Annotated in this window: 52 protein-coding genes, 1 pseudogene and 1 other annotated feature; of the genes and pseudogenes, 47 read left to right on the top strand and 6 right to left on the bottom strand. The window is 34.6% G+C overall.

The genetic code is table 11. The features are described from left to right. The first annotated feature begins 190 nt into the window (after positions 1-190). From cysE to tuf, 21 genes are all read left to right on the top strand, one after another. Positions 191-832, top strand: a complete 642-nt coding sequence (cysE, locus tag KA900_RS00265; protein WP_096811242.1) for a serine O-acetyltransferase — start codon at positions 191-193, stop codon at positions 830-832. Continuing rightward, positions 816-2,216 carry a cysteine--tRNA ligase gene (cysS, locus tag KA900_RS00260; RefSeq protein WP_210139161.1) on the top strand — a complete coding sequence of 467 codons (1,401 nt, stop codon included), beginning with the start codon at positions 816-818 and terminating at the stop codon, positions 2,214-2,216. Before cysE ends, cysS begins: the two co-directional genes overlap by 17 nt. Position 2,217: 1 nt before the next feature. Next, positions 2,218-2,604: a Mini-ribonuclease 3 gene (locus KA900_RS00255; protein WP_096810929.1), complete on the top strand. Its 387-nt coding sequence runs from the start codon at positions 2,218-2,220 to the stop codon at positions 2,602-2,604. Between the two features lie 7 nt (positions 2,605-2,611). Next, on the top strand, positions 2,612-3,361 hold the full coding sequence (gene rlmB, locus KA900_RS00250; protein ID WP_115342409.1) for a 23S rRNA (guanosine(2251)-2'-O)-methyltransferase RlmB: 750 nt from the start codon (positions 2,612-2,614) through the stop codon (positions 3,359-3,361). Beyond that, a complete protein-coding gene (locus tag KA900_RS00245; RefSeq protein WP_096810927.1) occupies positions 3,358-3,882 on the top strand; it encodes an NYN domain-containing protein in 525 nt (174 codons plus the stop codon). Before rlmB ends, KA900_RS00245 begins: the two co-directional genes overlap by 4 nt. A gap of 72 nt (positions 3,883-3,954) precedes the next feature. After that, positions 3,955-4,521, top strand: a complete 567-nt coding sequence (locus KA900_RS00240) for a sigma-70 family RNA polymerase sigma factor (protein WP_210139160.1) — start codon at positions 3,955-3,957, stop codon at positions 4,519-4,521. 137 nt (positions 4,522-4,658) lie between these two features. Continuing rightward, positions 4,659-4,802, top strand: a complete 144-nt coding sequence (rpmG, locus tag KA900_RS00235; protein ID WP_096810925.1) for a 50S ribosomal protein L33 — start codon at positions 4,659-4,661, stop codon at positions 4,800-4,802. A gap of 131 nt (positions 4,803-4,933) precedes the next feature. After that, positions 4,934-5,113 carry a preprotein translocase subunit SecE gene (gene secE, locus KA900_RS00230; RefSeq protein WP_103372870.1) on the top strand — a complete coding sequence of 60 codons (180 nt, stop codon included), beginning with the start codon at positions 4,934-4,936 and terminating at the stop codon, positions 5,111-5,113. Between the two features lie 14 nt (positions 5,114-5,127). After that, on the top strand, positions 5,128-5,676 hold the full coding sequence (nusG, locus tag KA900_RS00225) for a transcription termination/antitermination protein NusG (RefSeq protein WP_019468574.1): 549 nt from the start codon (positions 5,128-5,130) through the stop codon (positions 5,674-5,676). Positions 5,677-6,073: 397 nt separating this feature from the next. Next, complete coding sequence (gene rplK / locus KA900_RS00220; RefSeq protein ID WP_096810923.1) at positions 6,074-6,496, top strand: 50S ribosomal protein L11; 423 nt, start codon at positions 6,074-6,076, stop codon at positions 6,494-6,496. Positions 6,497-6,726: 230 nt separating this feature from the next. Then, positions 6,727-7,422, top strand: a complete 696-nt coding sequence (rplA, locus tag KA900_RS00215; RefSeq protein ID WP_096810922.1) for a 50S ribosomal protein L1 — start codon at positions 6,727-6,729, stop codon at positions 7,420-7,422. A gap of 274 nt (positions 7,423-7,696) precedes the next feature. Next, positions 7,697-7,844: a sequence feature (ribosomal protein L10 leader region), on the top strand. A 77-nt stretch (positions 7,845-7,921) separates the two neighbouring features. Then, positions 7,922-8,431 (top strand): 50S ribosomal protein L10, encoded by a 510-nt coding sequence (gene rplJ / locus KA900_RS00210; RefSeq protein ID WP_096810921.1) that lies wholly within the window; start codon positions 7,922-7,924, stop codon positions 8,429-8,431. A gap of 43 nt (positions 8,432-8,474) precedes the next feature. After that, on the top strand, positions 8,475-8,843 hold the full coding sequence (gene rplL / locus KA900_RS00205; protein ID WP_096823951.1) for a 50S ribosomal protein L7/L12: 369 nt from the start codon (positions 8,475-8,477) through the stop codon (positions 8,841-8,843). A gap of 249 nt (positions 8,844-9,092) precedes the next feature. Continuing rightward, positions 9,093-9,701 carry a class I SAM-dependent methyltransferase gene (locus tag KA900_RS00200; protein ID WP_096810919.1) on the top strand — a complete coding sequence of 203 codons (609 nt, stop codon included), beginning with the start codon at positions 9,093-9,095 and terminating at the stop codon, positions 9,699-9,701. Between the two features lie 199 nt (positions 9,702-9,900). Next, positions 9,901-13,452, top strand: coding sequence for a DNA-directed RNA polymerase subunit beta (gene rpoB / locus KA900_RS00195; protein WP_096810918.1), 3,552 nt, complete (start codon positions 9,901-9,903; stop codon positions 13,450-13,452). 171 nt (positions 13,453-13,623) lie between these two features. After that, the gene (rpoC, locus tag KA900_RS00190; protein WP_170006859.1) at positions 13,624-17,217 is read left to right on the top strand and encodes a DNA-directed RNA polymerase subunit beta'; all 3,594 of its coding nucleotides are present in this window, start codon (positions 13,624-13,626) and stop codon (positions 17,215-17,217) included. A gap of 283 nt (positions 17,218-17,500) precedes the next feature. Continuing rightward, positions 17,501-17,755 (top strand): ribosomal L7Ae/L30e/S12e/Gadd45 family protein, encoded by a 255-nt coding sequence (locus KA900_RS00185; protein WP_119487748.1) that lies wholly within the window; start codon positions 17,501-17,503, stop codon positions 17,753-17,755. A gap of 93 nt (positions 17,756-17,848) precedes the next feature. Beyond that, positions 17,849-18,271: a 30S ribosomal protein S12 gene (rpsL, locus tag KA900_RS00180; protein ID WP_096810915.1), complete on the top strand. Its 423-nt coding sequence runs from the start codon at positions 17,849-17,851 to the stop codon at positions 18,269-18,271. A 71-nt stretch (positions 18,272-18,342) separates the two neighbouring features. Continuing rightward, positions 18,343-18,813 carry a 30S ribosomal protein S7 gene (gene rpsG, locus KA900_RS00175; RefSeq protein WP_019468564.1) on the top strand — a complete coding sequence of 157 codons (471 nt, stop codon included), beginning with the start codon at positions 18,343-18,345 and terminating at the stop codon, positions 18,811-18,813. A 118-nt stretch (positions 18,814-18,931) separates the two neighbouring features. After that, positions 18,932-21,022, top strand: a complete 2,091-nt coding sequence (fusA, locus tag KA900_RS00170) for an elongation factor G (protein WP_108909551.1) — start codon at positions 18,932-18,934, stop codon at positions 21,020-21,022. Positions 21,023-21,238: 216 nt separating this feature from the next. Further along, entirely contained in the window at positions 21,239-22,426 is a 1,188-nt protein-coding gene (gene tuf, locus KA900_RS00165; RefSeq protein ID WP_103372867.1) for an elongation factor Tu, read from the top strand. Between the two features lie 287 nt (positions 22,427-22,713). Here the strand turns inward: tuf and KA900_RS00160 are convergent, their stop codons facing one another. Next, entirely contained in the window at positions 22,714-23,895 is a 1,182-nt protein-coding gene (locus KA900_RS00160) for a M20 family metallopeptidase (protein WP_115342403.1), read from the bottom strand. Between the two features lie 191 nt (positions 23,896-24,086). Here KA900_RS00160 and KA900_RS00155 point away from each other — a divergent pair, with 191 nt between their 5' ends. The 12 genes and pseudogenes from KA900_RS00155 to KA900_RS00100 all read left to right on the top strand — a co-directional run bounded on the left by KA900_RS00155 (position 24,087) and on the right by KA900_RS00100 (position 36,780). Beyond that, a complete protein-coding gene (locus KA900_RS00155; protein ID WP_115342402.1) occupies positions 24,087-25,274 on the top strand; it encodes a glycine C-acetyltransferase in 1,188 nt (395 codons plus the stop codon). A 706-nt stretch (positions 25,275-25,980) separates the two neighbouring features. Then, on the top strand, positions 25,981-26,550 hold the full coding sequence (locus KA900_RS00150; protein ID WP_096810910.1) for a GNAT family N-acetyltransferase: 570 nt from the start codon (positions 25,981-25,983) through the stop codon (positions 26,548-26,550). A 24-nt stretch (positions 26,551-26,574) separates the two neighbouring features. Continuing rightward, positions 26,575-27,081, top strand: a complete 507-nt coding sequence (locus tag KA900_RS00145) for a GNAT family N-acetyltransferase (RefSeq protein WP_096810909.1) — start codon at positions 26,575-26,577, stop codon at positions 27,079-27,081. Positions 27,082-27,241: 160 nt separating this feature from the next. After that, the gene (locus KA900_RS00140) at positions 27,242-27,946 is read left to right on the top strand and encodes a CoA transferase subunit A (protein ID WP_096810908.1); all 705 of its coding nucleotides are present in this window, start codon (positions 27,242-27,244) and stop codon (positions 27,944-27,946) included. Next, complete coding sequence (locus KA900_RS00135; RefSeq protein WP_115342401.1) at positions 27,939-28,595, top strand: 3-oxoacid CoA-transferase subunit B; 657 nt, start codon at positions 27,939-27,941, stop codon at positions 28,593-28,595. The genes KA900_RS00140 and KA900_RS00135 overlap by 8 nt, the downstream gene beginning before the upstream one ends. 159 nt (positions 28,596-28,754) lie before the next feature. Further along, complete coding sequence (locus KA900_RS00130; RefSeq protein WP_096810906.1) at positions 28,755-29,171, top strand: hypothetical protein; 417 nt, start codon at positions 28,755-28,757, stop codon at positions 29,169-29,171. Between the two features lie 9 nt (positions 29,172-29,180). Next, positions 29,181-30,146: an ornithine cyclodeaminase family protein gene (locus KA900_RS00125; RefSeq protein WP_103372863.1), complete on the top strand. Its 966-nt coding sequence runs from the start codon at positions 29,181-29,183 to the stop codon at positions 30,144-30,146. A gap of 119 nt (positions 30,147-30,265) precedes the next feature. Further along, complete coding sequence (locus KA900_RS00120; RefSeq protein ID WP_210139159.1) at positions 30,266-31,513, top strand: DUF1958 domain-containing protein; 1,248 nt, start codon at positions 30,266-30,268, stop codon at positions 31,511-31,513. 247 nt (positions 31,514-31,760) lie between these two features. Next, a pseudogene (locus tag KA900_RS00115) lies at positions 31,761-32,695 on the top strand (NAD-dependent epimerase/dehydratase family protein). A 16-nt stretch (positions 32,696-32,711) separates the two neighbouring features. Next, a complete protein-coding gene (locus tag KA900_RS00110) occupies positions 32,712-35,228 on the top strand; it encodes a glycosyltransferase (RefSeq protein ID WP_096810902.1) in 2,517 nt (838 codons plus the stop codon). 293 nt (positions 35,229-35,521) lie between these two features. Continuing rightward, positions 35,522-35,857: a hypothetical protein gene (locus KA900_RS00105; RefSeq protein WP_210139158.1), complete on the top strand. Its 336-nt coding sequence runs from the start codon at positions 35,522-35,524 to the stop codon at positions 35,855-35,857. An 83-nt stretch (positions 35,858-35,940) separates the two neighbouring features. Further along, positions 35,941-36,780: a sialate O-acetylesterase gene (locus KA900_RS00100; RefSeq protein WP_115342396.1), complete on the top strand. Its 840-nt coding sequence runs from the start codon at positions 35,941-35,943 to the stop codon at positions 36,778-36,780. Between the two features lie 123 nt (positions 36,781-36,903). Here KA900_RS00100 and KA900_RS00095 read toward each other — a convergent pair whose 3' ends face one another. Then, the gene (locus KA900_RS00095) at positions 36,904-37,209 is read right to left on the bottom strand and encodes a monooxygenase (RefSeq protein WP_096810899.1); all 306 of its coding nucleotides are present in this window, start codon (positions 37,207-37,209) and stop codon (positions 36,904-36,906) included. A gap of 377 nt (positions 37,210-37,586) precedes the next feature. Here KA900_RS00095 and isaB point away from each other — a divergent pair, with 377 nt between their 5' ends. The 3 genes from isaB to cidR all read left to right on the top strand — a co-directional run bounded on the left by isaB (position 37,587) and on the right by cidR (position 40,341). Continuing rightward, positions 37,587-38,171, top strand: a complete 585-nt coding sequence (isaB, locus tag KA900_RS00090; RefSeq protein ID WP_103373642.1) for an immunodominant staphylococcal antigen IsaB family protein — start codon at positions 37,587-37,589, stop codon at positions 38,169-38,171. A 402-nt stretch (positions 38,172-38,573) separates the two neighbouring features. Continuing rightward, complete coding sequence (bla, locus tag KA900_RS00085) at positions 38,574-39,422, top strand: class A beta-lactamase (RefSeq protein WP_096810897.1); 849 nt, start codon at positions 38,574-38,576, stop codon at positions 39,420-39,422. Positions 39,423-39,465: 43 nt separating this feature from the next. Continuing rightward, the gene (gene cidR, locus KA900_RS00080) at positions 39,466-40,341 is read left to right on the top strand and encodes a cidABC operon transcriptional activator CidR (RefSeq protein WP_096810896.1); all 876 of its coding nucleotides are present in this window, start codon (positions 39,466-39,468) and stop codon (positions 40,339-40,341) included. A 446-nt stretch (positions 40,342-40,787) separates the two neighbouring features. Here cidR and KA900_RS00075 read toward each other — a convergent pair whose 3' ends face one another. After that, entirely contained in the window at positions 40,788-41,732 is a 945-nt protein-coding gene (locus KA900_RS00075; RefSeq protein ID WP_210139157.1) for a LacI family DNA-binding transcriptional regulator, read from the bottom strand. A 145-nt stretch (positions 41,733-41,877) separates the two neighbouring features. On the opposite strand from KA900_RS00075, the gene eda reads away from it, so the two are divergent. The 11 genes from eda to KA900_RS00020 all read left to right on the top strand — a co-directional run bounded on the left by eda (position 41,878) and on the right by KA900_RS00020 (position 53,692). Further along, positions 41,878-42,495 (top strand): bifunctional 4-hydroxy-2-oxoglutarate aldolase/2-dehydro-3-deoxy-phosphogluconate aldolase, encoded by a 618-nt coding sequence (eda, locus tag KA900_RS00070; protein ID WP_096810894.1) that lies wholly within the window; start codon positions 41,878-41,880, stop codon positions 42,493-42,495. Positions 42,496-42,497: 2 nt separating this feature from the next. Then, a complete protein-coding gene (locus KA900_RS00065) occupies positions 42,498-43,469 on the top strand; it encodes a sugar kinase (protein WP_115342394.1) in 972 nt (323 codons plus the stop codon). A 28-nt stretch (positions 43,470-43,497) separates the two neighbouring features. Then, positions 43,498-44,535: a TRAP transporter substrate-binding protein gene (locus tag KA900_RS00060; RefSeq protein WP_096810892.1), complete on the top strand. Its 1,038-nt coding sequence runs from the start codon at positions 43,498-43,500 to the stop codon at positions 44,533-44,535. Next, the gene (locus tag KA900_RS00055; RefSeq protein WP_096810891.1) at positions 44,510-45,013 is read left to right on the top strand and encodes a TRAP transporter small permease; all 504 of its coding nucleotides are present in this window, start codon (positions 44,510-44,512) and stop codon (positions 45,011-45,013) included. Before KA900_RS00060 ends, KA900_RS00055 begins: the two co-directional genes overlap by 26 nt. Further along, positions 45,010-46,305, top strand: coding sequence for a TRAP transporter large permease (locus KA900_RS00050; protein WP_096810890.1), 1,296 nt, complete (start codon positions 45,010-45,012; stop codon positions 46,303-46,305). The genes KA900_RS00055 and KA900_RS00050 overlap by 4 nt, the downstream gene beginning before the upstream one ends. A 15-nt stretch (positions 46,306-46,320) precedes the next feature. Next, positions 46,321-47,727, top strand: a complete 1,407-nt coding sequence (uxaC, locus tag KA900_RS00045) for a glucuronate isomerase (RefSeq protein WP_107643997.1) — start codon at positions 46,321-46,323, stop codon at positions 47,725-47,727. A 2-nt stretch (positions 47,728-47,729) separates the two neighbouring features. Next, positions 47,730-48,761 carry a mannonate dehydratase gene (locus KA900_RS00040; protein WP_096810888.1) on the top strand — a complete coding sequence of 344 codons (1,032 nt, stop codon included), beginning with the start codon at positions 47,730-47,732 and terminating at the stop codon, positions 48,759-48,761. Further along, the gene (locus tag KA900_RS00035; RefSeq protein ID WP_096810887.1) at positions 48,761-49,582 is read left to right on the top strand and encodes an SDR family oxidoreductase; all 822 of its coding nucleotides are present in this window, start codon (positions 48,761-48,763) and stop codon (positions 49,580-49,582) included. Before KA900_RS00040 ends, KA900_RS00035 begins: the two co-directional genes overlap by 1 nt. A 256-nt stretch (positions 49,583-49,838) precedes the next feature. Then, positions 49,839-51,596, top strand: a complete 1,758-nt coding sequence (locus tag KA900_RS00030; RefSeq protein ID WP_103373646.1) for an ABC transporter ATP-binding protein — start codon at positions 49,839-49,841, stop codon at positions 51,594-51,596. Positions 51,597-51,753: 157 nt separating this feature from the next. After that, positions 51,754-51,927 (top strand): hypothetical protein, encoded by a 174-nt coding sequence (locus tag KA900_RS14725; RefSeq protein ID WP_107643999.1) that lies wholly within the window; start codon positions 51,754-51,756, stop codon positions 51,925-51,927. Positions 51,928-52,618: 691 nt separating this feature from the next. Next, positions 52,619-53,692: a YkvI family membrane protein gene (locus KA900_RS00020; protein WP_119487743.1), complete on the top strand. Its 1,074-nt coding sequence runs from the start codon at positions 52,619-52,621 to the stop codon at positions 53,690-53,692. A 65-nt stretch (positions 53,693-53,757) separates the two neighbouring features. On the opposite strand, the gene KA900_RS00015 is transcribed toward KA900_RS00020, so the two are convergent. The 3 genes from KA900_RS00015 to KA900_RS00005 form a co-directional block, all read right to left on the bottom strand. After that, complete coding sequence (locus KA900_RS00015) at positions 53,758-54,984, bottom strand: Nramp family divalent metal transporter (RefSeq protein WP_210139156.1); 1,227 nt, start codon at positions 54,982-54,984, stop codon at positions 53,758-53,760. Between the two features lie 10 nt (positions 54,985-54,994). Beyond that, positions 54,995-55,939: an agmatinase family protein gene (locus KA900_RS00010; protein WP_096810885.1), complete on the bottom strand. Its 945-nt coding sequence runs from the start codon at positions 55,937-55,939 to the stop codon at positions 54,995-54,997. A gap of 227 nt (positions 55,940-56,166) precedes the next feature. Next, on the bottom strand, positions 56,167-57,411 hold the full coding sequence (locus tag KA900_RS00005) for a Glu/Leu/Phe/Val family dehydrogenase (protein ID WP_107644001.1): 1,245 nt from the start codon (positions 57,409-57,411) through the stop codon (positions 56,167-56,169). Between the last annotated feature and the right edge of the window lie 260 nt (positions 57,412-57,671).

The raw sequence follows: 57,671 nt of genomic DNA, 5'->3' as shown, positions 1-57,671 counted from the left end.
TTGAATGCACCTTTAGAATAATGAACTGAATAACTTTAATGAGTTAATATAAGTTGTTTTACCATGTTAGATTATTGCTAACTTAATGAACAAGCAGCTTGTTTTAAAAAAAGAGTGGAACCGTGCAAAGCACCTCTAACATTAATGTTAGAGGTGCTTTTTTAATAAGGAGGTCGCAACCTTGTTTAAAATATTAAAAAGAATAAAAGACGATATAAATATGGTGTTTGAACAAGACCCAGCTGCACGTACTACTTTAGAGGTAGTCACTTCATATGCGGGCGTACATGCAGTATGGAGTCATTTAATCGCACACGCTTTATACAAAAAGAAAAGATATATATTAGCAAGATTAATTTCACAAATTTCACGTTTTTTTACTGGCATCGAAATTCATCCTGGCGCCCAAATTGGGAAACGTTTATTTATCGACCACGGCATGGGCGTTGTTATTGGAGAAACATGCAGAATTGGTGATAATGTTACAATTTATCAGGGCGTTACTTTAGGTGGTACTGGTAAAGAAAAAGGAAAACGTCACCCTGATATAGGTGATAATGTACTGATAGCAGCAGGCGCCAAAGTACTCGGTAATATTAAAATTAATTCGAATGTAAACATCGGGGCGAATTCAGTAGTATTGAATTCGGTGCCTAGCTATTCTACAGTCGTTGGTATACCAGGACACATTGTTAAACAAGATGGTAGAAGAATTGGTAAGACATTCGACCATCGTAATTTACCAGATCCGATTTATGAACAATTAAAACAATTAGAGAAACAACTTGAGAAAACAAGAAATGGAGAGATTCAAGATGATTACATTATATAACACGTTAACGCGTCAAAAAGAGACGTTTAAATCTATAGAACCAGGTAAGGTTAAGATGTACGTCTGCGGACCAACTGTATATAATTACATCCATATAGGTAATGCCAGACCAGCAATTAACTATGATGTTGTGAGAAGGTACCTTGAATACCAAGGTTATGAAGTAAATTATGTTTCAAATTTCACTGATGTAGATGATAAATTGATTAAGCGCTCGAAAGAATTGAATGAACCTGTTAACACAATCGCTAATCGTTATATCGATGCATTTTACGAAGATGTTGGCGCTTTGAATGTGAAAAAAGCAACTTCAAACCCAAGAGTAATGAATCATATGGATGACATTATTAAGTTTATAGGAGAACTTGTAGAAGAAGGTTATGCCTACCAAAGTGGTGGAGATGTGTATTTTAGAACACGTAAATTTGAAGATTACGGTAAACTCAGTCATCAATCCCTTAATGATTTGAAAGTAGGTGCACGCATTGAGCAAGGCGAGCAAAAAGAAGATGCGCTAGATTTCACATTATGGAAACAAGCAAAACCTGATGAAATTAGTTGGGACAGTCCATTTGGCAAAGGTAGACCAGGTTGGCATATTGAATGCTCTGTTATGGCTTACCATGAACTTGGTGCGACGATAGATATTCATGCTGGCGGTACTGATTTACAATTTCCACATCATGAAAATGAAATCGCCCAATCTGAAGCCCATAACCATGCGCCATTCGCCAACTATTGGATGCATAACGGGTTTATTAATATTGACAACGAAAAAATGAGTAAATCCCTAGGTAACTTTGTGTTAGTACACGAGATTATTAAAGAAATTGATCCAGATGTATTACGATTTTTCATGATTAGTGTACATTATCGAAGCCCAATCAATTATAATATGGAACTTGTTAGTGCTGCTAGAAGTGGTTTAGAACGTATCCGTAATAGTTACCAAGTTATCGAGGAACGTGAAGCGATTGCCACAAATATCGAAGCTCAAGATAATTATATAGAAGAAATCAACCAGATTTTAGAACAGTTCGAAACCGTTATGAATGACGACTTTAACACAGCTAATGCCATTACAGCTTGGTACGATTTGACAAAATTAGCTAATAAATATGTATTAGAAAATACAACGTCAACTGAAGTGATTGAACGATTTAAAACAGTATATCAAATTTTTAGTGATGTATTAGGTGTACCTTTAAAACCAGAAACAAGTGACGAATTATTAGACGAAGATGTTGAAGCTTTAATCGAAGAAAGAAACACAGCAAGAAAAAATAAAGATTTTGCACGTGCAGATGAAATTCGCGATCAATTGAAAGCACAAAATATTATTTTGGAAGACACACCTCAAGGCGTGAGATTTAAACGTGGCTAATATGGATAATAAATTGTTAAACCCATTGACTTTGGCATATATGGGGGACGCGGTCTTAGACCAATTTGTGAGAGAGTATATTATATTGAAATTAAAAGCTAAACCTAATCGATTACATCAAGAAGCCAAGCGTTACGTGTCTGCGAAAAGCCAGGCACAATCGCTTGAATGCTTGTTAGAAAGCAACTGGTTTACCGAAGAAGAATTAGATATTGTTCGCCGTGGAAGAAATGCGAAGAGTTATACGAAGGCGAAAAATACAGACATACAAACGTATCGAAAAAGTTCAGGGTTAGAAGCAATCATTGGTTTTTTATATCTTGAAAAAGATCAAAGCCGTTTAACAACATTGCTTGAACATATTGTGAAAAGTATAGATGAAAGGTAGTGAGACTTTGGAAGAACTTGTTATCGTAGGTCGTCATGCCGTAAAAGAAGCCATTGTTTCTGGGCATACAATTAATAAAATTTTAATTCAAGACACCGTAAAAAAAGGACAAATAAATGAAATTTTAAAAAAAGCAAATAGTAATAAAATCATTGTACAATCAGTGCCAAAATCTAAATTAGATGGATTGTCTGACGCCCCTCACCAAGGTGTCGCTGCGTATATTGCACCGTACGAATATGCGGATTTCGATGCGTTTCTGGCACAGCAAAAAGAAAATGAAAAACTATCTACAGTTTTAATTTTAGATGGACTTGAAGATCCTCATAATTTAGGTTCAATCTTGAGAACTGCTGATGCCTCTGGCGTTGACGGTGTGATTATCCCTAAAAGACGCTCGGTTTCACTGACTCAAACAGTTGCAAAAGCTTCTACAGGAGCAATACAACATGTCCCGGTGATGAGGGTTACAAATTTAGCGAACACGATTGAAACATTAAAGGACAACGGCTATTGGGTAGTGGGCACAGAAGCTGAAAACGCAACAGATTACCGTGAAATGGACGCTGGCATGCCTTTGGCAATCATTATTGGAAGTGAAGGCCAAGGCATGAGTCGTTTAATTAAAGACAAATGTGATTTTTATATTAATATTCCAATGGTAGGCCATGTAAATAGTTTGAATGCTTCTGTTGCAGCAAGTCTAATGATGTACGAAGTGTATCGTAAACGTAACCAGATTGGAGATAAATCATGAAAGATCGTTACTTAATTATTGATGGTTATAATATGATTGGCCAATCGCAAGAATTAAGTCAAATAGCGCAAGAAAATTTAGAAGAAGCTCGAGACCAGTTATTGACGGCTATTGCAAATTACAATGCAGTTATAGCTGATGAAGTCGTATGTGTGTTTGATGCTTATGAGCAATCTGGTACAGGATCGGAGTATATGTATCATGGTGTAAAGATTATATTCACTAAAGAAAAAGAAACAGCAGATAGTTTTATTGAAAAATATGTGTATGATTTATATGACAAACATACGAGGCACATTACAGTTGTAACGAGCGACATGAGTGAACAACACGCTATATTTGGCGCAGGTGCATATCGTATATCTTCAAGAGAGATGTGGCGTGACCTAAGGGAAAACGAGATTTTAGTATCGAAAAAGCTTGACGGCTTTAATGAGCGTAAGCCTAGGACTCGAATCGAGCTGTCAAACGAAATTTTAGAAGAATTTGAAAAAATAAGGAGGGGGAACAATCATAAATAAAGAGATTGTCCCCTTGATTTTTTTGTAAGGAACTTTGTATGCTATCCTTAATCTAAGGAAAGGATTTAAAATATGCTACAAAGGATATGCCAACCAGAATCTACAACTATTTTAAATAATACACTGGATGATGCGAATGCATTAATCGAGTTGTTAGATAAAATGCAGCCGTATATTTGGAAAAGTTTAAATCATTTCTCAATACACCCTAACGATAAAGAAGATCTTCAACAAGAAATACTGTTTAAAGTATTCAAAGTACTCAGCCAATTTGATTTTTCAAAAGAAACACCATTAGCGCATTATGTAAATCGTATTATTAAAAACACCAAAAATGATTACATACGAAAAAAATTAATAAACTTAAAACGTCAAAAATTATTAGAAAATGAATTTTTAATAACTGAGCAAATGTTAAGACAGCAACACACGATAGATGGCATTGTTTTAAGAAAAGAAATAGTATCTACGCTGCACCAGAACATTGATAAATTAACAGAACTCGAACAAACTATTATAAGATATGTTTTGAAAGATTATAAACCGTGTGAAATAGCGACTATTTTATGTGTCGATGTCAAAGTAGTTTACAATACAATACATAGATGTAAAATAAAGTTGAGACATTTTTTGAAATAAATTTCATTTTACTACCTAAGTTATTTAGCGTGCGATAGTGACTATATGGATTGATAGAAAGCAATGGTGGAAGATTGACAATAGACAGCGATGTTATGTATAGTAGATTGGTATTATAATGAGTAAGGTGAAGTTATATGAAAAAAGTACCGTTAAGTTGCGAAGCATGTGGGAATAGAAACTATAATGTGCCCAAGCAAAGTAACCTTACATCTAGATTGACATTAAAAAAATATTGTCCGAGATGTAACGCACATACATTGCATAAAGAAGCGAAATAATCATCGGTATATTAGATGGAGCAATTGAGTAAATATATCCTTCCAATTTAAGTTGTGAGTATTGTATTTGCTTAATTTGTCGTATGAATAAGCAAATGAGGAAAAAACGAATTAATACGGAGGTATTGCTAATGGCTAAAAAAGAAAATTTCTTTCAAGGCGTAAAGTCAGAAATGGAAAAAACAAGTTGGCCAACGAAAGAAGAATTATTTAAATATACTGTCATCGTTGTAGCAACGGTAGTATTTTTCTTAGCGTTCTTCTATGTTTTAGATTTAGGAATTGGTAGAATTATAGAGTTAATTAAATAGATAGGAGTGACGACATGTCTGAAGAAGTTGGCGCAAAGCGTTGGTATGCTGTGCATACTTATTCTGGTTACGAGAACAAAGTTAAAAAGAATTTAGAAAAACGTGTAGAATCTATGAATATGACTGAATTGATATTCAGAGTGGTTATACCAGAAGAAGAAGAAACACAAGTTAAAGATGGTAAAGCCAAAACATTAACTAAAAAAACGTTCCCCGGTTACGTTTTAGTAGAATTAATAATGACGGATGAATCATGGTATATTGTAAGAAATACACCAGGAGTAACAGGATTTGTTGGCTCAGCAGGTGCTGGATCAAAACCTAATCCGTTATTACCTGAGGAAGCACGTTTCATCTTGAAACAAATGGGCATGAAAGAAAAAACAATTGATGTTGAATTAGATTTAGGTGAACAAGTTCAAATCAAATCTGGTCCATTTGCAAACCAAGTGGGTGAAGTTCAAGAAATTGAAGCGGATAAATTCAAATTGACAGTTCTTGTAGACATGTTTGGTAGAGAAACACCGGTTGAAGTAGAATTTGATCAAATTGAAAAATTATAGCTAAACAAATATAGCGAAAAGCATATATTAACGGATAAAGTTCTTTTCAAGGATTTGTTAAAGTAAAGCTATACAAGTGCGCTCGCACTTGTATAAGTAACACTAACCTTGTTGAAGCAAGAAGTGTTACTTTGTATGCATTAAGGCTATCCAATCATTTTAATGACGTAATTAGAGGAACGCCCGAGCTAGAGCTCATGCATTAAGCCCCCTTATCATTAAAATGATTAGGGGAGCTATATAAAAAGTTACGCTTTACTCTTGCTTTATATATAAGGACAATGTTATAATACTGTGGTCGCGCTCATAGAGCGTTCATTTCGTCACGAAATGTAGAAGAGTGGGAGGACAAAACTCAGTCCTGTGACCACATCACGATATCAAGGAGGTGCACATCGTGGCTAAAAAAGTAGAAAAAGTTGTTAAATTACAAATTCCTGCAGGTAAAGCGAACCCAGCACCACCCGTTGGCCCAGCATTAGGTCAAGCAGGTGTGAACATTATGGGATTCTGTAAGGAATTCAATGCACGTACACAAGAAGACGCAGGTTTAATCATTCCGGTAGAAATTAGTGTTTATGAAGATCGTTCATTTACATTTATTACAAAAACACCACCGGCTCCAGTACTACTTAAAAAAGCAGCTGGCGTTGAAAAAGGTTCTGGTGAACCTAACAAAAACAAAATTGCTACAGTAACTAAAGATCAAGTACGTGAAATTGCAAACCAAAAAATGCAAGACTTAAATGCTGCAGACGAAGAAGCAGCTGTACGTATTATCGAAGGTACTGCACGTAGTATGGGTATCACAGTTCAATAATTTTAAAAATTAACTAAAAACATAGATTGACGATGAAGCAGATGACAGAAATGACAAACAGGATCAGAGCGTTCAATATTGTCGTAATAAGAGGAAGCGTGTCGTTTATTAAGGAAATGTTTCCTGATATAAAATACAATTTTGCAACCTCTCTGTTATCTGCTCTTAACTTGCAAAAGCAAGTAAATGTGGGAGGAAATTCCGCTAAAACCACTAAAGGAGGACATGAAATGGCTAAGAAAAGTAAAAGATTTCAAGAAGTAGCTAATAAAATTGACCGCCAAAAACACTATAGTGTTGAAGAAGCAGTTGAGTTAGCTAAAGAAACAAGTATCGCAAACTTTGACGCATCAGTTGAAGTGGCGTTCCGTTTAGGAATTGATACACGTAAAAATGATCAACAAATCCGTGGTGCAGTAGTGCTACCAAACGGTACTGGTAAATCACAACGTGTATTAGTATTCGCAAAAGGTGATAAAGCAGCTGAAGCAGAAGCAGCAGGTGCTGATTTCGTAGGTGAAGGTGAATATGTTCAAAAAATCCAACAAGGTTGGTTCGATTTTGACGTAGTAGTAGCTACACCAGACATGATGGGCGAAGTTGGTAAACTTGGTCGTGTATTAGGACCTAAAGGTTTAATGCCAAACCCTAAAACTGGAACTGTAACAATGGATGTTACAAAAGCAGTTGAAGAAATCAAAGCAGGTAAAGTAGAATATCGTGCTGAAAAAGCAGGTATTGTGCATGCTTCAATTGGTAAAGTATCATTTGATACGGACAAACTTGTTGAAAACTTCAAAGCATTACAAGATGTGTTAACTAAAGCTAAACCATCTTCAGCTAAAGGTACTTACTTCAAATCTGTTGCTGTTACGACAACAATGGGCCCTGGAGTTAAAGTTGATACTTCTAGTTTCAAACTATAATCTTATATATAAATGAAAATACTGAGATATAAATAATGTTTCAGAGTTGAATATTATATTGGCAATAGATGACTAAAAAGAAAATGTGCTTTATTAAGATTTTAAAGTGCCAATGCTTAATCTGTTGAGTTAGTAGCATTTATGAAAGAACATAGTACTTGTACTCTTTTTTCTCGTTCTACTTGCCAGAGGTGGACGGCGAAATCATTTTGAAATGATTTCTACCCTGTCCCCTTAAAAATGTATTGACATACCACATTGAACCAGTTATATTGGTTAATGTATTATTTTACCTAAGACAGTAGGAGTTAGCGATAACTTAAAAATGATCCTACCGAGGCTAAAATTGACTTGAACGTGAAGATTTTTAGATCTTTCAAGCACTTTTTGCCGTGGGTAGAAAGTGCTTTTTTTATTGAGACAAAATTATTAGTTGTCGTGATTAATGGTTGTAATCAAGATTAAAAGCACCAAATAAAAAAACTATGGAGGTGTCTAAATGTCTGCTATCATCGAAGCTAAAAAACAACAAGTTGATGTAATTGCTGAGTCACTTAAAAATTCAGTATCTACTGTAATCGTTGACTATCGTGGTCTAACTGTTGCTGAAGTAACTGAATTACGTTCACAATTACGTGAAGCTGGCGTGGAATTCAAAGTATTAAAAAATACTATGGTTCGTCGTGCAGCTGAACAAGTTGGTTTAGAAGGTTTAAATGAACACTTAGTAGGTCCTACTGCAGTTGCTACTTCAACAGAAGATGTTGTTGCTCCAGCAAAAGTACTTGCAGGATTTGCAAAAGAACATAAAGCTTTAGAAATTAAAGTAGGTGTTATGGAAGGTTCTGTTATTTCAGGCGAAGAAGTTAACACAGTTGGTACATTACCATCACATGACGGTCTTGTTTCTATGCTTTTATCAGTATTACAAGCTCCAGTACGCAACTTCGCTTATGCGGTTAAAGCTGTTGGAGAAGATAAAGAACAAAACGAAGAAAGCGCTGAATAATTGCGCATAATTAACTAATCAAAATTAATGGAGGAATATTAAAATGGCTAATCAAGAACAAATCATTGAAGCAATTAAAGAAATGTCAGTTTTAGAATTAAACGACTTAGTAAAAGCAATTGAAGAAGAATTTGGTGTAACTGCAGCAGCTCCAGTAGCAGCAGCAGGTGCAGCAGGCGGCGGAGACGAAGCTGAAGAAAAAACAGAATTCGATGTTGAATTAACATCAGCTGGATCATCTAAAATCAAAGTCGTTAAAGCTGTTAAAGAAGCTACTGGCTTAGGATTGAAAGATGCTAAAGAATTAGTTGACGGAGCGCCTAAAGTAATTAAAGAAGGCTTACCAACTGAAGAAGCTGAAAAACTTAAAGAAACATTAGAAGAAGTTGGCGCTACAGTAGAATTAAAATAATTCTAGCTGGCTAACAGTTCATAATTATATATTGAAGATTATCCGAATTGCTTAATACATTAGCTGCTTCGGTACGTTGATTTTAAGTGTTATATGGATATTCTGAAATCTTTGAGAAATGAAAACCCCGTTATCGATATAACGGGGTTTTATCTTATTTGATCTATACCCCTCCAAGCATTTGTTAATAGCATCGCGTTATGGGTATAGTATTAATCTAAGACGAATTAGATTAAAAGAGGTGTAATCATGAGTCATTACTATGATGAAAATCCTGAAGTAGAAAGTGATGAACTTCCTTTTACGTATTCCTACAAAAATTATGATTTAAAATTAGTAACTGATTCAGGCGTGTTTTCTAAAGGGAAAATAGACTTTGGTTCAGATTTACTAATACGCACTTTTTTAAAAGAAAATCCCCCTGGGCCCACTAAAAAAATAATAGATGTTGGCTGTGGTTATGGACCGATTGGTTTGATGATTGCGAAAGTATCCCCGCATCATGAAATAACGATGGTTGATGTAAACCAACGTGCACTTGCTTTATCGGCCAAAAATGGAAAACTAAATCACATAGAAAATGTAGAAATTAAAGAAAGTGATGGCTTGTCGAAGGTAGAGGATAATGCTTTTGATGCAATCCTAACTAACCCACCAATTAGAGCAGGCAAAAAGGTAGTTCACAGTATTTTAGAAGATTCATTTAAAAAATTAAAATCAAATGGCACGCTTTATGTTGTTATTCAGAAAAAACAAGGTATGCCATCTGCTAAGAAGAAAATGGAAGAGACATTTGACAACGTGAAAGTCATAGAAAAAAGTAAAGGCTATTACATATTAAGCAGTGTAAAAGGTTGATTAAAAAGCACTGTTCTGATATAGTAATAGAATGTAAAAAATTATGTTCAATAAGTGTGTACTTTTACGTATAAATTAACAAAGTATATAAGGTGAAATAGAAAATGGTGTCATGAGGTATGCTACCGTTTTCTTTTTGTCTAATTATATTTGCTTATTTAGTAAAAGTAAACACGCAATTTTTGAGGGGTGAATCTGTTTGGCAGGTCAATTTGTCCAATATGGAAGACATCGTAAACGTAGAAACTATGCGAGAATTTCAGAGGTATTAGAATTACCGAATTTAATTGAGATTCAAACTAAATCTTACGAGTGGTTCTTAGAAGAAGGTTTATATGAAATGTTTAGAGACATTTCACCGATTGAAGATTTCACAGGTAATCTATCTTTAGAGTTTGTTGATTACAGACTTGGTGAACCGAAATATGATTTAGAAGAATCGAAAAACCGTGACACGACGTATTCTGCACCTCTACGTGTAAAAGTACGTCTAATCATTAAAGAAACAGGCGAAGTGAAAGAGCAAGAAGTGTTTATGGGTGATTTCCCATTAATGACAGATACAGGTACATTTGTCATTAATGGTGCTGAACGTGTAATTGTATCTCAACTAGTTCGTTCACCATCCGTATATTTTAATGAAAAACTAGATAAAAATGGTCGCACAAACTATGATGCAACAATCATTCCTAACCGTGGTGCATGGTTAGAATATGAAACTGACGCAAAAGACGTAGTATATGTACGCATTGATAGAACAAGAAAACTACCATTAACCGTGTTGTTACGTGCTTTAGGATTCTCTACAGATCAAGAAATCATTGATCTTTTAGGTGATAACGAGTACTTACGTAACACATTAGAAAAAGATGGTACAGAAAACACAGATCAAGCATTATTAGAAATTTATGAGCGTTTACGCCCAGGCGAACCTCCTACAGTTGAAAATGCTAAAAGTTTACTATATTCACGTTTCTTTGATCCAAAACGTTATGACCTAGCAAGTGTAGGTCGTTATAAAGCAAATAAAAAACTTCATTTAAAACACCGTCTATTCAATCAAAAATTAGCAGAACCTATTGTTAATACTGAAACAGGCGAAATTGTTGCTGAAGAAGGCACAGTCTTAGATCGTCGTAATTTAGATGAAATTATGGACGTATTAGAAGCTAACGCGAACAGTGAAGTGTTTGAACTAGAAGGTACAGTGATTGATGAGCCAGTTGAAATACAGTCAATCAAAGTGTATGTTCCGAATGATGAAGAAGGTCGTACGACTACAGTGATTGGTAATGCGTTCCCAGACTCTGAAGTGAAATGCATTACACCGGCAGATATCATTGCATCAATGTCTTATTTCTTTAACTTGTTAAGTGGTATTGGCTTTACAGATGATATTGACCACCTTGGTAACCGTCGTCTACGTTCAGTAGGTGAGTTGTTACAAAACCAATTCCGTATTGGTTTATCAAGAATGGAACGTGTTGTACGTGAAAGAATGTCTATTCAAGATACAGACTCTATTACACCACAACAATTAATCAATATTCGTCCTGTAATTGCATCTATTAAAGAATTCTTTGGTAGTTCTCAATTGTCACAATTCATGGACCAAGCTAACCCATTAGCAGAGTTGACACATAAACGTCGTCTATCAGCATTAGGGCCTGGTGGTTTAACACGTGAACGTGCTCAAATGGAAGTACGTGACGTTCACTATTCACACTATGGTCGTATGTGTCCAATTGAAACGCCAGAGGGGCCAAACATTGGTTTGATCAACTCATTATCAAGTTATGCACGTGTAAACGAATTTGGCTTTATCGAAACACCATACCGTAAAGTAGATATTGAAACAAACAGCATTACTGATCAAATCGATTACTTAACAGCTGATGAAGAGGATAGCTATGTGGTAGCACAAGCGAACTCTAATTTAGATGAAAATGGTCGCTTCTTAGACGACGAAGTTGTTTGTCGTTTCCGTGGTAATAACACAGTGATGGCTAAAGAAAAAATGGATTATATGGATGTATCTCCTAAACAAGTTGTTTCGGCAGCGACAGCATGTATTCCTTTCTTAGAAAACGATGACTCTAACCGTGCATTAATGGGTGCAAACATGCAACGTCAAGCGGTACCATTGATGAATCCAGAATCACCTTTCGTAGGTACTGGTATGGAGCACGTAGCAGCACGCGATTCTGGTGCAGCTATTGTTGCTAAAAATAAAGGACGTGTTGAGCACGTTGAATCTAATGAAATCCTTGTACGTCAACTTATTGAAGAAGATGGCCAAGAATACGAGGGAGAAATCGATCGTTACCCATTAGCTAAGTTCAAACGTTCAAACACAGGTACTTGCTATAACCAACGACCTATCGTTGCTACAGGTGATGTCGTAGCTAAAGGTGAAATATTAGCCGATGGTCCTTCAATGGAACTTGGTGAAATGGCGTTAGGTAGAAACGTAGTTGTCGGCTTCATGACTTGGGACGGCTATAACTACGAGGATGCTGTAATTATGAGTGAACGTCTAATGAAAGATGACGTTTATACTTCTATTCATATTGAAGAGTATGAATCAGAAGCGCGTGATACAAAACTAGGACCTGAAGAAATTACACGTGATATCCCTAACGTTTCAGATAGTGCACTTAAAAACTTAGATGACCGTGGTATTGTATACGTAGGTGCTGAAGTTAATGATGGTGACATTTTAGTAGGTAAAGTAACGCCTAAAGGTGTAACAGAATTAACAGCAGAAGAGCGTTTATTACATGCAATATTCGGTGAAAAAGCACGTGAAGTACGTGATACATCGTTACGTGTACCTCATGGTGCAGGCGGTATTGTTCTAGATGTTAAAGTCTTCAACCGTGAAGAGGGAGATGACACACTATCTCCAGGTGTAAACCAATTAGTACGTGTTTATATCGTTCAAAAACGTAAAATTCATGTTGGTGATAAAATGTGTGGTCGTCACGGTAACAAAGGTGTTATTTCTAAGCTAGTTCCTGAAGAAGATATGCCTTATTTACCAGACGGTACACCAATTGATATCATGCTTAACCCATTAGGTGTGCCATCACGTATGAATATCGGACAAGTATTAGAGTTGCACTTAGGTATGGCTGCTAAAAACTTAGGTATTCATGTCGCATCACCAGTATTTGATGGTGCGAGTGACGAAGATGTATGGTCAACAATTGAAGAAGCTGGCATGGCACGTGACGGTAAGACAGTATTGTATGACGGACGTACAGGTGAACCATTTGATAACAGAATTTCAGTCGGTGTTATGTATATGCTGAAACTTGCACATATGGTTGACGATAAACTACACGCACGTTCAACTGGACCTTACTCACTTGTGACACAACAACCACTTGGCGGTAAAGCACAATTTGGTGGACAACGTTTCGGTGAGATGGAAGTATGGGCACTTGAAGCTTACGGTGCTGCATACACACTTCAAGAAATCTTAACTTATAAATCTGATGATACTGTAGGTCGTGTTAAAACTTACGAATCTATTGTTAAAGGTGAAAACATTACTAAACCTGGTGTGCCTGAATCATTCCGAGTATTGATGAAAGAACTACAAAGTTTAGGCTTAGACGTTAAGATTATGGATGAGCATGACAATGAAATTGACATGCAGGATAATGAAGATGAAGACGCAGTAGAACGCAAAGTGGATCTCCAACAAAAAGGAGCACCACAATCACAAAAAGAAATTACTGACTAATACAATTCGCATTTAAGTTTATAAAAAGATTTACCGTATTGAGGTTAAGTATTGATTACTTGCCTCATTCTCGGTTTATCTATTATTGATATAGAGCAATCAATCAATTTGCACAGCTAATCTAAATTGAAGGAGGTAGGCTCCTTGATTGATGTAAATAATTTCCATTATATGAAAATAGGACTTGCTTCACCTGAAAAAATCCGTTCATGGTCTTTTGGTGAGGTTAAAAAGCCAGAAACAATTAACTATCGTACTTTAAAACCAGAAAAAGATGGTCTATTCTGTGAGAGAATTTTCGGACCTACAAAAGACTGGGAATGTAGTTGTGGTAAATACAAACGTGTACGTTATAAAGGTATGGTTTGTGACAGATGTGGCGTAGAAGTAACTAAATCTAAAGTACGCCGTGAAAGAATGGGGCACATTGAATTAGCTGCACCTGTATCTCACATTTGGTACTTCAAAGGTATCCCAAGTCGTATGGGTCTTTTATTAGATATGTCACCAAGAGCGTTAGAAGAAGTTATTTACTTTGCTTCATACGTTGTAGTTAACCCAGGACCAACTGGATTAGAGAAAAAGACATTATTATCTGAAGCAGAATTCAGAGAATACTATGATAAATTCCCAGGTCAATTTACAGCTAAAATGGGTGCTGAAGGAATCAAAGAATTACTAGATGAAATTGATTTAGACGCCGAATTAAAAGCGTTGCGTGATGAGTTAGAATCTGCAACTGGACAAAGACTTACACGTGCAATTAAACGTCTAGAAGTAGTTGAATCATTCAGACATTCTGGTAACAACCCAGCTTGGATGGTATTAGATGTACTCCCAATCATCCCACCAGAAATTAGACCAATGGTTCAATTAGATGGTGGACGTTTCGCTACAAGTGACTTGAACGACTTATACCGTCGTGTTATTAACCGCAATAACCGTTTGAAACGTTTGTTAGATTTAGGTGCTCCTGGCATCATCGTACAAAACGAAAAACGTATGTTACAAGAAGCAGTGGATGCATTAATAGATAATGGTCGTCGTGGTCGTCCAGTAACTGGACCAGGTAACCGTCCATTAAAATCACTTTCACATATGTTGAAAGGTAAACAAGGTCGTTTCCGTCAAAACTTATTAGGTAAACGTGTTGACTATTCAGGCCGTTCAGTTATCGCTGTTGGTCCTAGCTTGAAGATGTATCAATGTGGTCTACCTAAAGAAATGGCATTAGAGCTATTCAAACCTTTCATTATGAAAGAGTTAGTTCAGCGTGAAATTGCAACAAACATTAAAAATGCTAAGAGCAAGATTGAACGTATGGATGATGAAGTTTGGGATGTATTAGAAGATGTTATTAAAGAACATCCAGTTCTTTTAAACCGTGCACCAACACTTCACAGATTAGGTATCCAAGCATTTGAACCAACGTTAGTGGAAGGCCGTGCAATCCGTTTACACCCACTTGCAACAACAGCTTATAACGCTGACTTTGACGGTGACCAAATGGCTGTTCATGTACCGCTATCTAAAGAAGCACAAGCAGAAGCACGTATGCTAATGCTTGCAGCTCAAAATATCTTAAACCCTAAAGATGGTAAACCTGTTGTTACACCATCACAAGACATGGTATTAGGTAACTATTATCTTACTTTAGAGCGTAAAGATGCTGTAAATACTGGTACAATTTACAATGATACAAATGAAGTACTCAAAGCTTATGCAAATGGTTATGTGCACTTGCATACGCGTATTGGCGTACATGCATCATCATTTAACAACCCAACATTTACAGAAGAACAAAACAAAAAAATCTTAACAACATCTGTTGGTAAAGTTATCTTTAATGAAATCATCCCTGATTCATTTGCATATATTAATGAACCAACTAAATCTAATTTAGAAAACAGTACACCAGATAAATATTTCGTTTCTGCTACTGAATTAGGTGAAGATGGATTGAAAGCATACTTTGATAACCAAGAACTCATCGATCCATTTAATAAGAATTTCTTAGGTAATATCATTGCAGAAGTCTTCAATCGCTTCAGCATCACTGATACATCAATGATGTTAGACAGAATGAAAGACTTAGGATTCAAATACTCTTCTAAAGCGGGTATTACTGTTGGTGTATCTGACATTGTTGTATTACCAGATAAACAACAAATCTTAGATGAACATGAAAAATTAGTAGATAAAGTACAAAAACAATTTAACCGTGGTTTAATCACAGAATTTGAACGCTATAATGCAGTTGTTGAAATTTGGACAGATGCTAAAGATCAAATTCAAAAAGAATTGATGGGATCACTTGAAAAAACCAACCCAATCTTTATGATGAGTGACTCTGGTGCTCGTGGTAACGCATCTAACTTTACTCAGTTAGCAGGTATGCGTGGTCTTATGGCTGCACCATCAGGTAAGATTATTGAATTACCAATTACTTCATCATTCCGTGAAGGTTTAACTGTATTAGAGTACTTCATTTCTACTCACGGTGCACGTAAAGGTCTTGCCGATACAGCACTTAAAACAGCAGACTCTGGTTATCTTACGCGTCGTCTTGTTGATGTGGCACAAGATGTTATTGTTCGTGAGGAAGACTGTGGTACTGACCGAGGTTTACTTGTATCTGATATTAAAGAAGGTACAGAAATGATCGAACCATTCAGTGAACGTATTGAAGGCCGTTACTCAAAAGAAACTATCCGTCACCCAGAAACAGACGAAGTGATTGTTCGACCAGATGAATTGGTAACAGCAGAAATCGCTAAGAATATCACGGACGCTGGTATAGAAGAAATGTATATCCGTTCAGCATTTACATGTAACACACGTCATGGTGTATGTGAAAAATGTTACGGTAAAAACCTTGCTACTGGTGAAAAAGTTGAAGTTGGTGAAGCAGTTGGAACAATTGCTGCACAATCAATTGGTGAACCAGGTACACAGCTTACTATGCGTACATTCCATACAGGTGGGGTAGCAGGTAGCGATATCACTCAAGGTCTTCCTCGTATCCAAGAGATTTTCGAGGCGCGTAACCCTAAAGGTCAGGCAGTGATTACTGAAATTGAAGGTGTTGTTGATGACATTAGTGTTGCAAAAGACCGTCAACAAGAAATCGTAATCAAAGGCGAAAATGAAACTAAATCTTACCTGGCTTCAGGTACTTCAAGATTAAAAGTTGAAATCGGCCAAAGTGTTGAACGTGGTGAAGCTCTTACAGAAGGTTCAATTGAACCTAAGAACTTCCTATCTGTTTCAGGTCTAAATGCTACTGAAAGTTATTTATTAAAAGAAGTGCAAAAAGTTTACCGTATGCAAGGTGTTGAAATTGATGACAAACACGTTGAAGTTATGGTAAGACAAATGTTACGTAAAGTGCGTATCATTGAAGCTGGAGATACGAAATTACTTCCAGGTGCACTTGTTGACATTCATAACTTTACAGATGCTAACCGTGAAGCGTTCAAAGACCGTAAACGTCCAGCTACATCTAAACCAGTATTACTTGGTATTACGAAAGCTTCTCTTGAAACTGAAAGCTTCTTATCTGCAGCTTCATTCCAAGAAACAACACGTGTACTTACAGATGCAGCAATCAAAGGTAAACGTGATAATTTACTTGGACTTAAAGAGAACGTTATTATTGGTAAATTAATTCCAGCTGGTACAGGTATGAGACGTTATAGCGATGTTCAGTATGACAAAGCAACACCAGAAGAAGTTGTAGAAGATATTCAAACAACTGAAATCTAATGCTATTGTTAAAAAATGATTAGCGCATATTGTATTCATTATGAGTACTGTATTGATCCAGTCCAATATTAAAAATTAAAAGTATTTATACTAAATTTTTAAAACCTAATCCTTTTACAGAGGGTAGAAACAGAGATTAAATTTTATAAATTTAACCTTTGTTTCGCTCTCTTATTTTTAAAAAATAATTCCTGTAAAAAATGTTAATTAAAGTTGACTTAGCAGTAATTTAGATGTTATTATTATTAAGGTTGATGCAAGCAGAACTTTGGAGGATATTTAAATGTCTAATGAAAAAGTTGCACGCTTTAACAAACAACACTATGTTATTGGTCTTAAACAAACGCTCAAAGCTTTGAATAAAGATCAAGTTACATCATTGATTATTGCTGAAGACGTTGAAGTTCATTTAATGACTCGCGTATTAAGTCATATCAATCACAAAGACATATCTATCTCATTTTTCGAAAGCAAACAAGCTTTAGGAAAGTGTGTGGGTATAAACGTTGATGCGACAATTGTTGCATTATTGAAATGAGATTAGTAAGATTTTTCTTACTAAATTTTATTTACCCTTAAAATGAACCACCTGGATGTGTGGGATTATAAAAGAAGAGAGGAGGACACATTCATGCCAACTATTAACCAATTGGTACGTAAACCAAGACAAAGAAAATCAAAAAACTATGATTCACCAGCATTGAACAAAAACTTCAATAGCAGAAAGAAAAAGTACACTACTTTAAATTCACCACAAAAACGTGGTGTTTGTACACGTGTAGGTACTATGGCACCTAAAAAACCTAACTCTGCGTTACGTAAATATGCGCGTGTGCGTTTGTCTAACAATATTGAAATCAACGCGTATATCCCTGGTATCGGCCATAACTTACAAGAACACAGTGTTGTACTTGTACGCGGTGGACGTGTAAAAGACTTACCTGGTGTGCGTTACCACATCGTACGTGGTGCACTTGATACTTCAGGTGTTGACGGTCGTAGAAAAGGACGTTCATTATACGGAACTAAAAAACCTAAACAAAATAAAAAATAAGTTTAAGATTGCGTAAATTTTCGTTATAAAGCATAAAAATATATTACAATTAGGAAGGGAGGATTTACATTATGCCTCGTAAAGGATCAGTACCAAAAAGAGACGTATTACCAGATCCAATTCATAATTCAAAATTAGTTACAAAATTAATTAACAAGATTATGTTAGATGGTAAACGTGGAACAGCTCAAAAAATTCTTTATTCTGCATTTGAATTAGTTCAAGAACGCAGTGGTCGTGAAGCTATCGAAGTATTCGAAGAAGCGATCGACAATATCATGCCAGTATTAGAAGTTAAAGCACGCCGTGTAGGTGGCTCTAACTATCAAGTACCTGTAGAAGTTCGTCCAGAACGTCGTACTACTTTAGGTCTTCGTTGGTTAGTTAACTATTCACGTCTTCGTGGTGAAAAAACTATGGAAGAACGTTTAGCTAACGAAATCTTAGATGCTGCAAACAACACTGGTGGTGCAGTTAAGAAACGTGAAGACGTTCATAAAATGGCTGAAGCTAACAAAGCCTTCGCTCACTATCGTTGGTAGGATAGTAGGTTTTTCCCTGAGCGTGTTCCAAAACGATAGTTTACTATCTAGGTGCATGTTTAGGGTATCGCCATATTTATAGTATTTATTCGCAGTTATACTGGAAGGAGAAAAATACATGGCTAGAGATTTTAGTTTAGAAAGAACTCGTAATATCGGTATCATGGCTCACATCGATGCTGGTAAAACAACTACGACTGAACGTATTCTTTACTATACTGGACGTATCCATAAAATCGGTGAAACTCACGAAGGAGCTTCACAAATGGACTGGATGGAACAGGAGCAAGATCGCGGTATCACAATTACATCAGCTGCAACAACAGCTTCATGGGATGATCACCGTGTAAACATCATTGATACACCTGGACACGTAGACTTCACTGTAGAAGTTGAACGTTCATTACGTGTACTTGATGGTGCGGTAACTGTACTTGATGCACAATCAGGTGTTGAACCTCAAACTGAAACAGTTTGGCGTCAAGCTACAACTTACAGCGTTCCTCGTATTGTTTTTGTAAACAAAATGGACAAATTAGGTGCGAACTTTGAATATGCTGTAAGCACTATTCATGATCGCTTACAAGCGAATGCGCAACCAATCCAATTACCAATTGGTGCGGAAGATGAATTTGAAGCAATCATCGACTTAGTTGAAATGAAATGTTTCAAATACAACAATGATTTAGGAACTGAAATTGAAGAAATTGAAATTCCTGAAGATCACAAAGAAAGAGCTGAAGAAGCTCGTGCAACACTAATTGAAGCAGTAGCTGAAACTAGTGATGAATTAATGGAAAAATACCTTGGTGACGAAGAAATTACTGTAGCTGAATTAAAAGATGCTATTCGTCAAGCAACTAATAATATTGAATTCTACCCAGTTCTTGTTGGTACTGCCTTCAAAAACAAAGGTGTTCAATTAATGCTTAACGCAGTAATTGATTATTTACCATCACCATTAGATGTTAAACCAATTGTCGGCCACCGTGCTGAAGACCCAGACGAAGAAGTTATCGCAAGAGCTGATGACGACGCTGAGTTCGCTGCATTAGCGTTCAAAGTAATGAGTGACCCTTATGTTGGTAAATTAACATTCTTCCGTGTGTATTCAGGTACATTATCATCTGGTTCATACGTTAAAAACTCTACGAAGAACAAACGTGAACGTGTAGGTCGTTTACTACAAATGCACGCTAACTCTCGTCAAGAGTTAAACACAGTTTACTCAGGAGATATCGCTGCTGCGGTAGGTCTTAAAGAAACTGGTACTGGTGATACTTTATGTGGTGAGAAAAATGATATTATCTTGGAATCAATGGATTTCCCAGAACCTGTTATTCACTTATCAGTTGAACCAAAATCTAAAGCAGACCAAGATAAAATGACTACAGCTTTAGTTAAATTACAAGAAGAAGACCCAACGTTCCATGCGCATACTGATGAAGAAACTGGACAAGTTATTATCGGCGGTATGGGTGAGCTTCACTTAGATATCTTAGTTGATCGTATGAAGAAAGAATTTAACGTTGAATGTAATGTTGGTGCGCCAATGGTTTCATATCGTGAAACATTCAAGCAATCAGCAGAAGTTCAAGGTAAATTCGCTCGTCAATCTGGTGGTCGTGGTCAATACGGTGACGTTAAAATTGAATTCTCACCTAACGAAACAGGTGCAGGTTTCGAATTCGAAAACGCTATCGTTGGTGGTGTAGTTCCTCGTGAATACATTCCATCAGTTGAAGCAGGACTTAAAGATTCAATGGAAAATGGTGTATTAGCTGGATATCCATTAATTGATGTTAAAGCTAGATTATTTGATGGTTCATACCACGATGTCGATTCATCAGAAATGGCCTTCAAAATTGCTGCATCAATGGCACTTAAAGAAGCTGCCAAAAAATGTGATCCAGTTATCTTAGAACCAATGATGAAAGTAACAATCGAAATGCCTGAAGAATACATGGGCGACATCATGGGTGACGTAACTTCTCGTCGTGGACGCGTTGATGGTATGGAACCTCGTGGTAATGCACAAGTTGTAAATGCTTTTGTACCACTTTCAGAAATGTTCGGTTATGCAACTGCATTACGTTCTAACACACAAGGTCGTGGAACATACACAATGTACTTCGATCACTATGCAGAAGTTCCAAAATCAGTTGCTGAAGATATTATCAAGAAAAACAGTGGTAATAAAGCTGAATAATTAAACTTGTATTGTTTAGCGCTAGTCTGTACAATACATGTAAAGTTTAATTATGTAGTTTACAGTTTTATCAATTGATTTTTTTGGGAAAATGCATTATAAAGGTACTGTACAGTCCTTTTAAACCTAAATAAATCATTTTCTCATGATGGTGAGAAACTGTCATGAGAGATAAATTTTACAATTAATTTTCTAACGAATAGGAGAGATTTTATAATGGCTAAAGAAAAATTCGATCGCTCAAAAGAACATGCCAATATTGGTACAATCGGACACGTTGACCACGGTAAAACTACTTTAACAGCTGCTATTGCAACTGTTTTAGCAAAAAATGGTGACGCTGTTGCACAATCATACGACATGATTGACAACGCTCCAGAAGAAAAAGAACGTGGTATTACAATCAATACTTCTCACATCGAGTATACAACTGACAAACGTCACTATGCTCACGTTGACTGCCCAGGACACGCTGACTATGTTAAAAACATGATCACTGGTGCTGCTCAAATGGACGGAGCTATCTTAGTAGTATCTGCTGCTGATGGCCCAATGCCACAAACGCGTGAACACATTCTTTTATCACGTAACGTTGGTGTTCCAGCATTAGTTGTATTCTTAAACAAAGTTGACATGGTTGACGATGAAGAATTATTAGAATTAGTAGAAATGGAAGTTCGTGACTTATTAAGCGAATATGACTTCCCAGGTGACGATGTACCTGTAATCTCTGGTTCAGCATTAAAAGCACTTGAAGGCGACGCTGACTATGAGCAAAAAATCTTAGACTTAATGCAAGCAGTTGATGACTTCATTCCAACTCCAGAACGTGATTCTGACAAACCATTCATGATGCCAGTTGAGGACGTATTCTCAATCACTGGTCGTGGTACTGTTGCTACAGGCCGTGTTGAACGTGGTCAAATCAAAGTCGGTGAAGAAGTTGAAATCATCGGTATGCAAGAAGAATCAAGCAAAACAACTGTTACTGGTGTAGAAATGTTCCGTAAATTATTAGACTATGCTGAAGCTGGTGACAACATTGGTGCATTATTACGTGGTGTTGCACGTGAAGATATCCAACGTGGTCAAGTTTTAGCTGCTCCTGGTTCAATTACACCGCACACAAGCTTCAAAGCAGAAGTTTATGTTTTATCTAAAGATGAAGGTGGACGTCATACGCCATTCTTCAGTAACTACCGCCCACAATTCTATTTCCGTACTACTGATGTAACTGGTGTTGTTACTTTACCAGAAGGTACTGAAATGGTTATGCCTGGCGATAACGTAGAAATGCAAGTTGAATTGATTTCTCCAATCGCTATTGAAGACGGTACTCGTTTCTCAATCCGTGAAGGTGGACGTACTGTTGGATCAGGCGTTGTAACTGAAATCTTCAAATAAGATAGTTTATCTTAAAAATAGATTAAGAGGGTCTCCAATATTGGAGGCTCTTTTTTTAGACACTATGCTAAACAGGACTGGTTTTTATATCAGTCCTGTTTTTTGATACAAAAAAAGCGCAAAATCTCTATAATTTAAATATCCGACCAAATAAATTAAGGAGAGATTATGCGCCTATGAATTATTTTATATCAAAGACACTTGGAATTGAAAATTGAACGCTTTGGAATAAGCATATTTTTGAATTTTACCAGCCATTGTTATTTTATATGGGTTTAAGATGTTAGTTATGTTGTAGGTTGGCTAATTACGTTTTCTAACTCTAATATTTTTAAGAATTGACTAGCCGTGTATTTCATAGCTTTTTCATCTAAATTAAAATAAGGACTGTGGTGCGGATATGTGGTATTTTTTTCAGGATCGCCACAGCCAGTTAAAAAGAACGCACCTGGACGTACTTTTTGGTAATGTGAAAAGTCTTCACCAATCATCATCAGTTCTGATTCATTAAATCTTAAATTCATATCATTAGTAGCTTGTTTTACAATTTCATAGCATGTCGGATTGTTATGGACTGGTAAATAACCTTTGATATAATCCAAATCATATGTGATATCGTTTGCGACAGCCAATCCTTGTAATAATTTATCCATTTTATTCATGACATGGGCTTGTATCTCTGTATCAAATGTACGAACCGTTCCTTTACAAAATGCACTGTCTGGTATGATGTTATCTGCTGAACCAGCTTGCACCATTCCAAAACTGATGACAGCTTGCTTTACTGGATCGATAGTTCGAGATACAATCTTTTGTGCACTCATAATAAATTCAGCCATAATCACAACAGGATCAATGGTTTCGTGTGGTTTAGCACCATGACCGCCTCTGCCATGTATTGTCACATTGAATTCATCTGGGGATGCCATCATAGCACCTGGTCGAGAATAAATCGTACCAGTTGGGTAACCACTCCATAAATGATTACCATAAATTCTATCTACATTTTGTAAACAGCCATCATCAATCATTTCTTGCGATCCGCCGGGCATAATTTCTTCACCATATTGGAAGATTAATACTACATTGCCATTGAGCGCATTTTGATGTGCTTCGATGATTTCTGCAACGGCTAATAATATTGCAGTATGACCATCATGCCCACAAGCATGCATAGCACCTGGATTTTTAGATTTATAATCTAAATCAGTCAATTCGTCGATAGGTAATGCGTCAAAATCAGCACGTAAAGCGATTGTAGGCCCATCGTCATGACCTGTAAATGTCGCAACGATACCATTTCGTCCAACCGGTGAACGTACTTCACATGATAATTGGCTGAGTTGATTGAGGATGTAATCACGTGTATGATACTCCTCGAATGATAATTCAGGATATTGATGTAAGTAACGACGCACTTGAATCATTGAGTTTTCTTTTTCTTTAGCTAGTTGAAACCAGTCAAACAACTTCAACCCTTCTTTCTTAAAAATGATTACTCCATTATACCATTTTAAATGACTTAACTGTAGAGCCAATGATTATCATAGCAATTAAATCGTAGAAAACGCTTTACTGTTTAAGATGATTCTACTTTCCTGTTGATAAAAAATGGGGTATGATAAGCATAACATTAGATAACTCAAAGGGGGACATTGCAGTGGTACAGTCACTACATGACTTTTTAGATGAAAATATTCAATATTTGAAAGATAACGGATTATATAATGAAATTGATACAATTGAAGGCGCTAATGGGCCAGAAATTACTATTAATGGAAAAAATTATGTGAACTTATCATCAAATAACTATTTAGGACTAGCAACAGATACAGATTTAAAACAAGCAGCAAAGGATGCCATTGATACACATGGTGTAGGCGCGGGCGCCGTACGCTCAATCAACGGTACCTTAGATGTGCATGATGAATTGGAAGCAACACTTGCAAAATTTAAAGGAACTGAAGCAGCTATAGCATACCAATCTGGATTCAACTGTAATATGGCTGCTATTTCAGCAGTTATGAATAAACATGACGCGATTCTTTCAGATGAATTAAACCATGCTTCTATTATTGATGGTTGTCGTTTGTCTAAAGCAAAGATTATTCGTGTTAACCACTCAGATATGGTTGATTTACGTGCTAAAGCGAAAGAAGCTGTAGAATCTGGACAATATAACAAAGTCATGTATATTACTGATGGTGTATTTAGTATGGATGGTGACGTAGCTAAGTTACCAGAAATCGTTGAGATTGCAGAAGAATTTGGCTTAATTACTTATGTCGATGATGCACATGGATCAGGTGTCATGGGTAAAGGTGCTGGAACAGTTAAACATTTCGGATTACAAGATAAGATTGATTTCCAAATTGGTACATTATCAAAAGCCATCGGTGTTGTTGGTGGTTATGTAGCAGGCACGAAATCATTAATCGATTGGTTAAAAGCGCAATCTAGACCATTTTTATTCTCAACATCATTAGCACCTGGAGACACGAAAGCAATCACAGAAGCTGTAAAAAAATTAATGGCATCTACAGCGTTATATGATAAACTTTGGGAAAATGGTAATTACTTGAAAGATGGCTTACAAAAATTAGGTTTTGATATTGGTAATTCTGAATCGCCTATTACGCCAGTAATTATAGGTGATGAAAAAGAAACACAAACATTCAGTAGTCGCTTAAAAGACGAAGGTATCTATGTGAAATCTATTGTTTTTCCAACAGTACCTAAAGGTACGGGTCGTGTACGTAATATGCCAACAGCAGCGCATACAAAAGAAATGCTTGACCAAGCATTAGCTGCATATGAAAAAGTAGGTAAAGAATTAGGAACTATTTAAAGAACGATATAAAGCTAGAGTCCAATGGTATTTTATGCCAGTCATACTTGATGGGAACTTGAAAAAAGCTATCATTTCTAAATCATTTTGTTACCATACTTAGGCAGCGTAGATGACTCTTTAAAAACGCAATATAAGTGTGTTGAGGGTTCTAGTTATGATAATCGTAAGAAATGCCTGAGATATTTATGTATCTCAGGTTTTTTTATGATATTGACAGTAAGGTGATTATAAAGTGGAATATGAAATGCCATTCCTTTATTAATTGAGCTATGAAGCGTGCAACAGCTTTAGATTATGTCATCTATATATGAAGTATAGTCGTTCTGATGTAAGCATGTTAGTGCTTATATCTTTTTTCTAAATTAACAAAGAATGGGTTGAAGAACGCAATTTTTAGAAAAAGAGGTTATATTCTTTATGCTTTCGTTTTTTGACTTTTGAATAGGGTATGATTTTAAGATAGGTTGTTGATTTTATAGAAAATTATATGATTGTGATGCATTAATAATAAAAATGAATTATAGAAGAAATGATAGAAAATAAAATCGTAAAAAATGATTTTAAAAACTATGTTATATAATGATTAAAAGTAATGTATTTGATTGTTTATATAGGTGTCTCATCGTTTCAAATTAAAAGGTTGATTTTATACCAAACGATGTTATAGTTTGGTTGCTAAAGCCTTTTATTAAGGGGTTTTTGAATGAATAATAATTTAGGGTTGCAATTCAGTACACAACGTCTTATCATTAGACCGTTGGAAGAAAAAGATTATGAATCTTGGTTGTCTGGGTTTGTCAATCGTCATGCTTCTCAATATAAATATGACAAAGGACAAATAGATATGTCAGATGCGACAGAACCTTGGTTTGCAGCAATGATACAAAAGCATCAACAAGCGATTGAAGCAGATGATTTATATATTTTTGCTGTCTTTGATAAAGCTGGGCATCACTTAGGCATGCTTAATATTAAAAATTTAAGCCGAGACCAATTTCAATGGGCAGAAATAGGTTATTTTATTCATAACCAATATTGGCGTCAAGGTTACGCTTATGAAGCTTTAACTGAACTTATTAAACAGACGAAAGAAACATTAAAGTTTCACAGAATTGAAGCCCATATTAATTTGGATAATCAGCCTTCAATACAGCTCATTGAAAAAGTTGGCTTTGAATTTGAATGTCTGCGTAAAGGATTTATTTTTGAGCATGGTGCGTGGACAGATCATTACGTATTTTATCTTAATACCCATGACGAACCGATTGAATAGCGACTAAAGGGAAGGAGTGTCAACATGGTTGAATTTAGAGAGTTAACAATGAGTGACGAATCATTATATTGTGATTATATGAAAGAATGGATTGATCACGATGAAATGGTAGTGCCTGAGATTACGAATATCACCAAGTATAGTAATTTTGAAGAAATTGTTCACGAATTAGCAGATAACAAATCTAATGATGAGTCGGTAGATAACACAACATTGTTTTTAATTGACGATGATAAAATCATTGGTGCTGCCAATATTCGTCATAATTTGAATGAAAAATTGAAAGTTATTGGTGGCCATGTTGGCTACGGTATTCGTAATAGTTATCGAGGCAAAGGCTTTGGTAACAAAATTTTGAAAAAGTCATTAGATTATTTATCACGCATTGGCGTACAAGAAGCTTTAATTACTTGTGATAAAGATAATGAAGTTTCTGCATCTGTTATCTTACACAATGGGGGAGAAGAAATTGAACCCTCTATCTTAGAAGATGGTACAGTAATTCGTCGTTTCCAAATCGAAATTGCATAGTCCAAAATAGTCTAAAAGTTGTCAGTTATTATTACTGGCAACTTTTTTGTTTATCTAAAATGAAAACGCCAACATCAATTAAAAGACTTCAGAAATAATTTCAAGTATAATTGTTTTTAATACTAGGTATTAATTTTAAATATAGAAACGAGGTTTTACAATGTCAAAGGTAATTCAAGATATACATAGTGCATTTGACCACTTAAAAGATGGCATGACAGTACTTGCTGGAGGATTTGGTTTATGTGGTATACCGGAACATGCTATTGAAGCAATTCGTTCAAAAGGTACTAAAAAACTAACTGTAGTAAGCAATAACTGTGGTGTCGAAGATTTTGGATTGGGTCGCCTATTAGAGAAAAAACAAATCGATAAAATGATTAGTTCATACGTAGGTGAAAATAAAATATTTGAACAACAGCTGATTAATGGTGAATTAGATGTAGCGTTAACACCACAAGGTACTTTAGCTGAAAAACTACGTGCAGGCGGTGCAGGCATACCTGCTTTTTATACAAAAACAGGTGTAGGTACATTAATTGCTGAAGGTAAAGAAACGCGTGAATTTGACGGAGAAACATATGTCATGGAACGTGCTATTAAAGGTGATTTTGGGATTGTAAAAGCGCAAAAGGCGGATACCTTTGGCAATTTAGTGTTTGAAAAGACTGCACGTAATTTTAATCCTTTATGTGCCATGGCAGCTCAAACCACAGTCGTTGAAGTTGAAGAAATTGTTGAACTAGGAGACATTGATCCAGATGACGTGCATATGTCAGGCGTATATGTAGACTTTATATATTTAGGAAAGGATTATGAAAAACGTATAGAAAAACGTACAGTGAAGGAGGCTAACCATGGATAAACAAGCACAACGCAAGAAGATTATTCAACGTGCTGCACGAGAAATCAAAAGCGATATGGTGATTAATTTAGGTATCGGGATGCCCACGCTTGTAGCTAATGAAATCAATGATCATGTGGAAAACGTCTTTTTCCAATCTGAAAATGGATTACTAGGTATTGGACCTTATCCGACGGAAGATGAAGTGGATCCTGATTTAATCAATGCTGGTAAAGAAACAGTAACTGCTGCTAAAGGTGCGTCTTATTTTGATAATGCAGAGTCATTTGCCATGATTCGTGGCGGGCATATCGATTTAGCTATTCTTGGCGGTATGGAGGTATCAGAAACAGGCGATTTAGCAAATTATATGATACCTGGCAAACTAGTTAAAGGCATGGGCGGTGCGATGGATTTGGTCGTTGGCGCGCAAAAGGTAGTTGTAATTATGGATCATATGAATAAACACGGACAGTCAAAGATTAAATCAAAATGCGAATTGCCATTAACTGGTGCGGGCGTTGTTAATACATTGATTACAGATTTAGCTGTTTTTAAATTTGAAGATAATGTTATGAAATTAATAGAGATCCAAGAAGGTGCAACACTCGAACAAATACAAACAAATACTGATGCTTATTTTGAAAACTGTTTGAATGATCAACTTTAAAACCAACGAATGTGGAAATCATTAAAAGTGCTGTTAAGTGATCACTGGAATTCGTTTAAATCCATAATGGGGTGTTTAAACATAAGCGTCATTTTGGAAAAATGTATGTTATTGTAAACATAAGCATACAGAACTAACGACAAAGGTGAGGATATAAGTATGAAGCAACATTCAGAAGTGAAGAGCTTTGGTATTGCCATCTTATTGGCAGCTGCTTCAGATTTATTGCAAAACAGTTTTTATCATAGGCTGATATTAATGGCAGCTATTTTAGTAATGATTTATAGTTTGATTACCCATTTAAAGTTTACGATATATCAAATTAAACATGAAGAAAGAACTCATAAATCATGGTTTAGTGTGAAAATAGATTATTGGCTATTATTTGCGAAAAATATATTGGCTTTAGGGTCGTTATTAGCGATATACTTTGTTTCGGTGTATGTAAACAATCAATTCGCATGGTTGATTATCCCTTTACTGATTGTATTGATGATTGGGCTCATTATGTTCGAAAGTAAATTGAATAAAAAGAGTGGTATTCTAGAATCAGAAAGTGAAAGTGTTGAAGAATAGGGGTGACTTATGGAATTTATTGATGCAAATGAACAAGCACAATTATTAAATATGGAAGAAGTTGTTGAAGCGGTGGCGGAATCTTTAAGTGCTTATTCTGAAGGTAAAACTGATACGCCATTGCGCTACGCTTTACCTTTCAATGGAGATAACCGTTACCTTGTCATGCCTGCTTTATCGGATGAGTTGAAAATTGTTGGCCTTAAAACAGTAACAGTCGCGCCAAATAATACGACAATTGGTAAAAACACGATAGTAGGGTCTGTAATATTATCAGATTACGAAACTGGAGAAACATTAGCTGTATTAGAAGGTTCGTACTTAACTAAGATACGTACAGGTGCCATATCGGGGGTAGCCACAAAATATCTGGCACGTCAAAATGCAGAAACGTTATGTGTGATTGGGACTGGCGATCAAGCGCAGGGACTGATTGAAGCCGTATGTGCTGTTAGAGATATTAAATATATCCAACTGTATAATAGAACATATCGTAAAGCAGTAACATTTGCTGAAGCCGTTCAACATAAATATCCTTCTATAAATATTGAAATAATGGAAGCTGTAAATGACGCTATAACCAATGCAGATATTATTGTCACTGCTACAAATGCGGTGAGGCCAGTTTTTAGTCAGCCATTAAAAGCGGGTGTCCACGTTAATGCGGTAGGTTCATTTAAGCCTGATATGCAAGAGTTACCTTCACAAGCAATAGCAAATGCAGATAAAATTGTCGTAGAAGCATCACAAGCAGCATTAGAAGAAACAGGCGATTTAATTACTCCGCTGAAAGAAGGTCTGTTTAGTCAGGAAGATTTATACGGTGAATTAGGTCATATTGTTAAATCAAATTTACCTGGACGTGAATCCGAAGATGAAATAACGATTTTTAAATCTGTTGGTGTAGCTATCGTTGATATTGTTGTTGCTAATTATTTTTATCAAAAGCGTCAGAAAAAGAAACTGTGTCTATAATGATTGTATATAATAAGCAGTAAAATTTTGAAAGTTTATAGTAAAATGAATGAGCGTTTTATTGTAGATCTCTATAGTATAATATATGTATTATTTTATACTTATAAGGATATATTACAATGAAACGTTTTTTTATTCTATTATGTTTAATTAATATTTTTATATTTCCCTCGCAAATGCATGCAGAAACCTCTATTGATGTCACAAAGTCTTACGGCATCGAAATGAGTTCATTTTATCAACCTAAAGGAAGCATTGTCGCAGATAATCATACTGGTAGAATTTTATGGGAAGAAAACATTGATCGGAAATGGCCTTTAGCAAGTATGTCTAAGCTAATGACTTTGACATTTGTATTAGATAAAATTAAAGAAGGCACATTACCTTTAGACAAAAAGATCACTGTTACCGTAGATGATGAAGTGTTTAGTCAACACCCTTTGTTAAGTAATAATAAAATGCAAAAAGGTGCAGTTTACAGTGTTGAAGAACTTATTTATCTTACGATTGTGCCTAGTTCTAATGTAGCTACGCGCATGCTAATGCAACAAGTAGAGCCTGACATGCGTCAGTTTGTAAAAGGCATGAATCAACGTGCTAAAGATTTAGGTATGAGAAATACTTATTTTACAAACCCATTTGGCGCTGAAAATGCAATAGTTGGTAAACAATATTTGCCTACAGGATTTGCTTTAAATGAAGATAATATTTCAACTTCTAGAGATTTTGCAAAATTAGCATATTATATGATGAATACCTACCCTAACATAACAAAATATACGAAACATGCGACTTATGTTAGTAAACCGAACACTGAATTAGAAGAACAGTTTCACACATATCTCCATTCATTAAAAGGGGATGTACATGAATATCCAGGCACAGACGGGTTAAAGACTGGTTCAAGTGGACATGCTGCATATAATTATACTGCTACTGTCCAAAAAGGTGGTTTTCGAATTGTGCAGGTGTTGTTGGGCGTTGGACATTGGGACGTGGATGATTCTGAGTATAAGCGTCACGTGATAGGTAATGCTTTATTGGATAGAGTATATGAACGATATCAATATAAAGAAGTGCTTTCAAAAGGGATGCATTATATAAATGGAAGATGGTATAAAGTCGAACACCCATTAAAAGATGTAGTAGAAAAAGATAAGCCAGTGCGCTTTGAAATCTTGATAACTGTACTTGACCCAGATAGACACTATTTAACAAGCGATATGAAACCCCCGAGCGTGGTTGTGACCCCATTAACGAATTATAAAACTTTTATTATAAGCGGTGCGTTTACCCTGTTTATGATGATTTGTATATTGATATTACTTAGTTTAATTCGTAAGCACCGACACAAATACATGAGTTAATCGTGTTTTTGTTCAATTATTATTACAATTTTACCTCTTTTTCTTTTGATTTGTAATGCAAACTTGTTAAACTTGAACTTAAATAAGAAAATACGAAATAAACAATATATTGTCATATATTGTTTATCACATGCTTGTAATTATTTTATTTAATTAATAACTTTTTTAAAGAATATGTGTTATAATTTTTTCGATTAATCAAAACAGTGCAATGTATAATAAAACGAGAAAGTAGGAGAGTGAACAAATGAAAATTCTAATTACTGGCGGTGCTGGGTTTATCGGTTCTCACTTAGCGGCGTATTTTATTAATGATAACGAAGTCTTTATATTAGATAATTTAAGTACAGGCCATCGTTCAAATGTTGATTTTATAGATGACGCACACTTTATTGAAGAAGATGTGATGCACAAATCTTTCGTGACAGAACTTATAAAGCAGAAACAATTTGATATTGTCATTCATTTAGCAGCAGTAGTTAGTGTTGTAGAAACAATAAATAATCCTATAAACTCGCAATCTATTAATATAGATAGTACATTAAATCTTTTAGAAGCAAATCGTCAATATAATGCTAAGTTAAAAAAATTTATTTTCGCTTCATCTGCGGCTGTATACGGTAATACAGATGAATTACCAAAACAGATTGAAACATTTATTGATCCTGAATCACCATATGCTATAGAAAAGTATGCTGGGGAACAATATGCAAAACTTTATAATAAATTATATGATTTACCAACAACTGCATTAAGATTCTTTAATGTTTATGGTCCTAGACAAGATCCAAGCTCTCCATATTCTGGCGTTCTATCAATTATGGATAAAAAATTTAAAAACGATGAACCCTTTACATTTTTGGAGACGGTGAGCAAACTAGAGACTTTGTCTACATAAAGGATTTAGTACAAGCAGTGGCAATCGTTATTGATAATGAAGCGTCAAATGGTAAAATATATAATCTAGCTACCGGTACACAAATATCATTGCTACAAATTTTTGAAAAATTCAAATTGATTTATAATAAGTCTATTAGCTATCAATTTGCTGAGCCAAGAAGTGGCGATATCAAGCATTCATGTGCTGAAATTAAAGGTTTAGAAGCGCTGGGCTTTAAACCTAAATATGATATTGTATCAGGCTTAACAGAATATATTAATTACTCAAAAACAGATAAATAAATGATGAGGTGGAATCATGGCAGGGAAAGCTAAAAAGTTTGTATTAAATCAAGGAAAAAGAAAATTAAAATTTGTTTTAGAACCATTAAAATTACAATTAAGAAGCAAATACACCAAAAATATTATGCATTATGCCAATTTATATAAAACAATCGAAGTAGATGAAAATCATATTTTATATCAAGTTAGAGACGGACAAAGTATGACAGATAGTCCGTACGCTATTTTTAAATATTTAATGGAACACCAAGCCTATCAAAAATATATACATATTTGGGTCGTTGCATCTCAAAAAATGCAAAAGGCATATTCAAAAAAGTTTAATAAATATAAAAACGTAAAGTTTATTGTTAAAGAAAGTGATGATTATTTACATTATTTAGCTAAGTGTAAATATCTCATTAATAATGCAACATTCCCTACATATTTCACGAAAAAACCAAATCAAGTTTATGTGAATACTTGGCACGGCACACCGTTAAAGTCAATGGGATTGGATATCAAAGATAATTTATTAGAATCTCAAAATACTATTAGGAATTTCTTGAGTTCTGATTACATTATTTCACCTAATCAACATACTACTGATATTTTTAAAAAAGCGTTTAAATTAGAAGAGTTAAATGACGATGCAATTTTAGAAATAGGATACCCTAGAATTGATGCAACGCTAAAAGCACAATCTGAAACAGTTATTCAAAAATTGAAAAAGCAAGGCCTTAAAATGACGAATGCACCTATATTATTATGCTCACCTACGTGGCGCGGTCATACTGTAAGCACGCCAGAAGATAATATTGAAGAAATGGAAGAAATGATAGAAGTATTAAATAAAAAAACAGACTATCAAGTACTGTTAAAAGTGCATCCATTCATTTATAGGAAAGCAGAAGGCAATAAGAAGTTAAAAAAATATCTAGTAAATGATACCTTTGATACAAATGAGCTATTAAGTATTGTTGATTTATTGGTAACAGATTATTCGAGCATCTTTTTTGATTATTTAGTTACTAATAAACCGATTATTTTCTATACGCCAGATTATGAAGACTATGAGGAAAACAGAGGCTTCTATCTACCGGTTGATAGTTTGCCAGGGCCTAGCGTACATTCAATAGAAACATTGGTAGATACAGTGAACCACCAACAAAATATATTGACTCAATATAATGATAATTATCGTGCCTATCAACAAAAGTTTGCTAATTATGATGATGGTCATGTTACAGAGCGTGTAGTTAACAAAGTATTTAATACAACCCAACAGCACAAAGAAAAACAACAAAATCGAAAAGAACGATTATTAATTTACCCTGGTGGCATGAAACCAAATGGTATAACGACATCCATGATGAATTTATTAGAAAACGTGGATTATGATAGGTATGATATTACAATTTACTTAGGTTTCAATAGAAATAAGGACGTCGTGGATAACCTTAAGAGTTTAAATGAAAATGTTAGGGTTATTTTAAGAAAAGGTCCGTTACTAGCTACTACTATGGAATATTATCGTAACCTTTTAGTACGTAATCGAGGTATTAAATCTAAAATTGAAGAAAAAATCTACCCTAATGAATTGTATGAGCGTGAATTTAGGAAAGTATTTGGTAATTCAGAGTTTGATGTAGTCATTGACTTTAGTGGCTATGCCATGTTCTGGTCAGAATTATTATTAGCAAGTAACGCTAAACGAAAGTTAATATACTTGCATAGTGATATGAAAATGGACATGGAACGTAAAGTAAATGGCGTGAGACCGCATTACACTAATTTAAAAGGCGTTATGTCCTTATATCCTTATTATGATAAGCTTGTAAGTGTTTCTGAAGTTACGAAACAAGAAAATATTAAAAAAATAGCAACTAGAAAAACAATTAATAAATTTAATGCTTCAATGAATACGATTAATTTAGATAGAATTTATAATTCGATTAATGAAGACAATGATATCTTTATGAAAAACGGAGAACGTGTCATCGTTAGGGAACAAGATAAGCAAATTACTAGTGTGCCTTTCCATAAAAATGATTATAAAGTAATGACGATGGGCAGATTATCACCTGAAAAAGGATTTGATAATTTAATTAAAGCATTTAGTGGTATCGTAGAAGCCAATCCGAATGCTAGACTGTATATTTTAGGCGATGGCCCGCTTAAACATCAGCTTAACAAGTTAATAGAGTCATTGAATTTGTCAGAACACGTATTTTTAATGGGGCAAAAAAGAAATCCATTTAATATTATGAAAGATTGTGAATTATTTGTCTTACCATCTTATTATGAAGGCCAATCAATGGTCCTATTAGAGGCCCTGACAGTAGGCATTGATATCCTTGCTTCAGATATACCAGCTAATCAATATGTACTTGATTATGGTAAATACGGCATGCTTAGTTTCAATGATTCTGAATCACTACAAGCAAGCATACAACAGTTTATCAGTGGTGAAACGCCTGATTATGCTAAGTTTGATCCAGAATTATATAATAAAGAAGCGGTTGAACAATTTTATCATTTATTAGATGATTAAATTGAAATAAGAAACCAAGACAAGGATCACATTTTTTTAAGTGATTTCGTTACGTAAACAAGAAAGCAAGATGACTAAGTAAAAAGCGTACAAGGATTAGAAATTTATGTAAAAATGACGGAGTTTAAGTGGACTATATAAGCTAAGGTTCATGTATAAGAACTACAAATGCGACATGATTACAAGAACTAAGATGCTTATTCTTGTATAAGAATGATATACTTCTTCATCAATGAAAAATGGCTCTTTAAAAAAACAACATTTTAAATGATTGATATTAAGGCTATTTTCATTTGAACTACGAAGAAAAAGAAGATTACTTTGAAAATATATTTTTTAACCAAGATCTATATATCGAAGAAAATTTTACTAATACTAATATTTATTTTTATACAGGAGTTAATGATGAACAATTTGAAGATTTGTTAGAATTACATCAATTATTAGACAGTAAGCAATGCAATAATAATATTATAATTAATACAAGTTTGAAAACTCACAATAGAATCGTAATGGAAAATGTTCCATTTATTAAATCCGCGCTAAAAATTATAACAAATCATCGATTTATGAGAGGTCCTAGATTAAAAAGGATTAATAATAATGTACTGTTATTGAAAGACAAATAAAAATACTAGCATTATAATAAGATAAGCATTATTTTAGATAAATTAATAGGAAGCAGAAGAAAACTTAGCTAGGAAGTGAAATTATGAAATCAATTTTACTTATTGGGCAATCAAATATGGCAGGTCGTGGTTTTTTAAATAGTGTGAAGCCTATTATAGATGAGCGTATTTTTGTATTAAGAAATGGTAGATGGCAGATGATGGAAGAACCAATACATAGCGACCGTTCTGTTGCTGGTATAGGGCCGGCTGCATCTTTTGCAAAGATGTGGTTAGATAATCATCCCAATGAAACTATTGGTTTAATACCATGTGCAGATGGAGGTACTTCTATTGATGATTGGGAAGATAATGGCGCATTGACACGTCATGCGTTAAGTGAAGCCCGATTCGCAATGGAAACATCTGACCTGATGGGTGTGTTATGGCATCAAGGGGAAAGTGATAGCCAAAATAAGCAATTTCAAACATATGAAACGAAATTAATGCATTTAATTACGTATTTTAGAGAAGCGCTTCATAAACCGCAACTTACTTTTGTGATGGGCTTATTAGGAGAATTTTTAGGACAAGATGGGTTTGGTGCGAGTGCAACAGAATATCAAGAAATTAACGAAATCATTAAAAGTGTAGCCAATAAAAATGCACAATGTTTTTATGTCACAGCGGAAGGATTAACAGCAAATCCAGATGGCATTCATATTGATGGTTATTCTCAACGCTTGTTTGGTTTGCGTTATTACGAAGCTTTTTCAAAAAGGGGAAACATCCAACACCCTTTAGCAAATGAGGCAGAAAAAGAATCATATTTGTACAAAAATGAATTTACTCAAAATGAGAAGATATATATGCTTGTTGCGCGTCTATCTCAAAATAAAATTACGTATCAAGATTTCTTAAAAGAAATGGCGCAACTATATTAGAAATACCGTTGGAAAATATTTTAATTATCAAAATTGGATAGTCAATATATAAATATAATAAGCCTTTCATATCAAAATATTGATTGATATGAAAGGCTTATTTGATTATATAGATTCATTGATTTAATCTAAGCGACCATGCGTTATTTGAGTGAGCACATCATTGGTAGCTAGAATTTTTGCATTTACGTTTGGCACACCCATAGATTTAAGACGTTCACTATGCATGTTTAAGTAGTTTTCTGCATTTTCGTAACTATCAAATGCATATATGCCGCCAGCTTCTTTGGTTGCCTCATTTTCAGTCCATATTTTCCATAAAAATCCTGGTTCTTCGTTAATAGACTTTGCTAAATCAGAGAATTGGGTTGCCATCTCTTCTCCAAAAGGGCCATCAATAGGAAAATCAACTTGTAAAATATAACGCATTATAAATCATCCTTTCTAAAATACTTATTTATGTAACTTTACCAGATTAAGTAGCATATCAGTAAAATTTCGCCTTAACTATATAGGAATTGATTGAAATGCTGTAGTTAAAATAGGCCTAGTAACATATTTAATATCAACACCATAATTAAACCACAAATGCCTACAATGAATTCCACTAATTGAAATATTTTTAATCATAAATTTAATTCTAAAACAAAACAATCCCCATTACAATAAAGCGCTTTCTAAAGGATTGTTTAAGTATATAAGAAAAAGAGGGTATTTTTTGCTTGCAAATATAAATGATAGGTGTATGATTAAGGTGAATAATTACACTTTGCATTTGAGAGACTACGAATAAGGAGGAATTGATTATGTATAAAGTAGTAAAGATACTTTCGTCAACAGTCGTTGTATCCACACTTGTCTTAGGTTCTTCAGCAGCATATGTTGCCACGAGTAGTCCGAACGTGCAAGCAGCAGAACAGGTTCAAAAATGGGGTCACGGTGAAGGTGGCGCAAGTGGTGCCAGCAGTGAAAGTGACGTTAATTTAAAAGCCGAAACACCATGGTACAATTATGAAGGTTATACCACATATGATCCTTCATTCACTCAAGATTATAACTTTGTACGTGCTTTGAAATATGATAACGTCTCAATCAATGGTTATAAAGTTGATACAGGAGCCAAAGAAGAGTTTGATCATAACAAGAAAGTTTATGATACGACAGTAGAATTTAATAGCGCAAATGAAGTAGTACAAATCACTTTCTTTACTAAACCTGACTCAGTTTCTAAAGATACTTTTAAAAAAGCACATACATCTAACGAAATAACTGAAGAAGGTAAATTAGGTAACGGCGATGGCACATTTGTAACTTATGATACTAATAATGGCTCTTATACTGCTTTCTTTGATCAAAACGATAACTTAATGGAAATGACAATTGGTCAATAACTGTAACTGGTATTTATAAAACGTGACGTGTTTTGATAATAGTGTCTAATTATTGTTATCAACAAGACGTTTTATGAGTCAATCGAACTCAGACGACTCAATACAGTTAGCAATATGGGGCTGGGGCATGTATACATGTCCCAGCTTTAAATATGATAAGGACGATGGATTGAAAAACACATGTGCATGAAGTGCTTTGAATTTTAGGCGGATTTTATTAAAAGGCGCTTATAATGACTTTAATAGAAAAATTAAATAGACGTGGTAGATTTCTAATCTATCTCCATTTGTACGTTTTATGAGTTCCTTTTATAAGATAATTGTATTTTATAATATTTATGATTATAGTTAAACTTAAGTAAAGACATAGCAATCATATATAGGAAAAGGGGAGAATAAAAAATGAGGAAATTATGTTTAAGTATATTGGTTGGGTTCATGTTGCTCATTTTAACGGGGAATACTGCTTCAGCAAAGACATTTGAGCAAATTGAACAAGACAATGATACAATCGTAGGGGTCTATGGTGTAAATACAGCTAATGGCAAACACATACAACATCGCTCAGATGAACGATTTGCATTTGCATCTACATATAAAGCAATCGCCAGCGGGATATTATTACAAAACACTGCTACCTCAACACTAAATAAAAAAATAGATATAAAGAAAGATGATATTGTAGCAAACTCACCTGTAACTGAAAAATATGTAGGTAGTCAGATGACTTTAAAAGCATTAATCCAAGCATCTATGCTACAAAGTGATAATACAGCTAATAATAAAATTATTAATGAAATTGGTGGCATCAAGGGTTTTCATGAAGAATTAAAACAACTCGAAGATAATATATCAAATCCGCAAAGATTAGAACCCGAATTAAATTTATATGATCCAACAAGTACTGCAGATACTACAACGCCTAAAGCTGCGGCAATGACATTAAAACACATTTTAACGAATGAAGATATGAGTAAAGCTAATCGTAATTTATTAAAAAATGTGATGATTCATAATGAAACGGGCGATACTTTAATTAAGGCTGGTGTATCTAAACAAGCCGTAGTAGGTGACAAAAGTGGTCAAGGTTTAACTTATGGTACGCGCAATGATTTGGCTTTTATATATCCTAAAAACCAAAAAGAGCCGATTGTGCTTGCTATTTATACGAAAAAAGATGGCAAAGATGCAAAACCTAATGATAAAGTGATTCAAATGGCAACAAAAACAGCAATGGAAGCTTTGAAATAATTACGTATGCAAACGATTATAGAGCGATTCAGAGGGGTTAAAAATGGAAATTAAGCAAATGAAATATTTTGTAGAAGTTGTGAAAAATGGTGGGATGACCCAAGCATCTGAACATTTATATATTGCGCAATCTACAATCAGTAAAAATATTAAAAGTATTGAAAATGAATTCAACATTACCTTGTTTGATAGAAGAAAAAAACACATTATTTTAACGGATATCGGCCAAATATTTTATGATAAATGTGTAGAAGCATTAGCCGTCTTAGATGATTTATCTTTAGAAATGGGAGATGTAACAAATTTAGAAAGAGGTCATATTAGAGTTGGGATATCAGCGATTATGAATGTAAGGCTTTTTACAGAAAGCTTGAATCAATTTCATAATAAATACCCCAATGTGACTTATGAAGTCATTGAAGGGGGCGGTAAAGCAGTTGAATTATATTTAAATAATGATGAGATTGACGTAGGTATCACAACGTTACCCGTAGATGATGATGTTTATCACGCTGTCCCTTTATACAATGAAAAATTATTATTAGTAGTAGATAAGCAGTCTGAAATTGCCAAACAATCATCGGTCTACTTAGGTGATTTAAAAAATGAACGTTTTATTATGTTTCATGATGACTACTATTTAAAGGATCAAATTATTGAAAGCTGCAGAAAAGTTGGATTTCATCCTAAAACAGTAGCGAAAATGTCACAAATTACATTTATTGAAAATATGATTCGTGATGGTATCGGTGTCAGTATATTACCAGAAAGTATTGTAAATATTTTGAATGATGATGTTGTAGGCTTAGACATTAAGGGCGCTGATGTGTCATGGAATTTAGGTATTATTTGGAAAAAAGATAGTTATATGAATTATGTAACGCATGAATGGATTAATTTTTTAAAAGAAACAAAATAAAATGCGTTAATAAAACTTGAACGCATTATAGTTAAAATGTATTCCGTGGTAGAATACGATATATTCCAACTATGTATTTTAATCATGACGATATGCGTAATATAATAGATGTATAGAGGGTTATGCGTACTGGTTATTATTAATTGATAGAAGAGAAAAAGTTAATATGTTAATGATAATCCCTAACGCCAAAGTAGCGAGCATAATTGCGTTTCATAATTCAGAACTCATAATAAATTTATCTAGAATAACATAATTCTCCCCATTCATTCACTTAAATAAGAACTCCCTATTCTTATTATAATATATTGAGTATCTATATTTATACATTAAGCTTATCTTCTATATCAAGTAGGTTAATGATAAAAAGTAGCCCTCTTGTCAAACATCAATCAAACACATAAACATGCCCAAACCGCAATACTAAGGTTTGGGCATATTTATGTCTATATGTTTTTTTGAATTTTGGGATGAAGATGGTAAGTTGATTGAGTCTCTTCGTTTTTGATTATTTTATCTAAAGTATCTACAATACTCTGTGCAATTTCTGTCGTTGGGACCCCAATAGCATTGACAGGATAATCTAATTTTTTAATTTGTGGAATATTATCATAAGAATACAAAATAGGGTGGTCGTTTGGACCAAGTGCATTAATGGTTCCGACTGTGATGTCATAACTACCACAAATTACACCTTGAGCAAGATCGTTATACTGTAAAAAATGTTTAACGGAAGATTCAGTTTCGATAGCGTTCAAGCTTGTAGAATCAATGATACGATAAGCGATATGGTGTTTTTCACAGTACTGTGTAATAGTTTCTTTTTTAGCAATTTGACGTGTATCGCTTGTATGTATATCACCAATATAGTCAATGGAATTTACGCCTTGGTTTACGAGTGCTTTAATTGCCATAATCATCGCTTCTGAATGATTTACATTAATCATTGGATAAGGAATATCGCGATTAACACCATAAGCTACCACAGGCACATTATTATAAATTTCTGGAGATAAATTTGTAGCATCTCCCTCATCAAAAATGACGATACCATCACAACCGAATTCCACAAATTTCTTTGAGGCTGCAGCAACGTCATCTATTGAAACAAACATGACATAACCTAAATCTTTAATCGCATGATTTATTTCTGAAATCAGATGAGTAACTGCTACACGATCAACAGAAGGCCATATTAATCCAATTGTGCCACTTTTCTTAGATACGAGTGCTCTTGCTGAATGATTAGGGATATAATTCATTTCGAGTGCTTTTTGCTGAATCATGCTTTTTGTTTTGGTTTTAACGAGATGAGAATTTTTAAGTGCTTTACTAACTGTGGAATAACTGACTCCACAGGCTTCAGCAACGTCTTTTAAAGTTACAGCCATAAAATTTCTCCTTGAAATTGATTGATTTAAATTCGAATTAATTATACCATAGAGATAAGCATTACAATATTTTTTTGTATGATAATAACAACGTTGTTATTTTGAAATAGTATTGTAAATCATATAATTATGAGGGGTTGAAGAGATGGATTCAATTAACACAATGAAAGAAATTCAACAAGGTCAGCATATTGCCGTGATGCGCACGGATGATGCAGCATCGTTTTTGGATATTGCGCATACAATTATAGATAAGGGGCTTCATATTATCGAAGTAACATTAACGACGCCTAATGCTATGGACATAATAGCTAAATTATCAAAAAGAGAAGACGCATTGATAGGCGCTGGTACAGTATTAGATAGTGTTTCTGCGCGGACTGCTATTTTAAACGGGGCAAAATTTATTGTAAGCCCTAGTTTTGATAAAGAAACAGCTAAAATTGCCAATTTGTATGATGTACCATATATTCCTGGATGTATGACAGTCAAAGAAATGGTCGAATCATTAAGATATGGATGCAAAGTGCTTAAATTATTCCCTGCTACTCAATTTACGCCTAAGTCTATTAAAGATTTTAAAGGGCCGTTACCACAAATTGAAATTGTACCGACGGGTGGCGTAGGAAAAGCGAATCACAAAGAATGGTTAGATGCTGGAAGTTTTGCAGTGGGTATAGGTAGTGAAATCACAAAAATTTATCAACAAGAAGGTAAAGAGGCTCTAGAAAGCTATATTTCAGAAATAAAAAGCGAGGTATAACAATGACAGTTTATGGGTTTGGTGAAGTGTTGTTACGTTATACGCCACCTGATTACGAACAATTGAAAGACGCAGGCACGTTTAAAGTAAACGTGGGTGGCGCAGAATTAAACGCACTTGTAACGTTAGCACAATTTGGTCATCCTACTGAAATATTAACAGTATTACCTAATCATGCACTTGGTCACTTAGCTTTGCAAAAAATGTTTCAAACACGTGTGGGAACATCATTTATCAAATATAATAACGGCCGGGTAGGCACTTATTATATGGAAGAAAGTTTTGGTTTTCGCAGTGGTAAAGTCATTTACGATAGGGAACATTCAACATTTGCTGAACATGGTGCCAGTGTCATGAATGATATTAACGCTCAAAATGGTGACTATTTTGTATTTACAGGTATTACATTAGCTGTAAATAAAGCGATACGTCGTCAGATTGTTGATGTATTAGCACATTTGAAAGAAAAGGGCGTTAAAATCGTATTTGATATTAATTTTAGAAGCAATTTGTGGGATAAAGAAGAAGCAGTTCCAGTTATTAAGTCAATTTTACCTTTAGTTGATGTACTATTTTTTGGGAAAAAGGATGCTACACATTTGCTTGAAACCAATGCTTTAGATGACGATATGAAAACTTGTGCAAAGACGATTCAATCGCAATATGATATTGCGTTGATGGCTTCAAGTAATAGAAATATTGAACAAAGTACCTTACAAGGTATTATCCTTACAAAGGACGATTATATCGAAAGTCAAGCATATGCATATACTGTATTAAACCGTATTGGCGCAGGAGACGCATTTATGGCGGGTGTTTTACATGGATTGAATAAAGGGTGGCAACTAGGAGAAACGGTTGACTTTGCAACGAAATGTTCAGTCCTACAGCATACGACAAATGAAGATGCACTCAACGTACAAGAAAGTGATGTGTTTAATTTATCAACACATTTTGGAGCGTTAAAACGATAAAAATTGCAATACAAGGGGCATTATCTTTATGAAAAAAATTTTATTTCTACTTGTAAGCGCATTCTTTATGATTGGGATGGCATCGATGATATTAACAAATGGGGATGTTAAAGCTAAAGATAAGCAAAAAGAAATTATGTTAGCACATAATCAACCAACTGAGCATCCTGTGCATAAATCATTAAAGATATTTAAAGAGAGATTAGAAAAAAAGTCACATGGTCAAATTAAAGTGAATATTTACCCCAACGGCCAACTCGGCAGCGAACGTGAAGCGATTGAAATGACCCAAACCAATGCTATACAAATGACAAAAGTATCAGCAGGCGCACTCGAAAGCTTTTCACCGACATACTCACTATTTAATATGCCATATTTATTTGAATCTGAAGATAATTATCGCCATGTGATGAAGCAGAAGAACGTACAAGATGCGTTTTTTAAATCCACAGATGATCAAGGGTTTTTAGGTATCACTTATTATGATGCAGGTATGCGTAATATTTATACCAAAGATAAAAAAATTAAAGACAACACAGACTTGAAAGGGTTGAAGGTACGAGTTCAACCAGGGAAAACAAGTGTTGATTTAATCAAGTCATTAGGTGGCACGCCTACGCCAATGGATTTTGGCGAAGTTTATACAGCCATGCAGTCAGGCGTGATTGATGCAGCAGAGAATAATGAAACAGCCTTAACGACTAATAACCATGGTGAAGTTGCTAAAAATTATTATTATACAGAACATGCAACCGTACCGGATATTTTAATCATGAATAAAGAAACCTACGACAGTTTGACAAAACAACAACAAAAATGGTTAGAAGAGGCTGCTGATTATTCTACTAAAAAGCATGAAGTGATTTGGGATAAGGAAGTAAAAAACGCCAAGAAAACAGCTAAAGAAAAAATGGGAGTGCAATTTCATGATGTAGATAAAACATCATTTAAAGCGACTTCTAAACCACTTCAAGATGAATTTAAAAATAATCCAGACACAAAAGAGGATTATAAATTAATCGAGAAGGAGGAACAACGCTATGAAGAAAGCAAAGCAAATCATTGATAGATTGCTGTTGACGTTGGCAGGTATCTCGCTTTTTGTAATGGTGATTTTATCCATTTATCAAGTGGCAACGCGATTTATATTTAACACACCCAGTACAACGAGTGAAGAGATTGTTAGATTCTTGTTAATTTGGTTTGGCTTATTGAGTGCAAGTTATGTATTTGGAATTAAACAACATATTGCTATCGTGTTTATGAGAGAGAAATTACCTGAGAAAGCACAAGTTATTTTAGAGAAAATGTCAGACGTTATCTTAATTATCGTCGCGATTATACTTATGATCTGGGGCGGATTTGAAGTTGTGAAATTAACTTGGTCTCAGATCGCGCCATCTACAGGTTTATCGATGGCATTGATGTATGGTGCGTTACCAGTGTCGGGTATATTTATCATTTTCTATGCATTTTACAATTTATTGAACAAAGAGGAATTAGTTCAAGAAGGTAATGAGGTTGAAGGCGGTGATGGTTTATGACGACAACTGCAGGGTTAGTTTTGTTCATCACGTTCTTCGTCTTTCTGATTATGGGGCTGCCTATTGCACTTTCGATTATTTTAAGTTCAATTATCACTTTATTATTAATACTGCCATTTGATGTCACAATTGTGACTGCCGCACAGCGGATGGTGACAGGGATTGATGATTTTACAATGTTAGCCATACCCCTATTTGTATTAGCAGGCATCATTATGAATAACGGAGGCATCGCATTTAGATTAGTGAATTTTGCTAAAGTTTTAGTAGGGCGATTACCGGGTTCATTAGCGCATACCAATATTGTGGGGAATATGCTGTTTGGTTCTATTTCTGGTTCAAGTGTTGCTGCAGCCGCAGCGATGGGACGTATCATGGGCCCGATGGAAAAAACGCAAGGCTATAAAAAAGAATATTCCGCAGCAGCAAATATTGCATCTGCACCATCAGGTTTAATGATTCCACCGAGTTCGCTATTGATTGTATATTCATTAGTCAGCGGTGGTACATCTATTGCTGCACTATTTATCGCAGGTTATATCCCTGGTATTTTATGGGGTATTGCTTGTATGATTGTCGCTTATTTTATGGCAAAAAAACAAGGCTATAAAGTGTCAGAAAAAATAAGTTGGAAAGATAAATTATTCCTAACACTTGATGCGTTGCCAAGTTTATTTTTAATCGTAGTTGTTATAGGAGGTATTGTATCTGGTATCTTTACAGCTACGGAAGGCGCTGCAGTAGCAGTTTTATATTCTGTAGTGTTGTCGCTTATTTATAAGAGTTTGAAAATAAAGCAACTTTCAAATGTTATCAAAGAAACAGCAGAAATTAGCGGTATGATTTTATTTTTAATAACCGCTTCTGCATTGTTTTCACTTGTTATGAGTTATACAGGACTACCAGAAGCAATATCTAACGGTATTATTTCAATGACAGACAATCCGATTGCACTTCTATTATTAATCAACGTTATTTTATTAGTGATTGGTACATTTATGGACATCACGCCAGCTGTACTTATATTTACACCAATCTTCTTACCGATTTCAGAAGTGTTAGGACTTGACCCAATACATTTTGGTATTATTATTGCTTTCAATTTATGTATTGGTAATATCACACCACCTGTGGGTAGTGCACTGTTTGTGGGAGCAAGCGTAGGTGGCGTTCGTGTAGAATCAGTATTTAAATATTTAGTTCCTTATTTTGGAGCACTAATTATTTTAATGCTTATTATCACATTTATTCCACAATTATCATTATTCCTTCCAAAATTATTAGGATTATAGAAAAGGGGCAAAGTTATGACTTTAATTAATGACAATTTTTTATTAAATAATAAAACAGCAGTTAAGTTATACCAAAAAGTTAAAGATTTACCTATTTATGATTTTCACTGTCATCTAGATCCGAAAGAAATTTATGAAAATAAAAATTACGACAATATCACACAATTATGGCTAGGTGGCGACCATTATAAATGGCGTTTAATGAGAGCTTATGGCATTGAAGAGGCATTCATTACAGGTACTGTTGATGATTTTGATAAATTCAAAGCATTTATGCATATGTTACCTTACGCTATTGTGAACCCAATGTATCATTGGTGTGCACTTGAGCTAAAACGTTATTTCGACGAAGACACAGATTTGGATAAAGTGAACGTCAAAAAATTGTACAAATCACTTAATAAAAAACTGGCAAAACCTTCACACACGCCGCAAAGTTTAATTAAACAAAGTAACGTTAAAGTCGTTTGTACCACAGATGATCCATGCGATGATTTGAAATATCATAAGTTGCTAAATGAAGACGACAAGGTGACGTTTAAAGTTATACCTACTTTTAGACCAGATAGTTATGTTTTCTTAAATCAAGATTCTATTAATACAAAAATTAATCAACTAGATGAAACAACAGATTGTGATATTAAAGATTTAAGTACTTATATTGACGCATTAAAAGCACGTGTTCATTATTTTGATAGACAAGGTGCACGTAGTTCTGATCAAAGTTTTGAAAAGACGCCATTAGTTACAGCATCTGCTAAAGATGCTAATGCGGTATATGATGCATTAAAACGTGGCGAGCAAGTATCTGAAACAGAACAATATGAATTAGCAGGTTATATTTTAACTGAAATTAGTAAAGTATATGAAGAGTTAGGTTGGGTTGTACAATTCCACCTTGGACCAACAAGAAATAATAATTCGAATATGTTTGGTATTACAGGGCCAGATAGCGGTTTTGACAGTGTAGGTGAACAACTAAGCGCCAAAAAATTAAATGCATTACTTGATCATCTTGAACAAAACCAAGCTTTATCGGATACGATTATTTATCCTAATAATGGAAATGACCATTTAATGGTTCAAGCAACAGCAGGTAACTTTACAAATAGCAGTCATAAGGTTCAACTTGGTGCAGCATGGTGGTTTAACGACACTAAAGAAGGTATGGAACAACATTTAGTAGATTACGCTAACGTTGGTTTATTATCTAAATTTGTTGGTATGCTCACTGATTCACGCAGCATGATCTCATATACACGACATGAGTATTTCAGAAGAATTTTATGCAATTTCTTAGGAGATAAGATTGAAAAAGGTGAAATTCAACTGTCAGATGACACAATAACTAAAATATTGAAAGATATTTGTTATAACAATGCAGTAAACTTATTTAAAATTGAAGGCGTTGAGGAGGTATAATGATGGAATTATCATTTCGTTGGTATGGAGAAGATGACCCAGTAACATTAAATAACATTAGACAAATTCCAGATATGAAACACATTGTTTCAGCTATTTATGACATTCCTGTTGGAGAGGTTTGGACTAAAGAGAGAATTGCAGCATTAAAACAATCGATTGAAGATGCAGGTTTGAAATTTGAAGTTGTAGAAAGTTTACCTGTAAGTGAAGAAATCAAATTAGGTACAGAAAAGCGCGATGAATTAATTGAAAATTATAAGACTTCGCTCATTAATCTTGCTGAAAATGGTATTAAAACAGTAACTTACAACTTTATGCCCGTGTTCGATTGGACGCGTTCACAATTAGATTATGAGTTGCCAGATGGTTCAAATACATTAATTTATAACCACGATCAAATTAAAGATATTGACCCATTAACAACTAATTTAAATTTACCAGGTTGGGACGAAAGTTACTCACGTAAAGAGATGAATCATCTTATTTCAGCATATCGTGAAACATCAGATGAACAGTTATGGGATAACTTGAAATATTTCTTAGATGCTGTGTTGCCAACTGCGATAGAACATGACGTTGATCTGGCGATTCATCCGGACGATCCGCCTTGGGCTATATTCGGTATCCCACGTATCATAAAGAATAAGGAAAGTTATGAACGCCTATTATCAATTAATAATGATACGCATAACGGCATTTGTTTCTGTACTGGGTCATTAGGTTCATTAGCAGAAAATGATTTACCGAGTATGATTCGAACATTTGGCGACCATATTCATTTTGTACACATGCGTAATGTTAAACGTTTAGATGAATATTCTTTCGTTGAAACAGGTCATTTATCCAAAAATGGTTCTATAGATATGAAAGCGATAGCAGAAGCATTAAGAGATATTGATTTTAAAGGCACAATCAGACCAGATCACGGACGCATGATTTGGGGAGAAACAGGTAAGGCTGGTTATGGATTATTCGATAGAGCACTAGGTGCCACATATATAAATGGATTAATTGAAGGAGTGAGAAAATAATGGCAACACAATTTAAAGATGTGAATGTTGTTATTACAGGGGCAACGGGAGTCATCGGCGCTACATTTGTAAAAGCACTTGTAGAAAAAGGTGCGAATGTAGGTATATTAGGCCGCTCTGAAGATAAGATTGTACAATTACAAGACGAAATTGATCAAAATAGACAACAAACGGTCGCTTTAGTAGCAGACGTGTTAGACAAAGAAGCTTTAGAGAAAGCAAAACAAACATACAATGATCAATTTGGTGCGATTACTATTTTGATTAATGGTGCAGGCGGAAATCATCCTGATGCGACCACAAATGATGAAATGTATGATCAAGCAGGTGATAAAACATTCTTTGACCTTACAGAAGATGGTATAGACAAAGTCTTTAAATTGAACTATACAGGTACATTTTTACCATCACAAGTATTTGGTAAAGATGTAGTGGCATCAGAAAAAGGCACGATTATCAATATTTCTTCTATGAATGCATTTACACCGTTGACGAAAATTCCAGCGTATAGTGGTGCAAAAGCTTCTGTAAGTAACTTCACACAGTGGTTAAGCACATATTTCGCGGGACAAATACGCGTCAATGCGATTGCGCCAGGATTTTTCGAAACAAATCAAAATAAAGCATTGCTCAGAAATGAAGATGGTTCATATTCAGAACGTGCTCAAAAAATTCTTTCACAAACACCAATGGATCGATTTGGTGTTCCTGAAGACATCTTAGGCACATTATACTGGTTAATGGATCATGATATGAGTGGTTTTGTAACTGGTATTGTAGTACCTGTAGACGGCGGATTTTCATCCTATTCTGGTGTATAAAAGTCGTGTTAATCTATGATTGTGCATTCTTAAGTAAAAGTATTGTCGTTTATTTATAATAAAGGTATGTTTTTATATGAGTGGTATTGGTCACCAAATTAGAATATTTGGTGTCTGTGCCACTCTTATTTTATTTTTGGTTGGTATAACGTATATAATGTTTTTTAAAATGTATGAATATTTGATTTTACACATTTATAAAATTTTAATAAATTTCATTGATAATAATTATCATTTAATCCATAATATACTTCATATGAATGTTTATAAATTTAAAAGTAGGTGGGATGTTGTGAAAGCTTTTTTGAATTACTATAAGCCGTATAAAGGGTTGTTTTTTATAGATTTTGGTTCTGCTATTGTAGTAGGTTTATTGGAATTAATTTTTCCACTTATTACAAGTATTTATATAGACCGTTTGTTACCTACAAATCATTGGAATCTCATTGTGATTTTTGGGTTGGTTTTATTAGGTGTTTTTGCTATTGCATCAGTACTTAAGTTTGTTGTAACCTATTGGGGGCATAAGTTAGGTACAAATATAGAACGTGATATGCGTAATGATTTATATAGTCATATTCAAAAACTAAACTTTAAGTATTTTGATAACCAAAAATCTGGGAAATTAATTGGTCGCTTAACCAATGATTTAATGGATATTGGAGAAGCGGCGCATCATGGCCCCGAGGATATCTTTTTATCTATTATGACATTGATTGGTGCATTTATCATTATGTTGACAATTGATGTGAAATTAGCATTGATTACATTCTGTGTAGTGCCAATTGTTTTTATATTAGCGATATATTTCAATCAAAAAATGTCTCGTGCGTTTAAAGGACTATTTGCGAATGTATCCCGTTTTAATGAATTAATAGCGGATAATGTTGGTGGTATTAGATTAGTTCAAGCATTCACTAATGAGCGCCACGAACAACAAAAATTTAATCGTATTAATGATGACTTTAGAGCCACAAAATTAAAAGCTTATAATTATATGTCATGGAACGTTACGATTAGCCACATTGCTCAAAAATTAACACTGGTTATTGTATTAATCGTTGGCAGTTACTTCGTATTGCATGGTGACTTGAGCTATGGGGGCATCGTTGCATTTATTATGATTACGAATGTTTTATTTAAACCTTTAGAACAAATTAATATGATTATTGAGCTATTTCCAAAAGCCATTGCAGGGTTCAATAATTTCAGAGAAATCTTGGCGATAGACCCAGAAATACAAGACGACCCGCAGGCTATCAAGATGCCTTCTAAACCTAAAACAATTCAATATAAGGATGTATCATTTGGCTATGGAGAAACACCTATTCTAAATAAAATGAATTTAACAATTTATCAAGGTGAAAAAATTGCGTTAGTAGGACCAAGTGGCAGCGGTAAGACAACGATTAGTTCATTATTACCTCGATTTTACGAAGTAGATGAAGGAGATATTTTATTTGACGGTCAAAGCATTCAATCTATTCGGTTAGCATCTCTGCGTTCAGAAATAGGTGTGGTTCAGCAAGATGTATTCTTATTTTCTGGCACGTTAAGAGACAATATTGTATACGGACATTTAGAGGCTGATGAAGCACAAATATGGGAAGCAATCCGACACGCCCAACTGGAAAACTTTATCAATGAATTGCCATTTGGGCTTGATACGCTCGTAGGAGAAAGAGGTACAAAATTATCAGGCGGACAAAAGCAACGTATATCGATTGCGAGAATGTTTTTAAAAGACCCCTCTATTATTATTTTAGATGAAGCGACGAGTGCGCTTGATATTGAAACAGAAAACAAGATACAAAAAGCATTTAAAAAACTTTCTGAACATAGAACATCTTTAATTATTGCCCATCGTTTATCAACGATTAAAGATGTTGACCGTATTATCTTTATTAAAGACGGTCAGATATTAGAAGAAGGCAGCCATGAGGCACTCATGCAACATGAAGGTCCCTATAAGCAACTTTACTTATCACAATTTACAGACGTTGAGACCTTTTAAATGAACTGAAGTAAAGCGCGTATCATTAACCTGCAGTACTCTGAACTTTTAAAATGATAATTGAATAAAAATGCAATATTTTAAGCTACTTATTTTCTAGACGTTATCAGAGATAAGTAGCTTAGTTTTTGTTTCTATATTTTGGTCATTACAAGTTATGACTACATTTGCTATTGGAACTTATATACCGGAAATATTATCACAATTTGGATTTCATGAAGGATCGCTAAAATACTTAGGATCTGCAGTTATCAATATGTTTTATTTGATAGGCGTTTTCCCTGCACTTTACTTAGTGGAGAAATATGGCCGAAGACCAACTTTAATATAACCCTTCTTGATTACTGCGCTAGCTTTGTTATCATTAGGTATAGTATCGGAAGGAAATACTTCATTTTTAATTATACTTGTACTATTTATTGTATATGGCATTTTCAATACAGCAATGGGGAGCCATCAATGGATTGATCCATATGAATTATTCCCAACGCATGTACGAAGCACCGGCGGGGGGTTACTACTACAGTAAGCCGATTAGCTTCTACTTTAAGTACATTTTTCTTCCCTATGATTTTAGCAAATTATGGGCTAAGTCTAACCATGTATATTTTCTTCATCACTATTATTTATTGGTTTTATACTATCATTGAGTATGGCGCCAGAAACAAAAGAAAAAATCTAGAAGAGACAAGCGCTATTTAAAAACACGTAATTATTGTTTAAGAGGCTGAAATAAATAAAACGCATAGCCTTTTATATGATGTTAACAGTATATGATTGGATTGGAAACGTACTGACTTCATTTTTTTAACCCTCATCATGCTTGCCGGGGCGGGACAATGAAACCTTTGTAAAAAAAGGGTTTCTGTCTTGCCCTTATTTATTTTAGATTTTGATACGGCACTATCTTTTAACGTTTGTCCTCGTAGGTAGTGATTAATTATTTTTAATAATGGTTAAGCTTACATTGAAAAATTAATAAGTAGTATAAATTAATCAAATTTAAAGGGGATGTATGATAAATGAGTAAAGATAATAAAGCTGCAGTTAAGACTGCGCTAGCTTATCTTAGTTTTATAGTAGGCGCTGGGTTTACTACAGGCCAAGAACTATTACAATTTTTCGTTAATCATGGTAACTATGCGTACATTGCTGTGATTTTCACAGGGATTATCGTGACGTTTGCAACTAGACAAATTTCAAAGATTGGTTATCGATTAGATGCGAATACATATGAAATTTCATTAAATAGTATTTTTGGTAAATATGTGGGGAAAATCATTGATTATTTAACGATTTTCTTTTTATTTGGATTAACCGTAGTTATGGTTGCAGGCGGAGGATCTGCTTTATATCAAGGCTTTGGTCTCCCGGTATGGACCGGCTCTTTAGGTATAGTTATTTTATTGTTCGTTGTGTTACAACTTAAATTTAATAAGATTATGACCATACTCAGCATTGTTACACCTTTTTTAGTTATCGCGGTATTGATTATCGCTGGCTATAATATCATTAATCCAACTATCCCGTTTTCAGACGTAGAACAATATATTAAACCATCTAAAACGTCTAGTTCGTTATGGTGGTGGGATGCTATTGTATATGGCGGGTTGATAATTGGAAACAGCTTCAGCTTTTTAACGATAGTGGGGAGCGATTCAATCAGTCATAAAACAGCACGTAGAGGCGCATTTTATGGCGGCCTTTCATTTAGTATCTTGCTATTAATCATGACTTGCGGTTTGATGACAAATATTCAAAATGCCAATAGCGTAGATATTCCAACGTTATTATTAGCAAACGATATTCACCCCTATATTGGTATATTTATGTCTGCAGTGATGATAGGTGTTATCTTTAATAGTTGTATTGGTATGCTGTATCCATTTTTAAGTAGGTTTACACAGCCAAGTAGTAAGGGCTATGTGACGCTATTAACGATTTCATTAATTGTAGCCTTTATCTTAAGTTTCATTGGATTTGTGGATCTCGTGAACTTTGTATTTAAAACATTTGGTTATATTGGGTTATTTATTAGTGCAGCATTATTAATTAGATGGGTATATAATAAATTTAGTAAGAAACGCTTAATGTAATGGATATCAATAGAGGACGTATAGTGTTCAGTTATTTTAACTGAACACTATACGTCCCTTTATTTTTAAGAAATAAAACTCGTGATTGCATCAATTAAACTATAAAATCCTAGAAAAGTGACGATTAATACTACAATGAGTCCGATGATATTGAGCCAAATCGTATTCGCAAATCGTCCCATGAGATTTTGCTTGTTGATAATAATAAAGATAAGTATAGCTACAATAGGTAATATAATACCATTTAGTGCTTGTGCTATTAATAATACTTCCAATGGCTCAAATCCAAGTGCAGAGGTAGTTATACCAACGAGTATAATCACCGTGAAAACAGCTTTATATTTTTTGCTTTCCATTCCACCTTTCCAACCTAATAAACTACTAATTGTAGCAGCTGCACCAGTAGGCGAGGCAATTGCTGATGAAAGTCCTGCTGCGAACAGTCCAATGCTAATTGCAAATGGTGCTGCATCTCCTAACACAGGTTTGAGTGGGCCAAAAAGTTGAATAACACTTTTGACGTCATCGCCTTGTATTAAAGTGGCAGCAGCAATCAAGATAGCAGCTGAAATAATACCGCCTACTGTAATTGAAATGATTGTATCCCAACGTGCAAACTTAAGTTCTCTGATACCATTAAAACGTTCATGTACTGCCGTTGAATGAATAAAGAAATTATAAGGTACTACAGTGGTTCCAATTAATGCGATGACAGTAATAATAGAACCATCAGGAATAGTTGGTACAAAAATACCTTTTAAGATACCTATGACATCAGGTTTAATAACAATCATGGTTGTTATAAAGATGACCCCCATAATAACCATCAGAAAAATCATGACTTTTTCTAGAAATTTATAATTACCAAATAAGCCAATAAGTAAGATAATAATACCTATGACAGGTGCTACGACATGCTCTGGTAAATTTAATAGATAGGCAGCACCAAGTGATGTGCCAATTAAATCGCCGCTTATGTAAGCAGCACAACCAATGGCTACTGCGATTAATGTAAACCAAACAATAATCAGCTTTCCAACTTTATGAGCAAATAATTCTTGGATGGCTTCTCCTAATCCTTCTCTTGTCACTAGTGACAAACGGATGATCATTTCTTGTAAGACGATAGTTGCTATAATTGAAAAAGCGACAGCCCATAATAAGCTATATCCAAATCCTGCGCCACCTTGTGTCATAGTGGTAACCGTGCCAGGGCCAATAAACGAAGCGGTGATAATCATTCCTGGACCAAGTGATTTAATAACTTTTTTTATACTGTTGACCAATATCATCACCCCTCAGCTATTTCGTTTTGTTTAAATATGCTACATGACCAGCTAGTACATATAACACGGCTGTTGAGACAAAATGCGCAGAATTTTGATTTGCATCTTGCATCGGATAAACTTCCACATAATCCATGCCACATAAACCTAATGCGCCAAATTCATAAATCATCGTTAATAATTCATAAGAAGTTAGACCATTGCCATCTACAGGGCCACCTGGATTAAATGCAAAGTCTAATACATCACTACAAATAGTTAAGTAAACAACATCTACGTCTTTACTTGCTTGGTCATAAATAGCTTTGGCATATGCTTTTAAATCTTTGGCTGCACGTATATCATTAATTGTAAGCGTGACTGCGCCAGCTTCTTGAGCGTAGCGTCCTGTTTCTGGTTTATTCCTAGGACCATGTATACCAGTGTGAATAATACTTTCATTACGCACACCATCCGTTTCATACAATCTCATAAATGGCGTGTTTCGTGCGTAGTTTTCACCTTCATAATCAGGCATATTATCATAATGTGCATCTAAATGTATAATACCTATTTTTTTGCCTGTTTTTGCCAAAGATTTAAGAATAGGATAGGTGACGCCATGTTCACCACCAAATCCGACTAAAAATTTCTCGCTTTCCCATAACCTTTTCGTGAAATCAGCAATGTTTTCGTAACTTTCTTTATTATTGTGGGCGACAAATGGCACGTCTCCGGCGTCACCGATAGTTAAATGTTCACTTATATCTATATGGTTTAATTCGGGTAAATATTGACTATAACGTGCCGAACACGCTCTAATTTGTTTAGGGCCTAATTCGACGCCAGTATAGTCACCCCAGGTACTTTCACCTTCAAAAGGTGCACCATAAACAATGACATCTGTATTTAAATCATCTGTTAAAGTCAGATTTTTGCTATTTAAAAAACATGGTATATTACCATAAATATTATTTTTCATAATGTATTTACACCCCTTTGTTGTAAATAGTATATATTGGATAGTTTTTTATTTCAAATAAATTCAGAAAATTCAATTTTCAATACTTTTGAAAATGTTAATATTTCAATACTAAGATAATTTTTTTATTTGAAGTGTGAATTTGAAAATGAAGCGCTTATATAAAAACAAGCTGATTCGAACACCGAACCAGCTTGTTTTAAAATAATATAATAAAAAGCTTAATATTATGCCCAACCACGGAAACGTGTCGCTTCAGCAGTACGTTTAAGACCGACTACATAAGCAGCTAAGCGCATATCCATTTTCCTATTTTCTGCTAAGTCATAAATTTTATTAAAGGCTTCCACCATTTTTTCTTGAAGTTTAACAATGATATCTTCTTCTGACCAATAATAGCCTTGATTATTCTGAACCCACTCGAAGTAAGAAACTGTGACGCCACCCGCACTTGCAAGGACATCTGGTATAATCAAGACGTCTCGATCCGTTAATATTTTAGTTGCTTCTGGAGTTGTTGGACCGTTTGCAGCTTCAGCAACGATATTTGCTTTAATTAAATGTGCATTTTCTTTATTAATTTGATTGGATAATGCAGCAGGGATCAAAATATCACAATCGATTTCAAATAATTTTTCGTTTGGAATGACTTCATCAAATAATGGTGTTACGCGACCATGTTGCGCTTTCAACTCAATTAGACTTTCTATGTCTAGGCCATTGGGGTCATATAAAGCACCACGACTTTCGGAAATTGCAACAATTTTGGCACCTTTATCGTGTAAAATTTTAGCTATAAAACTACCAGCATTCCCAAAACCTTGAATTGCAACGCGAGAACCTGCAATACTCATATTTCTACGTTTGGCAGCTTCTTCAATTGTGATAACCGCGCCAAGTGCTGTAGCACGATTACGCCCTTGAGATCCACCTAAAGATAGTGGTTTACCAGTAATAAATGCGAACGCATTTGAACGGTTAATCTTACTATATTCATCCATCATCCAAGACATAACTTGGGGGTTAGTATACACGTCTGGAGCTGGGATATCACTAGCTGGTCCAACAAATTGAGAGATTGCTTTGACATAGCCTCGTGATAAACGTTCAAGTTCTAAATTACTCATTTCTCTTGGGTCACAGATGACGCCGCCTTTACCACCACCAAATGGTAAATTTGTAATACCGCATTTCATCGTCATCCACATCGATAAAGCTTTAACTTCTTCTACATTAACATCAGGATGAAAACGAACGCCGCCTTTAGTAGGACCGACAGCTTGATTATGTTGTGCTCGGTACCCTTTAAATGTTTTAACAGTACCATCATCCATCCGAACGGGGATACGGATCTCTAAAAATCTTAGAGGCTCTTTAACAAGTTCGTACATACCATCGTCAAAACCTAATTTATGTAAAGCTTCTTTCATAATTTCTTGAGTTGAAGTTACTAAGTCATTATTTTCTGTCATGGTTAATCTCCTCTATCTATTACTTCAAATTTTAAGTTACTTATATATAAATGTTATCTATAATAAGATATAAAATCAATACTTAGCAACTGAATTTTTGTAAAAGTTAGAAAATTCAGTAAAAGAATGTATATAGAACATTTTAAAAATAGTAATAATTTATAGCTTGTAAATCATTGTAAAGTATATGAAAAGCGAAGGTTTATTATAAACTATTAATAAATAAAATTTCATGGAAATTGATAAAGTCCGTATAATTG

This window comes from Staphylococcus sp. GDY8P120P, assembly GCF_017892065.1.
Lineage (GTDB): Bacteria > Bacillota > Bacilli > Staphylococcales > Staphylococcaceae > Staphylococcus > Staphylococcus nepalensis.
Note: the sequence above shows the minus strand (reverse complement) of the source record. Positions and strands in the feature narration are given on the sequence as shown.

What these genes read in the sequence shown, in the direction of transcription:
- KA900_RS00035 (WP_096810887.1), top strand. Translation starts at nt 48,761, where the DNA reads ATGGCAACACAATTTAAAGATGTGAATGTTGTTATTACAGGGGCAACG.
- cidR (WP_096810896.1), top strand. Translation starts at nt 39,466, where the DNA reads ATGGAAATTAAGCAAATGAAATATTTTGTAGAAGTTGTGAAAAATGGT.
- fusA (WP_108909551.1), top strand. Translation starts at nt 18,932, where the DNA reads ATGGCTAGAGATTTTAGTTTAGAAAGAACTCGTAATATCGGTATCATG.
- uxaC (WP_107643997.1), top strand. Translation starts at nt 46,321, where the DNA reads ATGACTTTAATTAATGACAATTTTTTATTAAATAATAAAACAGCAGTT.
- secE (WP_103372870.1), top strand. Translation starts at nt 4,934, where the DNA reads ATGGCTAAAAAAGAAAATTTCTTTCAAGGCGTAAAGTCAGAAATGGAA.
- isaB (WP_103373642.1), top strand. Translation starts at nt 37,587, where the DNA reads ATGTATAAAGTAGTAAAGATACTTTCGTCAACAGTCGTTGTATCCACA.
- rplL (WP_096823951.1), top strand. Translation starts at nt 8,475, where the DNA reads ATGGCTAATCAAGAACAAATCATTGAAGCAATTAAAGAAATGTCAGTT.
- KA900_RS14725 (WP_107643999.1), top strand. Translation starts at nt 51,754, where the DNA reads ATGACTACATTTGCTATTGGAACTTATATACCGGAAATATTATCACAA.
- KA900_RS00145 (WP_096810909.1), top strand. Translation starts at nt 26,575, where the DNA reads ATGGTTGAATTTAGAGAGTTAACAATGAGTGACGAATCATTATATTGT.
- KA900_RS00065 (WP_115342394.1), top strand. Translation starts at nt 42,498, where the DNA reads ATGACAGTTTATGGGTTTGGTGAAGTGTTGTTACGTTATACGCCACCT.
- KA900_RS00135 (WP_115342401.1), top strand. Translation starts at nt 27,939, where the DNA reads ATGGATAAACAAGCACAACGCAAGAAGATTATTCAACGTGCTGCACGA.
- rpmG (WP_096810925.1), top strand. Translation starts at nt 4,659, where the DNA reads ATGAAAAAAGTACCGTTAAGTTGCGAAGCATGTGGGAATAGAAACTAT.
- rplA (WP_096810922.1), top strand. Translation starts at nt 6,727, where the DNA reads ATGGCTAAGAAAAGTAAAAGATTTCAAGAAGTAGCTAATAAAATTGAC.
- KA900_RS00255 (WP_096810929.1), top strand. Translation starts at nt 2,218, where the DNA reads ATGGATAATAAATTGTTAAACCCATTGACTTTGGCATATATGGGGGAC.
- KA900_RS00200 (WP_096810919.1), top strand. Translation starts at nt 9,093, where the DNA reads ATGAGTCATTACTATGATGAAAATCCTGAAGTAGAAAGTGATGAACTT.
- rpsG (WP_019468564.1), top strand. Translation starts at nt 18,343, where the DNA reads ATGCCTCGTAAAGGATCAGTACCAAAAAGAGACGTATTACCAGATCCA.
- eda (WP_096810894.1), top strand. Translation starts at nt 41,878, where the DNA reads ATGGATTCAATTAACACAATGAAAGAAATTCAACAAGGTCAGCATATT.
- KA900_RS00240 (WP_210139160.1), top strand. Translation starts at nt 3,955, where the DNA reads ATGCTACAAAGGATATGCCAACCAGAATCTACAACTATTTTAAATAAT.
- KA900_RS00055 (WP_096810891.1), top strand. Translation starts at nt 44,510, where the DNA reads ATGAAGAAAGCAAAGCAAATCATTGATAGATTGCTGTTGACGTTGGCA.
- KA900_RS00075 (WP_210139157.1), bottom strand. Translation starts at nt 41,732, where the DNA reads ATGGCTGTAACTTTAAAAGACGTTGCTGAAGCCTGTGGAGTCAGTTAT.
- KA900_RS00005 (WP_107644001.1), bottom strand. Translation starts at nt 57,411, where the DNA reads ATGACAGAAAATAATGACTTAGTAACTTCAACTCAAGAAATTATGAAA.
- nusG (WP_019468574.1), top strand. Translation starts at nt 5,128, where the DNA reads ATGTCTGAAGAAGTTGGCGCAAAGCGTTGGTATGCTGTGCATACTTAT.
- rpoC (WP_170006859.1), top strand. Translation starts at nt 13,624, where the DNA reads ATGAAAATAGGACTTGCTTCACCTGAAAAAATCCGTTCATGGTCTTTT.
- KA900_RS00245 (WP_096810927.1), top strand. Translation starts at nt 3,358, where the DNA reads ATGAAAGATCGTTACTTAATTATTGATGGTTATAATATGATTGGCCAA.
- rplJ (WP_096810921.1), top strand. Translation starts at nt 7,922, where the DNA reads ATGTCTGCTATCATCGAAGCTAAAAAACAACAAGTTGATGTAATTGCT.
- KA900_RS00060 (WP_096810892.1), top strand. Translation starts at nt 43,498, where the DNA reads ATGAAAAAAATTTTATTTCTACTTGTAAGCGCATTCTTTATGATTGGG.
- tuf (WP_103372867.1), top strand. Translation starts at nt 21,239, where the DNA reads ATGGCTAAAGAAAAATTCGATCGCTCAAAAGAACATGCCAATATTGGT.
- KA900_RS00020 (WP_119487743.1), top strand. Translation starts at nt 52,619, where the DNA reads ATGAGTAAAGATAATAAAGCTGCAGTTAAGACTGCGCTAGCTTATCTT.
- KA900_RS00125 (WP_103372863.1), top strand. Translation starts at nt 29,181, where the DNA reads ATGGAATTTATTGATGCAAATGAACAAGCACAATTATTAAATATGGAA.
- KA900_RS00150 (WP_096810910.1), top strand. Translation starts at nt 25,981, where the DNA reads ATGAATAATAATTTAGGGTTGCAATTCAGTACACAACGTCTTATCATT.
- KA900_RS00015 (WP_210139156.1), bottom strand. Translation starts at nt 54,984, where the DNA reads ATGATATTGGTCAACAGTATAAAAAAAGTTATTAAATCACTTGGTCCA.
- KA900_RS00040 (WP_096810888.1), top strand. Translation starts at nt 47,730, where the DNA reads ATGGAATTATCATTTCGTTGGTATGGAGAAGATGACCCAGTAACATTA.
- KA900_RS00120 (WP_210139159.1), top strand. Translation starts at nt 30,266, where the DNA reads ATGAAACGTTTTTTTATTCTATTATGTTTAATTAATATTTTTATATTT.
- bla (WP_096810897.1), top strand. Translation starts at nt 38,574, where the DNA reads ATGAGGAAATTATGTTTAAGTATATTGGTTGGGTTCATGTTGCTCATT.
- rpsL (WP_096810915.1), top strand. Translation starts at nt 17,849, where the DNA reads ATGCCAACTATTAACCAATTGGTACGTAAACCAAGACAAAGAAAATCA.
- KA900_RS00095 (WP_096810899.1), bottom strand. Translation starts at nt 37,209, where the DNA reads ATGCGTTATATTTTACAAGTTGATTTTCCTATTGATGGCCCTTTTGGA.
- KA900_RS00050 (WP_096810890.1), top strand. Translation starts at nt 45,010, where the DNA reads ATGACGACAACTGCAGGGTTAGTTTTGTTCATCACGTTCTTCGTCTTT.
- cysS (WP_210139161.1), top strand. Translation starts at nt 816, where the DNA reads ATGATTACATTATATAACACGTTAACGCGTCAAAAAGAGACGTTTAAA.
- KA900_RS00010 (WP_096810885.1), bottom strand. Translation starts at nt 55,939, where the DNA reads ATGAAAAATAATATTTATGGTAATATACCATGTTTTTTAAATAGCAAA.
- KA900_RS00100 (WP_115342396.1), top strand. Translation starts at nt 35,941, where the DNA reads ATGAAATCAATTTTACTTATTGGGCAATCAAATATGGCAGGTCGTGGT.
- KA900_RS00185 (WP_119487748.1), top strand. Translation starts at nt 17,501, where the DNA reads ATGTCTAATGAAAAAGTTGCACGCTTTAACAAACAACACTATGTTATT.
- KA900_RS00140 (WP_096810908.1), top strand. Translation starts at nt 27,242, where the DNA reads ATGTCAAAGGTAATTCAAGATATACATAGTGCATTTGACCACTTAAAA.
- KA900_RS00130 (WP_096810906.1), top strand. Translation starts at nt 28,755, where the DNA reads ATGAAGCAACATTCAGAAGTGAAGAGCTTTGGTATTGCCATCTTATTG.
- KA900_RS00110 (WP_096810902.1), top strand. Translation starts at nt 32,712, where the DNA reads ATGGCAGGGAAAGCTAAAAAGTTTGTATTAAATCAAGGAAAAAGAAAA.
- KA900_RS00030 (WP_103373646.1), top strand. Translation starts at nt 49,839, where the DNA reads ATGAATGTTTATAAATTTAAAAGTAGGTGGGATGTTGTGAAAGCTTTT.